Annotated in this window: 60 protein-coding genes and 2 pseudogenes (2 of these 62 cut by a window edge); 33 read left to right on the top strand and 29 right to left on the bottom strand. The window is 50.3% G+C overall.

The genetic code is table 11. The features are described 5' to 3' along the window. Nucleotides 1-32 carry the 5' end (the start) of a 50S ribosomal protein L31 gene (gene rpmE / locus N7E60_RS01120; protein ID WP_069590826.1) on the bottom strand. Its footprint begins 184 nt before the window's first position, so only the first 32 of its 216 coding nucleotides appear in the window; the start codon lies at nt 30-32; its stop codon lies off the left edge, out of view. A gap of 218 nt (nt 33-250) precedes the next feature. On the opposite strand from rpmE, the gene priA reads away from it, so the two are divergent. From priA to rraA, 7 genes are all read left to right on the top strand, one after another. After that, nucleotides 251-2,449 carry a primosomal protein N' gene (gene priA / locus N7E60_RS01115; protein ID WP_077455096.1) on the top strand — a complete coding sequence of 733 codons (2,199 nt, stop codon included), beginning with the start codon at nt 251-253 and terminating at the stop codon, nt 2,447-2,449. A 179-nt stretch (nt 2,450-2,628) separates the two neighbouring features. Beyond that, nucleotides 2,629-3,633, top strand: coding sequence for a DNA-binding transcriptional regulator CytR (cytR, locus tag N7E60_RS01110; protein ID WP_069590830.1), 1,005 nt, complete (start codon nt 2,629-2,631; stop codon nt 3,631-3,633). A gap of 71 nt (nt 3,634-3,704) precedes the next feature. Continuing rightward, nucleotides 3,705-4,256, top strand: coding sequence for an SPOR domain-containing protein (locus N7E60_RS01105; protein ID WP_077455095.1), 552 nt, complete (start codon nt 3,705-3,707; stop codon nt 4,254-4,256). A gap of 167 nt (nt 4,257-4,423) precedes the next feature. Beyond that, the gene (hslV, locus tag N7E60_RS01100) at nt 4,424-4,951 is read left to right on the top strand and encodes an ATP-dependent protease subunit HslV (RefSeq protein WP_069590834.1); all 528 of its coding nucleotides are present in this window, start codon (nt 4,424-4,426) and stop codon (nt 4,949-4,951) included. Nucleotides 4,952-4,962: 11 nt separating this feature from the next. Next, nucleotides 4,963-6,294: an HslU--HslV peptidase ATPase subunit gene (gene hslU, locus N7E60_RS01095; protein WP_269597907.1), complete on the top strand. Its 1,332-nt coding sequence runs from the start codon at nt 4,963-4,965 to the stop codon at nt 6,292-6,294. Between the two features lie 153 nt (nt 6,295-6,447). Beyond that, the gene (locus N7E60_RS01090; protein ID WP_077479518.1) at nt 6,448-7,353 is read left to right on the top strand and encodes a 1,4-dihydroxy-2-naphthoate polyprenyltransferase; all 906 of its coding nucleotides are present in this window, start codon (nt 6,448-6,450) and stop codon (nt 7,351-7,353) included. Between the two features lie 119 nt (nt 7,354-7,472). Further along, on the top strand, nt 7,473-7,991 hold the full coding sequence (gene rraA, locus N7E60_RS01085; RefSeq protein ID WP_077662608.1) for a ribonuclease E activity regulator RraA: 519 nt from the start codon (nt 7,473-7,475) through the stop codon (nt 7,989-7,991). A gap of 51 nt (nt 7,992-8,042) precedes the next feature. Here the strand turns inward: rraA and zapB are convergent, their stop codons facing one another. Continuing rightward, nucleotides 8,043-8,285: a cell division protein ZapB gene (zapB, locus tag N7E60_RS01080; protein WP_069590841.1), complete on the bottom strand. Its 243-nt coding sequence runs from the start codon at nt 8,283-8,285 to the stop codon at nt 8,043-8,045. Nucleotides 8,286-8,587: 302 nt separating this feature from the next. Between zapB and glpX the strand changes: the two genes are divergently transcribed. The 4 genes from glpX (at nt 8,588) to N7E60_RS01060 (ending at nt 11,678) form a co-directional block, all read left to right on the top strand. Continuing rightward, nucleotides 8,588-9,595, top strand: a complete 1,008-nt coding sequence (gene glpX / locus N7E60_RS01075; protein ID WP_077662607.1) for a class II fructose-bisphosphatase — start codon at nt 8,588-8,590, stop codon at nt 9,593-9,595. 129 nt (nt 9,596-9,724) lie between these two features. Then, nucleotides 9,725-10,345, top strand: coding sequence for a helix-turn-helix transcriptional regulator (locus tag N7E60_RS01070; protein ID WP_077455151.1), 621 nt, complete (start codon nt 9,725-9,727; stop codon nt 10,343-10,345). A 9-nt stretch (nt 10,346-10,354) separates the two neighbouring features. Then, nucleotides 10,355-11,098, top strand: coding sequence for a ferredoxin--NADP reductase (locus N7E60_RS01065; protein ID WP_069590846.1), 744 nt, complete (start codon nt 10,355-10,357; stop codon nt 11,096-11,098). Nucleotides 11,099-11,336: 238 nt separating this feature from the next. After that, nucleotides 11,337-11,678 (top strand): DUF3135 domain-containing protein, encoded by a 342-nt coding sequence (locus N7E60_RS01060; RefSeq protein WP_069590849.1) that lies wholly within the window; start codon nt 11,337-11,339, stop codon nt 11,676-11,678. 51 nt (nt 11,679-11,729) lie between these two features. Here N7E60_RS01060 and N7E60_RS01055 read toward each other — a convergent pair whose 3' ends face one another. After that, a complete protein-coding gene (locus tag N7E60_RS01055) occupies nt 11,730-12,089 on the bottom strand; it encodes a 5-carboxymethyl-2-hydroxymuconate Delta-isomerase (protein WP_269597905.1) in 360 nt (119 codons plus the stop codon). A gap of 260 nt (nt 12,090-12,349) precedes the next feature. Here N7E60_RS01055 and tpiA point away from each other — a divergent pair, with 260 nt between their 5' ends. Then, nucleotides 12,350-13,117: a triose-phosphate isomerase gene (gene tpiA, locus N7E60_RS01050; protein WP_069590852.1), complete on the top strand. Its 768-nt coding sequence runs from the start codon at nt 12,350-12,352 to the stop codon at nt 13,115-13,117. A gap of 50 nt (nt 13,118-13,167) precedes the next feature. Here tpiA and N7E60_RS01045 read toward each other — a convergent pair whose 3' ends face one another. The 3 genes from N7E60_RS01045 to N7E60_RS01035 all read right to left on the bottom strand — a co-directional run bounded on the left by N7E60_RS01045 (nt 13,168) and on the right by N7E60_RS01035 (nt 15,779). After that, on the bottom strand, nt 13,168-13,632 hold the full coding sequence (locus N7E60_RS01045; protein ID WP_269597903.1) for a tRNA (cytidine(34)-2'-O)-methyltransferase: 465 nt from the start codon (nt 13,630-13,632) through the stop codon (nt 13,168-13,170). 63 nt (nt 13,633-13,695) lie between these two features. Then, on the bottom strand, nt 13,696-15,096 hold the full coding sequence (cpxA, locus tag N7E60_RS01040) for an envelope stress sensor histidine kinase CpxA (protein ID WP_269597902.1): 1,401 nt from the start codon (nt 15,094-15,096) through the stop codon (nt 13,696-13,698). Further along, nucleotides 15,084-15,779, bottom strand: coding sequence for a response regulator (locus N7E60_RS01035; protein ID WP_269597901.1), 696 nt, complete (start codon nt 15,777-15,779; stop codon nt 15,084-15,086). Before N7E60_RS01035 ends, cpxA begins: the two co-directional genes overlap by 13 nt. A gap of 155 nt (nt 15,780-15,934) precedes the next feature. Here N7E60_RS01035 and N7E60_RS01030 point away from each other — a divergent pair, with 155 nt between their 5' ends. The 3 genes from N7E60_RS01030 to pfkA all read left to right on the top strand — a co-directional run bounded on the left by N7E60_RS01030 (nt 15,935) and on the right by pfkA (nt 18,492). Next, a complete protein-coding gene (locus tag N7E60_RS01030; RefSeq protein ID WP_269597900.1) occupies nt 15,935-16,372 on the top strand; it encodes a Spy/CpxP family protein refolding chaperone in 438 nt (145 codons plus the stop codon). Nucleotides 16,373-16,448: 76 nt separating this feature from the next. Beyond that, a complete protein-coding gene (fieF, locus tag N7E60_RS01025; RefSeq protein WP_167313858.1) occupies nt 16,449-17,375 on the top strand; it encodes a CDF family cation-efflux transporter FieF in 927 nt (308 codons plus the stop codon). A gap of 154 nt (nt 17,376-17,529) precedes the next feature. Beyond that, entirely contained in the window at nt 17,530-18,492 is a 963-nt protein-coding gene (gene pfkA / locus N7E60_RS01020) for a 6-phosphofructokinase (RefSeq protein ID WP_069590862.1), read from the top strand. Nucleotides 18,493-18,550: 58 nt separating this feature from the next. On the opposite strand, the gene cysE is transcribed toward pfkA, so the two are convergent. The 4 genes from cysE to N7E60_RS01000 form a co-directional block, all read right to left on the bottom strand. Beyond that, on the bottom strand, nt 18,551-19,384 hold the full coding sequence (gene cysE / locus N7E60_RS01015) for a serine O-acetyltransferase (protein ID WP_069590864.1): 834 nt from the start codon (nt 19,382-19,384) through the stop codon (nt 18,551-18,553). A gap of 122 nt (nt 19,385-19,506) precedes the next feature. After that, nucleotides 19,507-20,526, bottom strand: a complete 1,020-nt coding sequence (gene gpsA, locus N7E60_RS01010) for an NAD(P)H-dependent glycerol-3-phosphate dehydrogenase (RefSeq protein WP_269597899.1) — start codon at nt 20,524-20,526, stop codon at nt 19,507-19,509. Between the two features lie 9 nt (nt 20,527-20,535). Beyond that, the gene (secB, locus tag N7E60_RS01005; protein ID WP_069590868.1) at nt 20,536-21,012 is read right to left on the bottom strand and encodes a protein-export chaperone SecB; all 477 of its coding nucleotides are present in this window, start codon (nt 21,010-21,012) and stop codon (nt 20,536-20,538) included. A gap of 97 nt (nt 21,013-21,109) precedes the next feature. After that, complete coding sequence (locus N7E60_RS01000; RefSeq protein WP_077455084.1) at nt 21,110-21,571, bottom strand: rhodanese-like domain-containing protein; 462 nt, start codon at nt 21,569-21,571, stop codon at nt 21,110-21,112. A gap of 462 nt (nt 21,572-22,033) precedes the next feature. On the opposite strand from N7E60_RS01000, the gene gpmM reads away from it, so the two are divergent. Both gpmM and N7E60_RS00990 read left to right on the top strand, forming a co-directional pair. Continuing rightward, on the top strand, nt 22,034-23,572 hold the full coding sequence (gene gpmM / locus N7E60_RS00995; RefSeq protein ID WP_269597897.1) for a 2,3-bisphosphoglycerate-independent phosphoglycerate mutase: 1,539 nt from the start codon (nt 22,034-22,036) through the stop codon (nt 23,570-23,572). A gap of 31 nt (nt 23,573-23,603) precedes the next feature. Next, on the top strand, nt 23,604-24,713 hold the full coding sequence (locus tag N7E60_RS00990) for a peptidoglycan DD-metalloendopeptidase family protein (RefSeq protein ID WP_241836756.1): 1,110 nt from the start codon (nt 23,604-23,606) through the stop codon (nt 24,711-24,713). Nucleotides 24,714-24,779: 66 nt separating this feature from the next. Here N7E60_RS00990 and tdh read toward each other — a convergent pair whose 3' ends face one another. The 3 genes from tdh to N7E60_RS00975 form a co-directional block, all read right to left on the bottom strand. Further along, nucleotides 24,780-25,808, bottom strand: a complete 1,029-nt coding sequence (tdh, locus tag N7E60_RS00985; RefSeq protein WP_269598528.1) for an L-threonine 3-dehydrogenase — start codon at nt 25,806-25,808, stop codon at nt 24,780-24,782. A 19-nt stretch (nt 25,809-25,827) separates the two neighbouring features. Further along, nucleotides 25,828-27,024: a glycine C-acetyltransferase gene (locus N7E60_RS00980; RefSeq protein WP_269597896.1), complete on the bottom strand. Its 1,197-nt coding sequence runs from the start codon at nt 27,022-27,024 to the stop codon at nt 25,828-25,830. Nucleotides 27,025-27,214: 190 nt separating this feature from the next. Next, complete coding sequence (locus tag N7E60_RS00975; protein WP_069590877.1) at nt 27,215-27,883, bottom strand: TetR/AcrR family transcriptional regulator; 669 nt, start codon at nt 27,881-27,883, stop codon at nt 27,215-27,217. Between the two features lie 100 nt (nt 27,884-27,983). Here N7E60_RS00975 and rfaD point away from each other — a divergent pair, with 100 nt between their 5' ends. The 5 genes and pseudogenes from rfaD to N7E60_RS00950 form a co-directional block, all read left to right on the top strand. Further along, nucleotides 27,984-28,928, top strand: coding sequence for an ADP-glyceromanno-heptose 6-epimerase (rfaD, locus tag N7E60_RS00970; protein ID WP_269597895.1), 945 nt, complete (start codon nt 27,984-27,986; stop codon nt 28,926-28,928). A 44-nt stretch (nt 28,929-28,972) separates the two neighbouring features. Further along, entirely contained in the window at nt 28,973-29,953 is a 981-nt protein-coding gene (locus N7E60_RS00965) for a lipid A biosynthesis (KDO)2-(lauroyl)-lipid IVA acyltransferase (protein ID WP_077639864.1), read from the top strand. Then, nucleotides 29,953-30,990 carry a lipopolysaccharide heptosyltransferase II gene (gene waaF, locus N7E60_RS00960; RefSeq protein ID WP_269598527.1) on the top strand — a complete coding sequence of 346 codons (1,038 nt, stop codon included), beginning with the start codon at nt 29,953-29,955 and terminating at the stop codon, nt 30,988-30,990. The genes N7E60_RS00965 and waaF overlap by 1 nt, the downstream gene beginning before the upstream one ends. Continuing rightward, nucleotides 30,987-31,766: a glycosyltransferase family 2 protein gene (locus N7E60_RS00955; protein ID WP_269597894.1), complete on the top strand. Its 780-nt coding sequence runs from the start codon at nt 30,987-30,989 to the stop codon at nt 31,764-31,766. Before waaF ends, N7E60_RS00955 begins: the two co-directional genes overlap by 4 nt. A gap of 1 nt (nt 31,767) precedes the next feature. Further along, nucleotides 31,768-31,917: pseudogene (locus N7E60_RS00950) on the top strand (glycosyltransferase family 4 protein); the annotation flags it as partial. Between the two features lie 32 nt (nt 31,918-31,949). On the opposite strand, the gene N7E60_RS00945 reads toward N7E60_RS00950, so the two are convergent. Beyond that, a complete protein-coding gene (locus N7E60_RS00945) occupies nt 31,950-33,563 on the bottom strand; it encodes an IS1634 family transposase (protein ID WP_269597877.1) in 1,614 nt (537 codons plus the stop codon). A gap of 187 nt (nt 33,564-33,750) precedes the next feature. On the opposite strand from N7E60_RS00945, the gene N7E60_RS00940 reads away from it, so the two are divergent. Beyond that, a complete protein-coding gene (locus N7E60_RS00940; RefSeq protein ID WP_269598526.1) occupies nt 33,751-34,704 on the top strand; it encodes a glycosyltransferase family 4 protein in 954 nt (317 codons plus the stop codon). Here the strand turns inward: N7E60_RS00940 and N7E60_RS00935 are convergent. After that, nucleotides 34,653-35,777 carry an ISAs1 family transposase gene (locus tag N7E60_RS00935; protein WP_269597162.1) on the bottom strand — a complete coding sequence of 375 codons (1,125 nt, stop codon included), beginning with the start codon at nt 35,775-35,777 and terminating at the stop codon, nt 34,653-34,655. The genes N7E60_RS00940 and N7E60_RS00935 overlap by 52 nt on opposite strands. 262 nt (nt 35,778-36,039) lie before the next feature. Beyond that, nucleotides 36,040-36,885 carry a glycosyltransferase gene (locus N7E60_RS00930; protein WP_269597893.1) on the bottom strand — a complete coding sequence of 282 codons (846 nt, stop codon included), beginning with the start codon at nt 36,883-36,885 and terminating at the stop codon, nt 36,040-36,042. A gap of 76 nt (nt 36,886-36,961) precedes the next feature. On the opposite strand from N7E60_RS00930, the pseudogene waaA reads away from it, so the two are divergent. Continuing rightward, nucleotides 36,962-38,214, top strand: a pseudogene (gene waaA, locus N7E60_RS00925) (lipid IV(A) 3-deoxy-D-manno-octulosonic acid transferase). Between the two features lie 3 nt (nt 38,215-38,217). Here the strand turns inward: waaA and N7E60_RS00920 are convergent. Next, nucleotides 38,218-38,928, bottom strand: a complete 711-nt coding sequence (locus tag N7E60_RS00920) for a 3-deoxy-D-manno-octulosonic acid kinase (protein ID WP_069590907.1) — start codon at nt 38,926-38,928, stop codon at nt 38,218-38,220. 153 nt (nt 38,929-39,081) lie between these two features. On the opposite strand from N7E60_RS00920, the gene coaD reads away from it, so the two are divergent. Then, the gene (coaD, locus tag N7E60_RS00915) at nt 39,082-39,588 is read left to right on the top strand and encodes a pantetheine-phosphate adenylyltransferase (protein WP_069590889.1); all 507 of its coding nucleotides are present in this window, start codon (nt 39,082-39,084) and stop codon (nt 39,586-39,588) included. Here the strand turns inward: coaD and mutM are convergent. From mutM to radC, 5 genes are all read right to left on the bottom strand, one after another. Further along, nucleotides 39,583-40,395, bottom strand: a complete 813-nt coding sequence (gene mutM / locus N7E60_RS00910) for a bifunctional DNA-formamidopyrimidine glycosylase/DNA-(apurinic or apyrimidinic site) lyase (protein ID WP_069590891.1) — start codon at nt 40,393-40,395, stop codon at nt 39,583-39,585. The genes coaD and mutM overlap by 6 nt on opposite strands. 15 nt (nt 40,396-40,410) lie before the next feature. Next, entirely contained in the window at nt 40,411-40,890 is a 480-nt protein-coding gene (locus N7E60_RS00905) for a hypothetical protein (RefSeq protein ID WP_269597892.1), read from the bottom strand. Between the two features lie 154 nt (nt 40,891-41,044). Then, on the bottom strand, nt 41,045-41,212 hold the full coding sequence (gene rpmG / locus N7E60_RS00900) for a 50S ribosomal protein L33 (RefSeq protein ID WP_069590895.1): 168 nt from the start codon (nt 41,210-41,212) through the stop codon (nt 41,045-41,047). Between the two features lie 13 nt (nt 41,213-41,225). Beyond that, the gene (gene rpmB / locus N7E60_RS00895; protein ID WP_069590897.1) at nt 41,226-41,462 is read right to left on the bottom strand and encodes a 50S ribosomal protein L28; all 237 of its coding nucleotides are present in this window, start codon (nt 41,460-41,462) and stop codon (nt 41,226-41,228) included. 185 nt (nt 41,463-41,647) lie between these two features. Further along, complete coding sequence (radC, locus tag N7E60_RS00890; protein WP_077455068.1) at nt 41,648-42,331, bottom strand: RadC family protein; 684 nt, start codon at nt 42,329-42,331, stop codon at nt 41,648-41,650. 267 nt (nt 42,332-42,598) lie between these two features. Here radC and coaBC point away from each other — a divergent pair, with 267 nt between their 5' ends. Both coaBC and slmA read left to right on the top strand, forming a co-directional pair. Further along, nucleotides 42,599-43,843 (top strand): bifunctional phosphopantothenoylcysteine decarboxylase/phosphopantothenate--cysteine ligase CoaBC, encoded by a 1,245-nt coding sequence (gene coaBC, locus N7E60_RS00885; RefSeq protein WP_269597891.1) that lies wholly within the window; start codon nt 42,599-42,601, stop codon nt 43,841-43,843. Nucleotides 43,844-44,023: 180 nt separating this feature from the next. Then, a complete protein-coding gene (slmA, locus tag N7E60_RS00880) occupies nt 44,024-44,614 on the top strand; it encodes a nucleoid occlusion factor SlmA (protein ID WP_069590901.1) in 591 nt (196 codons plus the stop codon). A gap of 43 nt (nt 44,615-44,657) precedes the next feature. On the opposite strand, the gene pyrE is transcribed toward slmA, so the two are convergent. Then, a complete protein-coding gene (gene pyrE / locus N7E60_RS00875) occupies nt 44,658-45,299 on the bottom strand; it encodes an orotate phosphoribosyltransferase (protein WP_269597890.1) in 642 nt (213 codons plus the stop codon). A gap of 102 nt (nt 45,300-45,401) precedes the next feature. Further along, the gene (gene rph / locus N7E60_RS00870) at nt 45,402-46,121 is read right to left on the bottom strand and encodes a ribonuclease PH (protein ID WP_069589051.1); all 720 of its coding nucleotides are present in this window, start codon (nt 46,119-46,121) and stop codon (nt 45,402-45,404) included. A gap of 159 nt (nt 46,122-46,280) precedes the next feature. On the opposite strand from rph, the gene N7E60_RS00865 reads away from it, so the two are divergent. The 4 genes from N7E60_RS00865 to N7E60_RS00850 all read left to right on the top strand — a co-directional run bounded on the left by N7E60_RS00865 (nt 46,281) and on the right by N7E60_RS00850 (nt 50,421). Then, the gene (locus N7E60_RS00865) at nt 46,281-47,144 is read left to right on the top strand and encodes a YicC/YloC family endoribonuclease (protein WP_167313841.1); all 864 of its coding nucleotides are present in this window, start codon (nt 46,281-46,283) and stop codon (nt 47,142-47,144) included. Nucleotides 47,145-47,329: 185 nt separating this feature from the next. Continuing rightward, complete coding sequence (locus N7E60_RS00860; protein WP_269597889.1) at nt 47,330-48,613, top strand: tyrosine-type recombinase/integrase; 1,284 nt, start codon at nt 47,330-47,332, stop codon at nt 48,611-48,613. A 115-nt stretch (nt 48,614-48,728) separates the two neighbouring features. Beyond that, nucleotides 48,729-49,502: a type IV toxin-antitoxin system AbiEi family antitoxin gene (locus tag N7E60_RS00855; RefSeq protein ID WP_269597888.1), complete on the top strand. Its 774-nt coding sequence runs from the start codon at nt 48,729-48,731 to the stop codon at nt 49,500-49,502. 4 nt (nt 49,503-49,506) lie between these two features. After that, a complete protein-coding gene (locus tag N7E60_RS00850) occupies nt 49,507-50,421 on the top strand; it encodes a nucleotidyl transferase AbiEii/AbiGii toxin family protein (protein ID WP_269597887.1) in 915 nt (304 codons plus the stop codon). Nucleotides 50,422-50,458: 37 nt separating this feature from the next. Here N7E60_RS00850 and N7E60_RS00845 read toward each other — a convergent pair whose 3' ends face one another. The 5 genes from N7E60_RS00845 to N7E60_RS00825 form a co-directional block, all read right to left on the bottom strand. Continuing rightward, nucleotides 50,459-50,704, bottom strand: coding sequence for a helix-turn-helix transcriptional regulator (locus N7E60_RS00845; RefSeq protein ID WP_269597886.1), 246 nt, complete (start codon nt 50,702-50,704; stop codon nt 50,459-50,461). A 56-nt stretch (nt 50,705-50,760) separates the two neighbouring features. Further along, a complete protein-coding gene (locus N7E60_RS00840; RefSeq protein WP_269597885.1) occupies nt 50,761-52,422 on the bottom strand; it encodes a DUF927 domain-containing protein in 1,662 nt (553 codons plus the stop codon). 16 nt (nt 52,423-52,438) lie between these two features. Then, complete coding sequence (locus N7E60_RS00835) at nt 52,439-52,627, bottom strand: helix-turn-helix transcriptional regulator (protein ID WP_269597884.1); 189 nt, start codon at nt 52,625-52,627, stop codon at nt 52,439-52,441. Between the two features lie 402 nt (nt 52,628-53,029). Beyond that, a protein-coding gene (locus N7E60_RS00830) for an IS5 family transposase (RefSeq protein ID WP_269597063.1) occupies nt 53,030-53,826 on the bottom strand; the annotation gives its coding sequence in 2 pieces (ribosomal slippage) (nt 53,030-53,485 and nt 53,488-53,826; 795 coding nt in all). A gap of 108 nt (nt 53,827-53,934) precedes the next feature. Continuing rightward, a complete protein-coding gene (locus N7E60_RS00825; RefSeq protein ID WP_269597883.1) occupies nt 53,935-54,285 on the bottom strand; it encodes a hypothetical protein in 351 nt (116 codons plus the stop codon). A gap of 1,092 nt (nt 54,286-55,377) precedes the next feature. Here N7E60_RS00825 and N7E60_RS00820 point away from each other — a divergent pair. Both N7E60_RS00820 and N7E60_RS00815 read left to right on the top strand, forming a co-directional pair. Next, nucleotides 55,378-55,581 (top strand): helix-turn-helix domain-containing protein, encoded by a 204-nt coding sequence (locus N7E60_RS00820; RefSeq protein WP_046127246.1) that lies wholly within the window; start codon nt 55,378-55,380, stop codon nt 55,579-55,581. Nucleotides 55,582-55,651: 70 nt separating this feature from the next. Then, a protein-coding gene (locus N7E60_RS00815) for a type I restriction-modification system subunit M (protein WP_269597882.1) crosses the window boundary here: on the top strand, nt 55,652-56,275 show its beginning. The gene runs 948 nt beyond the window's last position; only the first 624 of its 1,572 coding nucleotides appear in the window; its start codon is at nt 55,652-55,654; the stop codon falls past the right edge of the window.

Here is a 56,275-nt window from a genome sequence, read left to right as displayed (position 1 = left end):
GCTTTGTACTCTGGATGGATACCAGCTTTCATAGGGATAACCTCATAGTGAAGGCCGTGTCGCTCTCCCGATCCTAAGCCGGGCACCACACGTCGTTAACAAACATTTTCTAAGGCGCGCAATTCTAATCAAGCGACCTCGATTTCGCAACTTTTTTGTGCAGTCGCCCATCACCTTGTATCCAACAACAAGGCTTTGCCTACCTGGGTCAAGCCGTTACACTGAGCGTCTTGTTAGCCGATAAGATGTTGTGATGGAACAGTTTGCACAAGTGGCCTTACCGGTCCCGCTGGCGAAAACTTTTGATTACCGGATTACCGAACACGTCCCTGTGGTGGGAGCACGTGTGAAGGTGCCTTTTGGTCGCCAGCATAAGGTCGGCATTGTCACTGCCATCACCACCACACCTAGTGTTGCCGCCCATCAAGTCAAGGCGATCACTGAGGTATTGGATGACGCGCCACTTTGGACTCCTGCCGTCTATCACCTGTTGCAATGGGCAAGTCGCTTTTATCATCATCCACTTGGCGATGCGATGGGCGCCGTGATGCCGACGCTACTGCGCAAAGGTCGACCCGCAGCGCTCAAGCAGCAAAAATGGTGGCAATTGACCGAAGCCGGACAGAATCAACCGGTGACCGGGCTTACCCGCGCGCCAAAGCAAGCGCGTGTGTTAACCCTGCTCACTCACGGCCCTACCCCGCATGCCGACCTCGTGGAGCAAGACATTACCCCCGCTGTGATTAATACCTTGGTGGACAAAGGCTGGATCGCGCCTTACACCCCACCGCTTGAAGGTAAAGCTTGGGCACGGCATTTTGCCATCAGTGAAGACAAGCCCTCACTGAACCATGAACAAGCCATGGCCGTTGCCACCATCAACGCCAGCGATGGCTTTGCCTGTGTGCTTTTAGAAGGTATTACCGGCTCGGGCAAAACCGAAGTGTATTTAAACGTCTTAGAGCCGGTTTTAGCGCGTGGCGAGCAGGCGTTAATATTGGTGCCCGAAATTGGCCTCACCCCACAGACCATCCGCCGATTCGAACGCCGCTTTAACGTCCCGGTTACCGTGATGCATTCGGGGCTCAATGATACAGAGCGACTTAGCGCATGGCTGGCGGCTCGCGACAATCAAGCCGCAATTGTGATTGGAACACGCTCAGCACTTTTCACCCCGATGGCGAACCTTGGCATCATCATTATTGATGAAGAGCACGATCCCTCATATAAGCAGCAAGACAGCTTTCGCTACCATGCACGCGATCTGGCGGTAATGCGCGGTCATGAAGAAAAGATACCTGTAGTGCTCGGTTCGGCAACACCGTCGTTGGAAACGCTACACAATGCACAAACGGGAAAATACCAATACTTACGCTTAACCCAACGTCCGGGCAATGCAGTCACCGCCCGCCAAGGGGTGCTCGACATCAAAGGCCACCATCTTGAGGCGGGCTTATCGGCGCCCTTAATTGCCGAAATGCGTCAGCATCTTCAGCAGGGAAATCAGGTGATGTTGTTTTTAAACCGCCGTGGTTATGCGCCTGCAATGATGTGTCACGAATGTGGCTGGCTCGCCAGTTGTCAACGCTGTGATGCCTACTACACCCTCCACCAACAGCATCAAGAGTTACGCTGCCACCATTGCGGGCATCAAAAACGCGTGCCGCCCCAATGTGGGGATTGTGGTTCGACACAGCTGATCAGTGTAGGCGTGGGGACCGAGCAACTCGAAGCCCAGCTGGGCGAACTGTTTCCCGACTACAATACAGTCCGTATCGATCGCGACAATACCCGACGCAAAGGCAGCTTAGAGAGCTATCTCGCCGGCATCGAAAAAGGTGAGTATCAAATCCTACTCGGCACCCAAATGCTTGCGAAGGGTCACCACTTTCCCAATGTCACCTTAGTGGCGCTTGTCGATGTGGATGGCGCCTTGTTCAGCAATGACTTCCGTGCCCCAGAGCGTCTCGCGCAGTTGATGGTACAAGTCGCCGGGCGAGCTGGCCGCGCCAGCAAACCCGGTACGGTGATTTTGCAAACCCACCACCCTGAGCACAGTCTCATTCAAGCGCTCATCCACAAGGGTTATCAGGCGTTTGCTGACTCTGCATTGGCAGAACGTCGCCAAGCGTGGCTGCCCCCTTATACCTTCTTAAGCCTGTTTCGTGCCGAAGGGCATGAGGACAACAGCGTGCAGCAATTTTTACAGCAAGTCCGACAAACCTTGGCCGCCTCACCCATTCAATATGATGAGGTACACATTATGGGGCCGATGCCTGCGCCGATGGCGCGACGCGCAGGGCGTTATCGCTGGCAACTGCTGATCCAGGCACCGTCACGAAAAGTGATGCAACAATGGCTCACCGTTGCCTTGCCCGTCATCCAACAATTGCCCTTGTCACGCAAAGTTAGATGGTCATTAGATGTTGAGCCGCAAGACCTTTCTTAACATTCCCTTGCATTAAAGCGACGTATATCACGATTTCTTTGCAATAAGTGTTAGCTTGTTCGTATTTATATGGGCCAAGCCTAGGTAGAATACCTTCGCAAATTGACGCATCCTAGACAGGTCAGAGGAGTGAATAACTTACTGATCTGACTAACTCAGACAACAAGAGGACTGTCATTATGGCGACAATGAAGGACGTTGCCCACATTGCCGGTGTATCTACTGCCACGGTCTCACGCGCACTGATGAACCCTGAAAAGGTGTCTGCATCCACGCGTAAGAAGGTCGAACAGGCCGTGGTTGAAGCTGGCTACTCCCCCAATTCACTCGCGCGCAATCTTCGCCGCAATGAGTCTAAGACCATTGTCGCGATCATTCCGGATATCTGCGATCCCTACTTTAGTGAGATCATTCGCGGTATCGAAGAAGCGGCGATGGAACACGGCTACTTGGTCTTGCTTGGCGACAGCGCCCAGCAGCAAAACCGTGAAAACTCCTTTGTGAATTTAGTCTTTACCAAGCAAGCCGACGGCATGCTGCTCTTGGGCACGGATGTCCCATTTGATGTCAGCAAGCCAGAGCAAAAGAATCTTCCCCCTTTGGTGATGGCCTGTGAATATGCGCCAGAGCTCGAGTTGCCTACCGTGCATATCGACAACCTCACCGCGGCATTCGAGGCAGTCAACTACCTTACCCAAGTGGGGCATACCCGTATTGCCAACATTACCGGCGCAACCCATACGGCACTGACACAGTTCCGCACCCAAGGCTACCAGCAAGCACTGCGCCGAGCTGGGATCACGGTTAACCCCGCCTACAGTGTGACTGGGGATTTCAGTTTTGCATCTGGTGCTCGCGCCATGACAAGCCTGTTATCCCTGCCTGAGCCCCCCACCGCCGTATTCTGTCATTGTGATGTGATGGCAGTGGGTGCCATGCAGCAGGCAAAACGCTTGGGCATGCGTGTACCGCAAGATATTTCTATTGTCGGCTTTGATGACATTCAATTCGCTGAGTACTGCGATCCACCGCTTACCACGGTATCACAGCCTCGCTATGACATTGGTCGTCAAGCAATGCTGATGTTACTCAGTATCTTACGCGGACGAGATGTGAACGCTGGCTCTCGCTTACTGGATGCCAAATTGGTGATCCGTGAGAGTGTCGCGCCCCCGTCTCGATAGTAAGACTAGTCAGCACGGGTTGAAGCCAGTAACATGAGCGCTTTACTGGCTTCTTGATTTGATTATTTGCTGTGGCAACTCGTGATTACGTCAAACGTGGCAAAGCGCCACGCAAAAAAAACTCCCGTCGCCAACCACCGGCTCGTAAAGGTTTCCCGCTAAAATGGGCACTGCTTGCGATCGCGCTCGTGGGCGCGTTTGGCTATGGTTTATACCTTTTGAGCCAAACCGATACGCCGGCGCCAGCGCAACCTCAGCAACCCACTGCGCCGGCGAAGCCGCAGCCGAAAAGCACCTTGCCTGAAAAGCCCAAAGAAAAATGGAGCTACATCGAAGAGCTGGAAAGCAAAAAGGTGGAGGTTGAAGCGAAAGAAATTCCTCAATCAACCCGTCCTTACCTGATGCAATGTGGCGCGTACCGCAGCCGCGAACAAGCCAGTGAGCGTAAAGCGATGATTGCGTTTCAAGGCCTTGAAAGCCAAATCAAAGTCAGCCAAGGCGAAAAAGGCGCTTGGTACCGTGTGGTGCTCGGCCCTTACCCACGTAAACGCCAAGCTGAGCGAGATCGCAACATGCTACGTCGTGCGGGTATCGAACCCTGCGCCATCTGGTATTGGGAATAATCCGTTTGTCCTGCTCTACCGGTCCGTTTTTTAGTCGGACCGGTAAGGCATCGGTGGCAAGACAGCGCGAGGAAATATTACCACTCCCCTTGAAAACCCTCGTCCGCGGCCCAAACTCTTAAGGTAATCACCCATCTGGTGCACCAGAAACAAACAAAGAGGTTCCCGTGACTACAATCGTCTCCGTTCGCCGCGAAGGTAAAGTGGTCATTGCTGGCGATGGCCAAGTCTCCCTTGGTAACACTGTCATGAAAGGCAATGCACGCAAAGTTCGCCGTTTATATAACGGCCAAGTATTAGCTGGTTTTGCTGGCGGTACGGCGGATGCCTTCACCCTATTTGAGCGCTTTGAACGCAAGCTCGAATTGCATCAAGGCCATCTCACCAAAGCGGCGGTTGAACTCGCCAAAGAATGGCGTACCGATCGCGCCCTACGCCGGCTCGAAGCCTTGTTGGCGGTGGCGGATGAAACCGCGTCACTGATCATCACTGGTAACGGCGATGTGGTCGAGCCTGAGCGTGATCTCATTGCGATTGGCTCGGGTGGCAACTTTGCGCAAGCCGCCGCCGTCGCCATGCTCGAAAATACAGAGCTTGGCGCCCGAGAAATTGCCGAAAAAGCCCTCGCGATCGCTGGTGACATTTGTGTGTTCACCAACCAGCATCACACCATCGAAGAACTCGAGAGTAAATAACAGGATTTGTCATGTCTGAAATGACTCCACGCGAAATTGTGCATGAGCTTGACCGCCATATTATCGGCCAAGATAAAGCCAAACGTGCGGTGGCGATCGCACTGCGTAACCGCTGGCGCCGTATGCAGCTACCAGAAGATCTGCGTGCGGAAGTCACGCCGAAAAACATCCTTATGATTGGCCCGACGGGTGTGGGTAAAACCGAGATTGCTCGCCGTTTGGCGCGCCTTGCCAATGCGCCTTTCATAAAAGTCGAAGCGACCAAGTTCACCGAAGTCGGTTATGTGGGTAAAGAAGTGGAAACCATTATTCGCGATCTCGCGGATGTGGCGATGAACATGACCCAACAGCAAGCGATGGAGAAAGTGAAATTCCGTGCTGAAGAGCAAGCGGAAGAGCGTATCCTCGATATCTTGCTGCCACCAGCCCGTGACGCTTGGGGGCAAAATGAAGCCAGTCAGGAAGACTCTTCAACCCGTCAAAACTTCCGCAAAAAGCTGCGTGAAGGCAAACTCGACGATAAAGAAGTAGAAGTCGACGTTGCCGCTCCACAAATGGGCGTTGAGATTATGTCGCCTCCCGGCATGGAAGAAATGACCAACCAGCTACAAGGCATGTTCCAAAACTTGGCAGGCAACACCACCAAAAAGCGCAAGATGAAAATCAAAGACGCGATGAAGGTGTTGACCGAAGAGGAAGCAGCCAAGCTGGTCAATCATGATGACATCAAAGAGCAAGCCATTCATGCGGTGGAAAACAATGGCATCGTCTTTATTGATGAAATCGATAAGATTTGTAAATCCGGTAACACCAGCGGCGGTGACGTATCGCGCGAAGGGGTGCAACGTGATCTATTGCCGTTAGTGGAAGGCAGTACGGTCTCGACCAAACACGGCATGATCAAAACTGATCATATCCTGTTTATCGCCTCAGGCGCATTCCAAGTGTCACGTCCGTCTGATCTGATCCCAGAGCTGCAAGGCCGTCTGCCAATCCGTGTTGAGCTTGAAGCCCTATCAACCCATGACTTTAAGCGTATCCTCACCGAGCCAAACGCCTCGCTCACCCAGCAATATACCGCCTTGCTGAAAACCGAAAAGATTGATCTGGCGTTTGAAGAAAGTGGTATCGATGAGCTCGCTTCTGCCGCTTGGCGCGTGAACGAGAAAACCGAAAACATCGGTGCTCGTCGTCTGCATACACTGATGGAGCGTTTGATGGAAGACGTCTCGTACGAAGCCAGCGAACGCGCCGGTCAAAGCGTGACAGTGGATGCCGAGTACGTGCGTAGCCACCTTGAAGAGTTGGTGGATGACGAAGATCTCAGCCGCTTTATTCTCTAATCCATACAGATATCAAGGGCAGCAAACGCTGCCCTTTTTTGCATAAAAGTTTGCGCTGACGCAAACGCAAGTCGAATTTCCCCACCCTGCCCGTTGCCCACTTACACGCTTAAGCGATAATGGCGATATTGTCTGTTCGTCGAGAGTGTCTGTATGACTCAATCCACTTTGGCTATTTGGCTTGATGCCGCTCGGCCCAAGACCTTGCCCCTTGCCATTACCTCTATTTTATGTGGCAGCGCGGTCGCCGCCTCACAAGGGCGACTTTCTTGGTCGATTAGCGCCATGGCCTTGGTCACCGCGTTATTACTGCAGATTTTGTCTAACCTCGCCAATGATTATGGCGATGCGGTGAAAGGGACAGATAACGCTGCGCGCCTTGGCCCAATGCGCGCCATTCAGTCAGGACACGTGAGTGTTGCCACCATGCGGCGTGCACTCATCCTCAACGTACTACTCACGCTCATCAGTGGTGGCAGTTTAATTGCCATTGCCTGCCAACAACCCACTGATATCGTCAGTTTTCTGCTACTCGGTGTCATGGCCATTGTGGCGGCCATTACCTACACCGTGGGCAATAAACCCTATGGCTATCGTGGGCTGGGGGATCTCTCCGTGTTGATGTTTTTCGGTTGGCTGGGTGTCGCCGGGACCTACTATTTACAAGTTGGACACATTGACTCGCTAGTTATCCTCCCCGCCACCGCATGCGGCTTACTCGCAGTGGGAGTGCTAAACATCAATAACCTACGCGACATTGATAACGATCGCGCCTGTGGCAAACATACGCTTGTGGTACGGTTAGGCCCACATCGCGGTCGTCAGTATCATGTGATTTTGCTTGCCAGTGCCGTGGTTTGCTATTCGCTGTTTGCCGCGCTCACCTTCCAAGCTTGGCTGGGATGGTTGTTTCTCGCCGGCGTTCCCTTATTGATTCGCCATGGCCGTGAAGTGTATCAAGCCGCAAGCGCCACCGCATTGCGCCCCATGATGGGAAACATGGTACGTTGTGCACTGGTCACCAATGGCCTTTTTATGACCGGTATGCTGTTGGTGTAATCAGGGCACAGATTGTCCCCTTTTGCATTGCAAAGCCTTATCGGCCCGTTATACTTGGACTAGCCTTGTTGGCAACCGCATGTTGTCAGCCTTTTTCTGCCTCAACAAGAAGTTAGACTATGGAATACAATACCTCGGAACTATGCGACATGTATCTTGACCAAGTGGATGTCGTGGAGCCAATGTTTAGCTCTTACGGGGGCCGCAGTGCGTTTGGTGGCCAGATTACAACCGTTAAATGCTTTGAGGATAATGGCCTTATCCGCGAGCTTGCTGAACAAGACGGTCAGCAACGGATCATGTTGATTGATGGCGGTGGCTCACTGCGCCGTGCGTTAATTGATGGAGAAATTGCACAGCTTGCTGCTGATAACGATTGGGCAGGTATGATTGTGTATGGCTGCGTCCGTGATGTTGACACCATTGATGAGATTGATATCGGTATTCAAGCACTGGCATCGATTCCGGTCGGCGCGGATGAACAAGGCACAGGGGAAACCGACGTTCCCGTCAACTTTGGCGGTGTGACTTTCCTCCCGGACGATCATGTCTATGCAGATACGACCGGCGTGATCCTCTCACCCGACGCGCTCACCATGGATAGCGTCGACGTTGATGACGAGGAAGACGACGACTAATACGTCGCCTCACGCGGATAGAAAAACAGAGCCAATCGGCTCTGTTTTTGTTTATTCGACGTTCTCAATCTTGCCCAGCAAGCTACGAATACGGTTTTGCCACGCTTCTTGCTCTTCACGCAGTTTGGCGTTTTCTTGCTCGAGGCTTTCACGGCTTTCTTTCACCGAGGCTGCATCACGCTCTAGCGCGTCATTCTTTTCTTTCAGCTCTTCGATTTCCATTTGCAGCAGCGAAATGGTATCCACCGCCATTTGTACTTTTGCTTCGAGTTGTTCTAATACTTCCAATGACATCAAGGCCACCTTATTTCTGACGATTGATCCCGTTACTACTGACATCAGCAGCAACCCGTGCAACGTGATTGTGCACCCCGCTGTTATTGTACCGAGCGCACGCTAGACTGCCACTGTTCTCGCGCCTTGCCAACGCGCAAGTGCACAAAAATCCAGCATATTTGGTGTTATTCCTGATCCGCCTGACGTGTATTTCCACATATCCTCTGCTCACAGGCGTACGCAAACGTTTTCTATTTCTGGTAAACTGGCGCGCGCTCACTGGGCTGACCAGTTTTTGTGGCTTTTATCTTGGAGTACTCATGAAACGCGATCTCGCACTGGCTTTCTCTCGTGTCACCGAAGGCGCCGCCCTTGCCGGTTATAAATGGCTGGGCCGTGGCGATAAAAATGCAGCGGATGGTGCAGCCGTTGCCGTGATGCGTACCTTACTGAACCTCACCGAGATTGATGGTGAAATTGTGATTGGCGAGGGCGAAATAGACGACGCGCCGATGCTCTATATCGGTGAACAAGTCGGCTTGGGCGGCGACGCGGTCGATATTGCCGTCGATCCGATTGAAGGCACACGCATGACGGCCATGGGGCAAGCGAATGCCCTGGCGGTACTGGCCGCCGGCGAGAAAGGTAGCTTTTTAAAAGCGCCGGATATGTACATGGAAAAACTGGTAGTGGGACCGGGCGCCAAAGGTGCCATTGATCTGCATAAGCCCCTGCTCGAGAACTTAGAAAATATCGCCATCGCCCTAGGTAAAACCCTAGATACGCTGGTCGTTGCCACCTTGGCAAAGCCTCGCCATGACGCCATCATCGCCACTATGCAGCAACGCGGGATCCGAGTTTTCGCCTTTCCCGATGGCGACGTGGCCGCCTCAATCCTTACCTGCATGCCTGAAAGCGAAGTAGATGTGATGGTCGGCATTGGCGGTGCGCCGGAAGGTGTGGTGTCAGCCGCTGTTATTCGCGCCTTAGGCGGCGACATGCAAGGACGTTTGCTCCCTCGCCATGAAGTCAAAGACGATACCCCAGAAAACCGCGCTTTTGGTGAGCAAGAATTAGCCCGTTGCCAAGAAATGGGGATCCAAGCCCACCAAGTACTGACGTTGTCCGACATGGCGAGCAGCGATAACGTTGTCTTTGCCGCCACTGGGATCACCAAGGGGGACTTGCTAGATGGCATTAGCCGCCAAGGCGATCTGGCCACCACAGAAACCCTGGTGGTACGCGGTCAATGTCGTACCATACGCCGCATCCGCTCGACCCACTATTTAAGCCGCAAAGACGACGCCATCAAGCATCACATCTTATAACTCAGCGGGCAGCCAATGTGCTGCCCTGACTGGTCAAGTGGATTGATTTCGATTACCCTTTTATAAACACTTTGCTTTATTTAGTTGTGTGCTGCTGGGCAGCGTATTGGGGTAATCACTATCACTACCATCAAGTCTACCGATCGCATTCTCGATACCCTTAAACGAGAAGGCAGTGTCAGCGCAAAAACCCTCGCGCAATCGCTGGGGATGACCACGATGGGCGTGCGCCAACACTTACAGAGCCTTGAGCGAGAAGGGCTGGTTGATTTCGAAGATGTGCGCGCCAAAGTGGGCCGCCCCACCCGCCACTGGTCGCTCACCGCCAGTGGTCATAGCCGTTTTGCAGACAGTCATAATGATCTGTCTATCACCTTGATTGACTCCGTCCAAGACGTGTTTGGCGAGCAGGGCGTCGAAAAAGTGATCGCGCAACGAGAAGCGCGAACCCTTGCGCAATATCAAGATGCACTAAAAGATTGCGATAATTTAGAGGCTAAATTGCAAACCTTGGCGTATCTTAGAGAGAGCGAGGGGTATATGGCCGAGCTCCAACAGGATGGCGCCGACTACATATTGATTGAACATCACTGCCCTATCTGCCACGCAGCCAAAACGTGTCCGGCGCTTTGCCGTTCAGAAATACAATTATTTCAACGCCTTTTAGGTAATGCTTACCGTATCGAGCGCGAAGAGCACATCGTGTCCGGGCAACGTCGCTGTACATATCGAATCGGAGAAAAGACGTGAGGAGGTAATATGGCCACTTGGATCAAGGCTGAAGTTGTGGAGAACCAACATTGGACGAAGGATCTCTTCAGCCTGGTGTTATCCGCCCCTATTGAACCCTTTACCGCCGGCCAGTTTACAAAACTGGGGATGGAGATCGACGGTAAACTCATTCAACGCGCCTACTCGTTTGTAAACCCTCCTCAAAGTAAGTATCACGAAGTCTATGCCACACGTGTCGCCGATGGACTCATGTCGCCGCGACTGCATGCGCTAGAGCCGGGTGAAACCGTGATGATCACCAAAGATCCCGCGGGCTACTTTACCTTGGATGAAGTGCCGCAAGGCCAACATTTGTGGATGCTCGCCACCGGTACCGCCATTGGTCCTTATCTGTCGATTATGGAGCAAGGGGATGTTTGGTCGCGGTTTAGAAAGGTTATCTTGGTGCATGCGGTAAGATTCGCGGCGGATCTTACCTATCAAGCACGCATCAACGCACTGCAAGAAAAATACCCCGATCAGTTAGTCGTGCAACCGTTCGTAAGTCGCGAGCCCACCGCGGGCGCCCTTTCTGGACGGATCACCCATGCGTTGGAAGATGGCTTGCTCGAACGTGTGGTTGGGCTGCCGCTTCAGCCGGACCATAGTCAAGTGATGCTGTGCGGGAACCCGGCGATGGTCAAAGAAGTGAAGAGCATTTTGGAAGGCAAAGGATTAAGCAAAAACCTACGCCGTAAGCCCGGTAACATTACCACCGAGCACTATTGGTAAGTCGTTGCGCCCCTTTGCTGGGGTGCATACGGTAACCCGTTGTATTTTTATGGTTAAAAATAAGCACTAAAAAGCGGTCATTTTTCAGGGGATTGTTTGTGCCACAGTCTGCTTTCCCGTTCAGAGCGCCAAGTGGCTCAGACACCCTGAATTTGATCCCCCCACGCCCCCGACTCATAGTTATTCATACGCCTTGGTAATGCGGTCATCTGACCGACGGCGTACAAAGGAGTAACTTATGAAGACGCTACCTTCTTTTGATGAACTGGCCGCTTTGGCTCAGTCCGATCCAAAAGCTTTAGAAGCTTTGCGCCTCAAGATGAGTGAAGAAGTGATTGCCAATGCCTCACATGCCACGCAACCACAGCTCCACGCCATGCTAAGCCACATCAACCGCGTGATAGAACATGGCAAAAACCCACTGCACGTGAACGTCATGTTATTTCAAGCGCTGTCAAAGCAATACTCACGCTTTGCCACCGCCTTTGAATCACCCGAATCGCTACGTAGCCACAACGCTGAAATCATGGACTTTCGCGTCGGCCAAGCCGCACGCCAAAGCGCACGCGCAAGCGAATAACACCCAAATCGGCTCGGGTGGAACGTCCACCCGTTACCGCCTTACCATCGGTTAAACCGCAGCTGACGCAACCCGCTTGCTGTAGCTTTTGGTTTCCATATCACGAATTTCAACCGTCAAACTGCTCACGTGACTAGCATGGCGGGATAACACGTCAACCAGCGCTTGGCTAATGGCTTGCTTTTGCGCCACCGTTCGCCCATCGAGCAAGCGAAATTCGACATGAATAAAATCACCACGGTCGGCTTGTTCTCCAACCCGCCATACGCCGCAAGGCACTGCTCGCGACTTTAGCGCCGCCGGCTCAAACACCTCACTGGCGATGGCAGCTTGATGTAAGGCCTCCACCACCTGATCGATGTTCACTCGTTCAGAAACCGATTCTGTGTATTCCATGATTAAATGCGGCATCACACACTCCTTGTTATTGAGAAAGGCTATGGTGCCGGATTTTTCACCACCACTCTAGCGAGACCATCACAGTTCACTGGCCAGACGTGCCACAAAATGATGAAAATTTACTACTTAGCGGTTCACTTTTGCCAATAAAACGCGTAAAAACGAAGGCATTCTCGCCATTCTATGATTTTAAACAGAGAAGGCCGCGCTACAATAGACTACCTTCTTTACATCTTTTGACTTCAAATCAACTAAACCGCGGAGGAATTCCTATGCGCCGTCCATTGGTAATGGGTAACTGGAAACTCAATGGCAGCAAAGCCATGGTCACTGAACTGCTTAACGGCCTGAACGCTGAACTTAAAGGCGTGGAAGGTGTGGACGTTGCTGTTGCGCCACCGGTCATGTATTTGGCACAAGCCGAGCAACTGCTGGCGGATAGCGCTATTAAGCTTGGCGCGCAAAACGTCGACACACACAACAGCGGCGCATTCACCGGTGATATTTCTGCAGAGATGCTGAAAGACTTTGGTGCCACCCATATTATTATCGGCCACTCAGAGCGTCGTGAATATCACCAAGAATCTGACGAATTTGTCGCGCAGAAATTCGCTTTCTTGAAAGAAAATGGCCTCACGCCAGTACTTTGTATCGGTGAGTCCGAAGCACAAAACGAAGCGGGCGAAACCCTTGCTGTCTGTGCACGTCAGCTTGACGCAGTGATTCAATCACAAGGTGTTGAAGCGCTGAACGGTGCGATCATTGCCTATGAACCTATTTGGGCGATCGGTACTGGTAAAGCTGCGACGGCAGAACAGGCTCAAGAAATCCACGCGGCCATTCGTAAGCACATTGCGTCTTACAGCGAAGACGTCGCAAGCAAGGTTGTGATTCAGTACGGCGGTTCAGTAAAAGCAGGAAATGCTGCAGAGCTATTCGCGATGCCGGATATCGACGGCGCGCTAGTTGGCGGTGCCGCGCTTGACGCAGCGGGCTTTGCCGCTATCGCTAAAGCAGCGGCTGACGCGAAAAAAGCGTAAGCGACTGACGCTAAACATCTAACAAAACGTCCCCAACCTGGGGACGTTTTTTATTGTTCGCCGGCAAATCCTAATTGCCGCCACGCTTCATAGCCAATAATGGCCACGGCATTAGACAGGTTTAGGCTACGTGCCTCTGGCTGCATGGGAATGCGCAACCGCTGCGCGTCTGGCAATGCTTGGATCAACGCATCAGGCAAGCCGCGCGTTTCTGGCCCAAACAACAACACATCACCGTCCGCAAACGTCGCCTCAGTGTGAAACTGGGTGGCTTTGGTGGTACACGCAAAGATCCGACGACCCGCCATCGCGCTTGCAAACGCCGCATAGTCTTTATGACGTGTCACTCGAGCAAGATCGTGATAATCCAGTCCCGCACGACGGACTTTCTTTTCTTCCAGATCAAAGCCAAGCGGCTCAATCAAATGCAAGTTCGCACCACAGTTGGCACAAAGACGAATGATATTCCCCGTATTGGGGGCAATTTCAGGCTCGTAAAGCGCTATATCAAACATGAGAGTTCATTACCAAAGTAAGCAAGGCAGGTATTGTCGCAACCGTTGGTAGATTGCGCAATATTAACCACTCGGCCATTGCAAGCGCACCACGAGTCCACCTTGTGGATGGTTCGCGGCACTGACTTGGCCACCATGTTGCTGTACGGCTTGTGCAGTAATCGCCAGCCCCAACCCAGTCCCGCCCGATTGACGGTCTCGCGCGGCAGACACGCGATAAAAGGGGCGGAAAATATCAGTCAGCATTGTCTCAGGAACGCCGGGGCCATCGTCCTGAATCTCAATATTTAACCCCGCTTGCTCGCTCATGACCGATAGACAGACATGTTTATTGGCGTAGCGAATCGCATTACGCAGCACATTGTCGAGCGCACTGCGGGCTAAGCGCACATTGACGGTTAATGCGACATCAGGAAAGGGAGTCGCCTCGATCTGCTTACCCTGCTGCCCCGCTTCAAATTGGGCATCGTCAACAACCGATTGCCAGAGTACTTGAGCATTGATGGATTCGCGTTCAAGGTGTCCTTGCGATTGCAGTCGTGACAAGGTGAGTAGCTCGCTGATCAGGGCTTCCAATTGGCTCGCTTCCCGTTCAATCCGCGCTAACACTTCGCTATCGCCCAATTCACGCGCGGCCAAGGCGCGTGCCATTTGTAATCGGGTCAAGGGTGAGCGCAACTCATGGGAAATATCCGACACCAGTTGTTGCTGCCCAGTCACCATCTGATTGAGCGCGGTCACCATTTGGTTAAAGCCTCGACCTGCGTCGCGAAACTCTTTGGGGCCTTGCTCAAGGGTAGGATCAATCACCAACTGCCCCTTGGCGACCCGCTGACTCGCCGTTTGAAACCGCCGTGCGGGACGCGTCAAGGTATATGCCAACCAGAGCAACAAAGGCGTACTGACCAACATGGTCACCACTAATAAGTGCTGTGGTTTTTCCAAAATTTTAAGCACAAACGGCAGCTTGGGTTGCCAACGCCGAGCATGATAAAAGGTTCCGGCTTCACGCGCGGTAGTGACGGGGAACGGGCCGGCTAACATATTGCGGTGATAAAGGCGCTGCATCGGCACATCGGTGTCGGTGGTTTGCGATATAAAATGGCGTAATTCGCGTGGCAAAGATCCTAATGTCGCGCTATCAGGCACCCAATACAACTTATAGGGCGTGCGACGATGACCGCGATGTTGATTCTGACGTGCAACCATCACCGCAATTGGAATCTCACGCTGTTGTGAGATTGCTACCAATTGTTCCAGTTGGGCTTGGATACGAGCTTTTTCCGGCGAGGGAATGGCATGCAAGCTACGCGGATCCTCTCGCTGTGCCCAAATAACCGCCGCCAACACCGCCAGCAGCGTCAGCCAGAAAATGATAAAAACCCGACCGTATAAACTTCCGAGAAAGGGTACCCGTGACCAGCGCTCGGCGAGCTGGCGACGCCAGAGACCTAGTCGACCCATAGATAGCCCTTACCCCTTAGAGTTTTAATCCTAGGTTTGCCATCAAGGCGCTCTGGCAGCTTCTTACGCAAATTGGAAATATGCACATCGACTGCACGATCAAAGGGCATGAGTCGCTTTCCTAGCACCTGCTCACTTAACAAGGCTTTACTTACCACTTCACCGGGGTGATGAAGCAAACAGGCCAACATTTCGGTTTCCATACCGGTCAACGCCACGGGTTTATCTTGGCACAACGTCTCTAATCGACGCGGGTATACTCGCACATCATGATGGGCCAGTACCGGCTCATCTTCAGGCGGTGCCGACTCTGCGCTTACGACCTGCGTTCGGCGCAAAATGGCCCGCATCCGCGCCAGCAGTTCGCGATCGCTAAAGGGTTTGGCCAAATAGTCATCCGCCCCCAGCTCGAGCCCCATCACTCGGTCTACTTCTTCTCCTCGCGCCGTGAGCATCAAGATCGCGACGTTGGATATGGCGCGCAGCTGACGCAAGGTTTCCATGCCGTTCAAAACCGGCATCATCACATCAAGCAGAATAATGTCAGGGGGCGAAGCACTCGCCATCTCAAGGCCAGTTTGGCCATTATCCGCACAACGCACCGAAAATCCCTCCAGTGAGAGCAGCTCACTGAGTAAATCCGTCAGTGCGGTATCATCATCGATGATCAAAACCTCTTGCATGGCAATCAGACTCTCTGCCCATTATCAATTAGCCGTAGTTCTATCATAGCTACGCCCGCGGGTGAGTGACTTTACCCATCTTTACACCGAATAACGTGACTTTACATCCCAGCCCGTAAGCTAAATAGGTAACCACTCACCACTGGAGAAAAGTAATGAAACGTTTCACTATCGGCCTGGCAATAGCCGCCATTGCCCTGCCCACTCTCGCCGCCCCCCACTTTGGCGATGGCATGGACCGCGGGATGTGGCGTGACCTGGGTTTAACCGAGGCTCAACAAAATCAACTCCAAGCACTGCGTGATGAGTACCGCACTCAACGTCAGCAGGCACGCGGCGACGTTCAAGCCAAGATGAAAACCTTACTGACCCAAGACACCTTTGATGAGCAAGCGGTGCGCGATTTATTGTCGGCTCAGCCACAGCCGAATATTGAACGCCGCGTGGCCCATGCACGTCATCAACACGCGATGATGCAGGTGCTCACCCCAGAGCAGCAAACTGCGTTCTTTGACACCATGCATAAAAAGCATGATAAACAAGGCAAAGGGCATCATCGTCATCACGGTAAAAAAGGCGATTGTTCACGTTAAACCTGCGCCGTGTCATACGTTTGCTGTGAATGAGATATATACTGAGGGCAGACTTGATTAACCTGCTGCCCTTGGTATGACAAAAAAGTATGCCTTCTGGGTTGAGGCCGCTGCTTGGGCCGCAACCTGCGTCGCCACCCTATTGCTGATCGCCAAGCTGATTGCTTGGTGGCTGACCGGCTCGGTCAGTGTGCTCGCCTCCTTCGTGGACTCGCTACTCGACTTGCTCGCCTCATTAACCAACTTAGTCGTGGTGCGTTATGCCGTGCAACCGGCTGACAACGAACACAGCTTTGGCCATGGTAAGGCTGAGTCATTAGCCGCCTTAGCTCAATCAACCTTTATTGTCGGTTCGGCCTCGTTTTTGCTGCTCAGTGGGCTTGAACGTTTGTTCAAGCCTGTACCCATTGCAGCCCCTGAACTCGGGGTAGCCGTAAGTGTGGGGGCCACGCTCGTGACTTTGGGGTTGGTGCTATTTCAAAAGTGGGTGATCCGTAAAACCGCGAGCCCCGCGATTCGTGCCGATGCGCTGCACTATCAGTCAGATTTACTGATGAATGTGGCGATCATTATTGCACTGGTCCTCAGTTGGTATGGATGGACACAAGCCGACGCCTGGTTCGCGATTGGGATCAGTGGCTTTATTTTGTGGCAAGCAATCAAAATGGCTTATGAGGCAGTCCAGTCCTTACTCGACCGGCAAATTCCGCTTGATGATCAGGAACGCATCGCCGTGCTTTCGAGCTCTGTGGCGGGTGTGCGGGGCATCCACCAGCTGCGTACACGCCAAGCAGGGATGACAACGTTTATCCAACTGCACATTGAGCTGGATGACGAGCTACCCTTAGTAGATGCACATACGATTGCCGATGAAGTGGAAGACCGGTTGCTCATTGCATTTCCCGGCGCGGATATCATGATCCACCAAGATCCCGTATCCGTGGTGAACAAAGAGCGCGCACAATTCTCATCATCGGCAGTGAACAAAAGCCCACAGGGCTGACATGTATCAACTTTTTAGCGACAGTAATTGTAATACTATTACAGAAGTAGGAAAATTACAGTCTAAGCAACAGTCGTTGCGGGTTCACTGGGGCAAATAGGTTGCCATTACCGCAATCGGCGCGAACTAATTGACCAAAAGTCAGAGGGTAACCATGGTTAGAAAAATTGGTGTTTTGACCAGTGGCGGCGATGCGCCGGGCATGAATGCAGCGATTCGTGGAGTGGTACGTAGCGCACTCACCGAAGGACTCGAAGTTTACGGCATCTATGATGGCTTTCTCGGTTTACACCAAAACCGCATTGAGCGTCTTAACCGCACCAGTGTTTCCGACGTGATTAACCGCGGCGGTACGTTTTTAGGCTCAGCCCGCTTCCCTGAGTTCGCGGACGAGAAAGTACGTGAACAAGCAATCCAAAACCTCAAGATGCACGGTATCGATGCACTGGTGGTAATTGGCGGCGACGGCTCATTCATGGGCGCCAAGAAGCTTACTGAAATGGGCTATCCATGTATCGGCCTACCCGGCACCATTGACAACGATGTAGCCGGTACTGACTACACCATCGGTTACATGACCGCCTTGAACACCGTTATCGATGCGATTGACCGTCTGCGCGATACCTCATCCTCTCACCAACGTATCTCGATTGTCGAAGTGATGGGCCGCCATTGTGGTGACCTCACCTTGATGGCATCCGTTGCGGGTGGCTGCGAATACATCATTACCCCAGAGACTGGCTTGGATAAAGACAAACTGCTGTCGAAAATCAAAGAAGGGATCTACAAGGGTAAGAAACACGCCATTGTCGCTATCACAGAATTGATGACCGACGTAAACGAACTGGCGAAGTTTATCGAAACCGAAACCGGCCGCGAGACCCGTGCAACCATCTTGGGCCACATCCAGCGTGGCGGCCAACCGGGTGCTTTTGACCGTATTTTGGCATCCCGCATGGGTGCATATGCCGTCGATCTTCTCCAGCAAGGTGAAGGTGGCCGTTGTGTGGGTATTCAGAACGATAAAATGGTGCATCACGACATCATCGACGCTATTGAAAACATGAAGCGTCCATTCCGCCAAGATTTGTACGAAGTAGCAGAAAAGCTGTTTTAATCTCGTTCAATATGCGAACAAAAACGGAGCCAGTGGCTCCGTTTTTTTATCGGCTAGATTAGATCCCATCACCAGAGATAAAGGTTTTATGCGAGCCGTTGAATTCTTGGTCCATATCCAAAGACGGCATATGCGAGCTGGGTCGGCCCACAATTTTCGCCGGCACACCGGCCACGGTGGTATGGGGCGGAACAGGGTTGAGCACCACAGAGCAGGAGCCGATTTTCGCGCCTTCGCCAATATCGATATTGCCTAAAATCTTCGCCCCTGCGCCAATCATCACCCCTGTGCGGACTTTTGGATGGCGATCGCCACCTTCTTTACCAGTACCGCCCAAGGTCACGTCTTGTAGGATAGAGACATCGTCTTCAATCACCGCGGTTTCGCCGATCACAATGCCGGTGGCATGGTCAAACATAATGCCACGCCCGATACAGGCTGCAGGGTGCACATCGACTTGGCATGTCACCGAGATTTGGTTTTGAAGATAGGTGGCGAGCTCCTTACGACCCTGACGCCATAACCAATTCGCGACGCGAAAGCCTTGCAACGCATGAAAACCTTTTAGGTATAAAAGTGGCGTTGAATATAGCTCCACCGCGGGATCACGCTCTACCGTGGCACAAATATCGCAAGCGGCTGACTCCGTCACGCAAGCATCATTGGCATAGACTTCTTCGATGACCTCTCGCACCGCCATCGACGGCATCGACGGGGTCGATAGCTTGTTCGCCAAAATATAACTTAACGCACTGGCAAGGTTGTCGTGCTTGATAATGGTGGCATGGTAAAAACTCGCCAACATCGGCTCGCGTTCAGCATGCTCGCGCGCTTCCTTTTTCACCGCTTGCCATACGCGGTGTTGCTGGCATTCTTTTCTGGCCTTATTCACTGCCTTCGTCCTTACAAAAATGACCTACAACCAGGACGTATACACGTCCAGTGCCACTGCCAGTGTATAAAAAAAACGCGCGGTTCTCACCCCGCGCGTTTTAGTTTGCACTCGCTGGGCGATTATTCCGACTTTTTCTCTCGTGCGAGCAAGTCTTTTGCCGCTTGCTGGGCCGCTTTACCTTGGTAAAGGACTTGATAGATTTGCTCGACAATCGGCATTTCCACACCTGCACGTTGCGCTAGCGCCCACACTTCTTTGGTGTTGCGGTAGCCTTCAACCACTTGACCAATCTTATCTTGCGCGTCTTGAACGCCCTCGCCCTGCCCGAGCGCTAAGCCAAAGCGACGATTTCGAGATTGGTTGTCGGTACAGGTGAGCACCAAATCACCGAGCCCAGCCATACCCATAAAGGTATCGCGTGACGCACCCAGCGCCTCCCCCAAGCGTGTCATTTCAGCAAGCCCTCGGGTGATCAGTGCGGTGCGCGCATTGGCGCCAAAGCCAATCCCATCGGAGATACCTGCGCCAATCGCAATCACATTCTTCACCGCACCGCCAAGCTGCATGCCGATGAAGTCGTGGTTACCATAAACGCGAAAGCTGTGCTGACAGTGAATGGTGTCTTGTAACTCACTCACAAATGTCGCATCCGGAGAGGCCACCGAAATCGCGGTAGGCAAACCCGCCGCCAGCTCTTTGGCGAAGGTGGGGCCCGACAAGACCGCAAGCGGAATGTTGTCGCCCAGTTGCTCCCGAGCCACCTCTTGTAAAAGACGTCCGGTTTCTGGCTCAAGCCCTTTGGTAGCCCAACACACGCGAGAATCAGCACGTAGGTAAGGCTTCACCTTATCCAACACATCACCAAAGACGTGGCTGGGTACCACAACTAACAAATCGCGGCTGGCATTCACTGCCACCGCTAAGTCAGCACACAAGATCAATGAGTCCGGAAACGCGATATCAGGCAAAAACGCCTGATTGGCACGATCCGTTTCAAGCTGCGCGATATGCAGGGGATCATGGCCCCACAACACGACATTGGCACCGTTTCTGGCGAGTGAAATCGCCAGTGCTGTGCCGTAAGAGCCTGCGCCTAGTACGGTGATTGCAGCGTCTTGTGTCGGTGCCAACGTGGTCATGGCCAATCCTTACGCTTGCGCGTCTTCGGTTTTTTGCTCGTCAGCTTGCTGTTGCAGATAGTTCATGAACAGCGCATCAAAGTTAACAGGAGCAAGGTTCAATTGCGGGAAGGTGCCTTTGACGACCAAGCTTGAAATGGTTTCACGGGCATACGGGAAAAGAATGTTCGGGCAGAATGCACCCAAGCAGTGTGCCAATTGTGGCGCTTCCATGCCAGTCACTGAGAAAATACCGCCTTGCTGCACTTCACAAAGGAAGGCATTGCTGTCTTGGTTTTTCACTGTCACCGTGAGGCGCAGAACCACTTCATAAATGCCTTCGCCTAGCTCACGGCTTTGCGTGTCGAGATCCAAGTTAACGTCTGGCGCCCAATCTTGTTGGAACACTTCCGGAGAGTTTGGCGCTTCGAAAGACACATCTTTCAAAAACACACGTTGGATAGCGAAATTTTGCTCGGCTTGTTGATTGGTTTCTGCTTCAGCCATGATGGTTAATCCTTACTTTAAATTGGCTCAATGTGCCCAGCACATTAAAAAAAGCGAGCCGCCGCGTCATGCGACCGCTCGATATTTGAGTTGATGATCACTTTTTCTTCTTGGTTTTGCCCTTGCTGCTTTTGGCGCGAACCAGTGGCATATTGGCATCATTCCAAGAGGTGAGACCATCTTTAAGTACATACACAGTGTCAAACCCAGCTTTGACTAGCTGGTTTGCGCTTTCTGCCGCCGTTTGACCTGTTTTACATACCACAATGATGGGGTCATTTTTGTGTTTTTCAAGCTCACCCAGTGAGTTCGATTTGATTTCACTCGGCAAGAGGTTGATAGCACCAGTGATGTGGCCAGCACGGTACTCATCACGACTACGGATATCGACAAACACACCGTTTTCACGGTTGGTAATGATCGCCGCTTGGTTCGGCGCAACCACTTTGTATGCCGCGGTTTTCTGCTTAATTAAGGACATTAGCAGTGCTGCGGCTAAACCTACCCATGCCAAAGTGAGGAGCATGTTGTTGGAGACGAAATCGATATATTCCTGCATAATCTTTGCTCTATACTGCTTGCTGACTCGCGTCGCGAGAATCCATCAAGGGGTGAAAAATGGTGTCGAGTATAACTTGCTCGCCATGGTTTTACAGCCTGTCCGCGTAAATCCGCGCGCTCGCTCACTTGCCAGATGACTAGCTCGGTTTTCCCCATCCGCTCAATAACTTGAAAAGAAAGAAGGTTTCACCAATAGCAGAAATCGAGCAAAGCCATTCGCAAGCCGGCTGGATCTTCGCCATAATGAGGGGACTCAAGGGGCATTGGCAAGCCTAACGGTCAACTTGTCAGCAGGGATAATTGATCTTAGCCTACATATCGCGGCGTAAAATGTAGTAAAATTACGCTCATTCAATGACCATTGAGTCATGCTGCTGCTCAGCTCGGGTCGGCATCAAGCCTCAGTGGTTGTCTTATGGCAGCCAATGTCAGTCTTTAGCTTGAATTGAGAGGACGTAATATGTCTGCAAAAAAACCACTCGCACTGGTGATTCTCGATGGTTGGGGTTATCGCGATCCACAAAGCGATAATGCGATCACCAACGCCAACACCCCGGTACTCGATAGCCTGATGGCCGCTAACAGCACCTTGATCTCTGCATCAGGCTTCGATGTGGGCCTGCCGGACGGGCAAATGGGTAACTCAGAAGTGGGACACGTGAACATTGGTGCTGGCCGCGTGGTTTACCAAGACTTGACTCGGATCACCAAATCCATTGCAGATGGTGAATTTAACCAAACGCCAGCGCTGACTGCTGCCGTTGATAAAGCGGTAGACAAAGGTAAAGCGGTTCACATTATGGGTCTGATGTCACCAGGCGGTGTACACAGTCATGAAGATCATATTGCGGCTATGGTTGAGCTTGCCGCTGAACGCGGTGCCGACCAAATCTACCTGCACTGCTTCCTCGACGGACGTGATACGCCACCGCGTAGCGCCAAAGCATCACTTGAGCGTTTTGATACCCTGTTTGCCAAGCTGGGTAAAGGCCGCATTGCATCTTTGGTGGGCCGCTACTACGCGATGGACCGAGACAACAACTGGGACCGTGTTGAGCGCGCTTATGACCTGCTTACTCAAGCTCATGGCGAGTTCACGGCCACCAGCGCGGTTGAGGGCCTAGAGGCTGCGTACGCCCGTGAAGAAAACGATGAGTTTGTCGCGCCGACCGAAATTTATCGCGACGGTGACAATAAAGCGACTATCAACGACGGCGATGCAGTCATCTTCATGAACTTCCGTGCCGACCGTGCGCGTCAAATGACCCGCGCCTTTATGCCGGATTTCGATGGCTTTACGCGTAAAAAATACGCTGAGCTGTCTGACTTTGTGATGCTGACAGAATATGCAGCCGACATCGATACCACGGTCGCCTTCCCACCAGAGAGCTTGTCCAACACCTTGGGTGAGTGGCTCTCGAAAAACGGTAAAACCCAGCTGCGCATCTCTGAAACTGAGAAGTACGCTCACGTGACTTTCTTCTTTAACGGCGGTATCGAGACCGTGTTTGAAGGCGAAGAGCGTGCGTTGGTTGCCTCACCAAAAGTGGCAACCTACGATCTGCAGCCAGAAATGAGCTCAGAAGAGTTGACCGACAAGCTCGTTGCGGCCATCAAATCTGGCAAGTTCGATATGATCATCTGTAACTACCCGAACGGCGACATGGTCGGCCACACTGGCGTGTACGATGCCGCGGTGAAGGCATGTGAAGCGGTAGACCATTGCATTGGTCGCGTGTTGGAAGCGATTAAAGAAGTGGACGGTCAGATGCTGATTACCGCCGACCACGGTAACGCCGAGATGATGGTGGATCCAAACACTGGTGGCGCTTACACCGCGCACACCAATTTGCCAGTGCCACTGATGTATGTGGGCAGCAAAGACATCACGTTGAAAGAAGGCGGCAAGCTGTCTGATCTGGCCCCAACCATGCTGGCCTTGACCGGTATGGATATTCCAGAAGAGATGACTGGCAAGCCGGTGTTCGATCTGAAATAATCCCCTCATGCGGGAGAAACGAACACGCTTTTTGACAGCCCTCCGCGCCAGTGCCTTGTGCACTGGCGTTTTTCTGTGCCTGCTCACTTTTTCAACGAGCGCCAATTCCCAATTGGAAGGCGTCAGTGATGAAATCGCTCGCCAACAATCGCAATTGGCCGCACACAACAAAAAACTGAATCACCTGCAACGGGATTTAAAAGCGCAAGCCACTCGGATTGAAACGCTATCGAAACGGATTCGCTCTGCACAGAGCGCTCTTGGTGATACAGAAGCCGAGATTGAGACGCTCACTAAAAAACAGGCCCGTCTCCAACAAGAGATGATTGGCCAGCAAGCCTTACTGGCCGACTTACTGGACGCACAATACCGTCAAGGCCAACACGATCAGCTCCAGCGCCTACTCAGTGGCGACGACATTGCACAATTAGACCGACTCACACGCTATGCCGAAACCTTGGCACAATCTCGTCAAGCTGCGATTGAATCCCTCGCCGCCACACGTACCGAATATCAGTTAACCGCGCACCAATTGAAACAACAACGCGATAAGCAGTCTGCTTTGGTCGCCGAACTGCAAGAGAAAAAGCGGGATTTGGAAAGCGAGCAAAACGCACAAAGTCAAACGGCGAAAAAAATTCGCGCACAAATTGCCAGTGACAGTGCCTACCTTGCGGAACTCAACGCGAACAAGCAACGTTTACAAGAAGAAATCGCCGCGGCGGCACGACGCGCCACCGTGAAGATGGCAGGGATTGCGAATGCCAAAGGCAAGCTCACTTGGCCCGTCAAAGGCACGTTGTTACACCGTTTTGGCGAACGTCAGTCCGGCCAAGTCAGTTGGAACGGTGTGGTGATTGGCGCCAAACGCGGCACCGAAGTGAAAGCGGCGCATGCGGGTAAAGTGGTGCTATCGAGCTGGTTGCGTGGCTATGGCCTATTGATTGCCGTAGACCACGGTAAAGGTGACATGACCTTGTATGGTTATAACCAAGCCTTGCTAAAAGATGTGGGCGATACCGTGACCGCCGGTGAGCCTATCGCCTTGGTCGGCGACAGCGGTGGCCAATCCACCCCTTCCTTGTATTTCGAAATTCGCCGCAAAGGCAACACCACCAATCCACTCCCTTGGCTGGATTAAAAACGCCCACCAAATAGGTGGGCGTGCGGGTGTTTTGTGCGCATCAGCGCTGCTACACCAGAGGCATTAACGCTGCCAATCGAGGATCACCTTGCCAGATTGTCCTGAACACATCACATCAAAGCCTTGTTGGAAGTCATCCACATTGTAGTGATGGGTGATGATCGGGGTTAAATCCAAGCCAGATTGAATTAATGATGCCATCTTGTACCAGGTTTCGAACATCTCGCGGCCATAGATACCTTTGATCACGAGCCCTTTAAAGATCACCTGATTCCAATCAATGCCCATATCACTCGGTGGGATGCCAAGGAGCGCAATCTTGCCACCGTGGTTCATGGCCGCCAACATGCTATTAAACGCCGTCGGCACCCCAGACATTTCGAGGCCAACATCAAAGCCTTCCGTCATGCCAAGCTCTGCCATTACCGACTCCAGAGAGGACTCAGCCACATTGACCGCGCGCGTGACACCCATTTTGCGGGCAAGCTCGAGGCGATATTCATTCACATCGGTGATCACCACATGACGTGCCCCAACATGACGCGCCACCGCAGCGGCCATGATGCCAATCGGCCCCGCGCCGGTGATCAACACGTCTTCGCCCACCAAATCAAAGGACAGCGCCGTATGCACGGCATTACCGAATGGGTCGAAAATCGAGGCTAGGTCATCGGAGATCTCATCCGGGATTTTGAACGCGTTAAACGCGGGGATCACCAGATACTCCGCGAAGGCACCTTCGCGGTTAACGCCCACACCAACGGTGTTGCGGCACAGGTGAGTACGACCGCCGCGACAGTTGCGGCAGTGTCCACAAGTGATATGCCCTTCACCCGATACGCGGTCACCCAATGAGAAGCCGCGTACCTCCTGACCAATGCCGACCACTTCACCGACATATTCGTGGCCAACCACCATAGGCACCGGAATGGTCTTTTGCGACCACTCATCCCATTTGTAAATGTGCACGTCGGTGCCACAGATGGCCGTTTTGCGAATCTTGATCAGTAGATCGTTGTGCCCCAGCTCGGGAAGCTCGGTCTCCGTCATCCAAATGCCGGGCTCCGCTTTGAGTTTCGCCAAAGCTTTCATGGTTGTTTGTGTCATGACATTACCCAATCAGTTGCATCTCTTTGCCTACTTTAATGAAGGCATCAATAGCTCGGTCCAATTGCTCACGTGTATGCGCGGCTGACATCTGGGTGCGGATACGAGCTTGACCTTTCGGTACCACAGGGTAGGAGAAGCCCACCACATAGACGCCCTCTTCCATCATGCGCTCGGCAAACTCACTGGCCACTTTGGCATCGCCAAGCATCACAGGAATAATGGCGTGATCGGCCCCAGCTAGCGTAAAACCAGCTTCCGTCATGCGTGCACGGAAGTGCTTACTGTTGTCCCAAAGCTGATCACGCAAGTGGTCACTCTCGGCCAGCATATCCAGTACACGGATAGAGGCAGACACAATCGCAGGTGCCAGCGAGTTGGAGAAGAGGTAAGGGCGCGAACGCTGACGTAGCCAATCAATCACCTCTTTTTTGCCTGACGTGTAGCCCCCTGACGCGCCGCCCATCGCTTTACCCAAGGTGCCGGTGATGATGTCGACACGATCCATCACTTGATGGTATTCGTGCGTCCCTCGGCCATGCTCGCCCATAAAGCCAACCGCGTGGGAATCATCCACCATGACTAGCGCGCCATATTGCTCCGCCAGATCGCACACAGCTGGTAAGTTCGCCACCACGCCGTCCATCGAGAAGACACCATCAGTCACAATCAAGATATTCGCCACACCGGCGGCTTTCGCGGCTTTAAGCTGGGCTTCCAGCTCGTCCATATCGTTGTTGGCATAACGGAATCGCTTCGCTTTACACAAGCGTACGCCATCGATAATTGACGCATGGTTTAGCGCATCAGAAATAATGGCATCGTCAGGGCCGAGAATGGTTTCGAACAAGCCCGCGTTGGCATCAAAGCATGAGGAATACAGGATGGTATCTTCCATCCCGAGAAAGTCAGATAACTTGGCTTCCAGGGTTTTGTGTGCATCTTGCGTCCCACAAATAAACCGTACCGACGCCATACCAAAACCATGCTCATCCATCCCTGCCTTGGCAGCCTTGACTAACTCAGGATGGTTCGCCAGCCCCAAGTAGTTATTGGCGCAAAAGTTCAGTACCTGCTGCTCATGATTGACGGCAACACTGGCCGCTTGTGGCGAGGTAATAAGACGTTCACTTTTGTACAAGCCATCAGCTTTTACTTGCTCAAGCTGGTGACGAATTTGCTGATAGAAGGCAGCCGTCATCGCAATCTCCATGCTGTGATGATTACTTTAGGAAGGTCGCTGCCTAACAGTGGCAGCGAATGATGGCGGCTATCATGGCACGTTAAATACCCGGGTGCCAATAAGGGATGTCAGACAGTGATTCATATCGTGTAATCGCTGTCATCTTGTTTGAATATCGCGCAGCTAGGCAGGCAAACCGTCGAATTACTCAGTTCAGCGTGTCTAAAGCATGCTTATCTTGGCGAACTAATTGCTTGCGATAGTGGTCTATTAATACACCAATGGCGGCTTGTCCTTGTGCGGTGGTTAAGGGCCTGAGAAGCTCTAGCATTTGCAGAACCCCTTTATAAATCACCCCCGCGTGAATTTGCGTTTGGGGAGCCTGGGCGCTTTGGTAAAAAATCCAGCTCGACGCCACCAACTTCAGGGTTTCGCCAACGGCACTAAGGGCACTTTCATCCAGCGCGAGCCAGCCTGCTTGGCTATAGTGTTGAAGTATGGTCATTAAATTGACTTGCAGCTGTTGCTGGGCGGCCAAGTACTTTTGTTGCAAAGCTTCATCTCGGCGCAGAATGTCAGGCAGGTTGGCGTAAAAGAACCGATACCGCCACATCAGGCTAAACGTCGCATCTAAATAATGCTGCAACAGGGCTTGGGTATCGTCGCGGGGCTGATGAGGATCAAACGCCAAGGCGAGATCTTGCGCGTATTGGTCGAATATACTGTGTATAATCGCCTCTTTATTGCGAAAGTGATAGTAAAGGTTGCCCGGACTGATACCGAGGTCAGCCGCAATATGGTTTGTGGTAATATTTGGCTCGCCGTGTTGATTGAACAAAGCCAGTGCAGCATGGATAATTCGATCGCGGGTTTTCATGTATGGTTCTGTCCTCTGCCCGGTTGATGCTAAACCATACTATCACAGACAACAGCGAAGGCGACGGCGTCTGTCGTCAGGCAAAAATTTAGGTAATGATATGATAATTGTGACAGGTGGCGCCGGCATGATCGGCAGCAACTTAGTAAAAGCACTCAACCAGCAAGGCTATCGCGATATTGTGGTGGTCGATAACCTAAAAGACGGCACCAAGTTCGCTAACCTCGTTGATCTCGATATCGCCGACTACATGGATAAAGACGATTTCCTCACCCAAATTATGGCGGGTGATGATTTTGGTCCTATTGAGGCGGTTTTCCACCAAGGCGCCTGTTCTTCCACCACAGAGTGGGATGGTAAGTACATGATGCTCAATAACTATGAGTACTCCAAAGAGCTACTCCATTATTGTATTGAGCGTGATATTCCATTCTTATACGCCTCATCAGCAGCCACTTACGGCGGACGCGACAGCGATTTCATTGAATCACCCGACTATGAAGGGGCACTCAATGTCTATGGCTATTCGAAGCAGCAATTCGATAACTATGTCCGTCGCGTATGGGACGATGCGGCAGCTCATGGTGAAACACTGCCACCCATCACCGGCTTTCGCTACTTTAATGTGTATGGCCCGCGCGAGCAGCATAAAGGCAGTATGGCCTCAGTGGCCTACCACCTTAACCAACAAATTTTAAACGGTGAAAATCCCAAGCTTTTTGAAGGCAGTGATACCTTCAAGCGTGATTTTGTCTATGTCGGCGATGTTTGCGCAATGAATATCTGGTTCTGGCAGCAGCAAATCTCTGGGATTTTTAACTGTGGTACCGGCCGTGCTGAGCCATTCAGCGCCGTTGCCAATGCAGTGATCGCATTTCACGGCAAAGGCGAAATCGAAGAAATTCCATTTCCTGCCCACCTGAAAGGCCGTTACCAAGCCTACACGCAAGCCGATCTCACCAAGGTTCGAGAAGCAGGCTACACCGCAACATTTAAAACCGTTGCTGAAGGTGTTGCCGCGTATTTGGCCGAAATTAATCGCTAATAACAATAGTTCGCCCCAGTGAGGCTGGGGCGTGAGAAAGAGCAATGACAAAACAGCGACACGATTACGACGCCCATGCCTACAACCCAGAATTTTCGCGTGCCTATCTGGCGCCCAAATACTGGGGCACATGGCTGATGCTTTTGGTTGCCCTTCCCGTTTGTTTACTCACTCCGGCTAAGGCGAAGTATCGCTTTTCTCGCTGGGTCGCCAACAAACTGGTAGCAAAGAAAAAAGGTACCATTTTGAATGCATGGCTTAACCTCGAAGCCTGCTTTCCTGACAAATCCGCCGAGGCTCGTCAGGCGATTTTGGTAGAAACCTTGACCACGGCTGGGGCCTTTTTGCTTAGCTTTCCGCTGATCACCTTGCGAAGCCGCCATTGGTTTCAACACCACTGTGACGTCGCGGGCATGGAGCATATCACTCGCCACACGGATAATGGCGAAGCGGTGATCCTATTTGTCCCCCACACATGGGCCATTGATGCCGCAGCCATTCTGTTTGCTTCTCAAGGGCTACCAGTGGCGGCCTTTTCTAAACGACAAAAGAATCGCCTGCTGGATTGGCTGATGCATCGCCAACGCGTGCAATACGGCGGGAACTGCTACGAACGTGAGGCCGGAATTAAACCCTTTATTCGCGCCGTTAAACGCGGATTTCTAGGTTACTACTTGCCCGATGAAGATATGCGTGATGAAAGCAGCGAATTCGTGCCGTTTTTTGCCACCACCAAAGCCACCTTGCCAAGTTTGGGCAAGCTAAGCAAAGTGACCCGTTCCCATATTGTCCCGGTATTGTCCGGCTTTAATGCCCAAACAGGGCGATTTAACATCACCGTTTATCCCGCATTCAACGACTTTCCGACCGGCGAAAGTCAGACAGATGCACGCGCTATGAATGCGCAAATCGAGACAATGCTAGAAGGACAGCTAGACCAATATATGTGGATTCTTCAGCTTCTCCGGACCCGAGAAGATGGCCGCAACATTTATCAAGAAGCAAAAAAGAAGGCGGCAGCATGATGAACATACTGGTCATTGGTCCCTCTTGGGTAGGCGATATGGTGATGTCACAATCACTGTATAAAACTATTAAGCAACAGCACCCTAACGCCAAGATTGATGTGATGGCACCAGCGTGGTGTGCCCCAATTTTGGCACGCATGCCAGAGGTCAATCGCAGCATTGAGATGCCGCTCGGCCATGGCGAATTTGCGCTCGGTAAACGTCGCCAATTGGGTAAAGCACTCGCAAAGCACCACTATGATCACGCCTATGTGTTGCCTAATTCGGCCAAATCGGCACTGATCCCTTGGTTTGCCAATATTCCAGTGCGCACAGGCTGGAAAGGTGAAATGCGGTATGGCTTGCTGAATGACTTACGCCCCAACAAGAAAGCCTTTCAGTACATGGTAGAGCGCTATGTCGCATTGGCTCATCCTCGTGCTGAGATGCAAAGCTCTGCCTCACTCGGCGGTCTTGAAGGCCTGCCAAAACCTGAATTAACCATTGACCCTGACGCACAAGCGGCCGTGGTCAAAAAACTGGGGCTGAATCAAGATAAGCCCGTGCTTGGTTTATGCCCAGGGGCCGAATTTGGCCCAGCGAAAAAGTGGCCCGAACGCCACTATGCCGCGGTCGCACAAGCGCTGATTGCACAAGGCTACCAAGTATGGCTGTTCGGCTCAGCAAAAGACGTTGAAACCTGTGAAAACATTGCCGCACTGTCTGGCCAGCAAGATGACATGTATGTATTAGCGGGAAAAACCAGCCTGATTGAGGCCGTTGACTTACTCGGCGCCTGCCAAACCGTGGTCAGCAACGACTCGGGGCTGATGCATATCGCTGCCGCGGTAAATTGTCATGTGATTGCGGTATATGGCTCCACATCCCCGGAATATACGCCCCCATTAACCCATAAAGTCGATATTATTCACACCGATATTGACTGTCGCCCATGCTTTAAACGCGAATGTCCGTTAGGACATTTAAAATGTTTAAACGATTTGGACCCACGTCAGGTAATTGATCTAGTGGCAAGGACAGGGAAGCCATCATGACCAAAACAACTAATACTCTTGCCGTCGCACTGATTGTAAAAAACGAAGCACACAATCTCGAGCCGTGTCTACAGTCCGTAGATGGCTGGGTCGATGAGATCATCATTCTTGATTCTGGCAGCACCGATCAGACGCTCGATATTGCCAAACAATATACGGACAAAGTCTATATTGAATCAGATTGGCAAGGTTTTGGTAAGCAGCGACAGCGCGCACAAGCATATGTGGAAAGTGATTTTGTCTTGTGGCTAGATGCTGATGAACAAGTCACACCTGAATTAAAAGAAAGCATCTTAAGTGCCATTAATAGCCAACAAACGAACACAGTTTATTATGTGAACCGACTATCCCGTGCATTTGGCAAGGAAATAAAACACTCTGGTTGGCACCCTGATTGGATCTGTCGTCTCTATAAAACATCTGAGGCTCAGTATTCTGACTCGCTAGTCCATGAACATGTTTTAGTACCCAGTACACATCAAAAAGTCTATTTAGATGGTGTATTAAAGCATAATACATTTCATTATCTTCATGAGTACACCGCCAAGACTAACCAGTACATAAAGCTTTGGAGTGATCAGAGGGAAGGTAAAAAGTCGTCGAGTGTATTAAAAGCTATTAGCCATGCACTATTTCGATTCATAAAAATGTATATATTAAAAAAAGGCTTTTTAGATGGTCGACATGGGCTTGTCCTCGCACTACTCAGTGCTAATGTCGTCTTCACACGCTATGCCGACTTGTGGTTGAGAGACTATGTTAAGAGGCAATCTTGATATGCACATTTGCCATGTCAATCTTGCATCTGGGTTTAGCGGCGGTGAGCGACAAACACTCACACTGATCAAACAACAGCTCGCAATGGGTTATCAACTCACTGTGGTCGCTAACCCCAAAAGCCCGTTTGCTGATGAAATTCGCGCACTTGAACAGTGCCAATCCGAGTTTCCGCACCTAATTTAGGAATAAACCGCTTCGTATAACTGACCCAACAGTTTCAGCAATCGTAGTTGATGTTCTCGTACACCGGTAATGAAGCTCTGACCGTCGAGTTCGAGTGTGTCGATCCCTTCAAATTTTAAGAATACCCAACGTGCCGTCGGTTTAGTCGTTGTTTTGTTCTTCACCATGCTTGGGAAGAACGCTTCTGTCTTGTTAAGTTGCTCTCTGATTTTGTGCTCTAGACTTGCGTAAACAAGAAGGCTAAGCGTCATTATCATGAGCAGAGCCTCAATGCGTTGAGGTTTTTTTAAGAAGATCGAAGACGTTAAGAACTCGGGGCTTTTCAAAAAACGAAAGCCGCGCTCTACTTTTTGTTGGGATTTGTAATGTTCAAGCAATGCAGCCATGGTCAGATCCGCACTATCAGTATCGTTGGTAGCGAGGATAAACATACCCACTTTAAGCTTAGCCAGTTTCACTTTATCTAGATCGGTATAAGGCGTGGCATCAATAAAATAGCGATATCCTGTTGGCTTAGCTCCCTTTTTAGGGCGACCACGACCCGCATAGACAGCCTCTTTAATGATGGTTTTTTGTGCAAAGCCAATGAGGTGACATTGGCTTGCAAAGTCATCCATTGCCTGCTCGGCATCTATTGCACAAGCAAACTCTTTTTTCATAAGTTGGCCCAGGGCTTTCAGCTCTTTGGCGGCATTTTTATCTAAGTTCTTGTAGAACGTTATTTCTTCTCGCTTCGTCGCTTGCTCGCTATGAACCAACAACCATTTTTGAGTGACTGCGCCATAGTTAGCGTCAATCCAGCAACCTGAATAGCCGTTACCGATATGAGTTAACTGTTCAGGTCTAAGCGCCAGCAAGGCTTCTTTGGCAGACTTAATCGTCATTGGCACACGAGTAATGAATTTCTGTTTTTGTTCATCCAAAGAGCGAATGCTGTCTTCTGTATACAGGGCGGCATCGGCGATAAAATAGCGGCTATTTTGAGCCGCTTTTAAACAGTGAATATGCTTCTTAGTGACCTCAGAAAACGCCTTCGCATCATTGGTGTTACCACTGAGTGCTTGCATGTAAACAGGCAGGCCTGCTTGATTTTCACAAATCAGCTCAAGGACCACTTGGTTTAGCTCTGGACGGTGGTCTCGGCTGTAGCCTTTTACCAGTTTAATCGCATTGATATCGTCGTCTTGGGCGTATTCTCCATCAACATGAAAGCTTGTGATATCAAGATGGACAGAGTCCGTTTTAAGTCCCAGTTTATCAACAACATGCTCAGCAATCGCTTGATAAAGTGCGGACACATCCGCTTCATATAAAGCATCAAGCGTGCGCCCAAGGACATCATCCGTTAAATGGTGCGCTTCAATGTCTTTGGCTAGCAATTTGGAAACAGGCTTCGTTTCGAAAAAGTCGGAAAACATATGCAGGGTTCTACTGTGAAAACCCAGCCCATTTAGGATCATCGCTAAGACGGCATCACCATGTGAAACCTTGTGCTCGGAGTACTTAGGAATGATACGATCGATAATATCTGGTAAGCCAACTTCACGACAGAAAGCAGCGATTAGCCCTAGGTGATCGAGACGTTTGATGACGGGTTGAGGAGCAGGCATAGTAAGCGACCGTTAAATAACAGTAATAGATCAAAGCTGGGGATCACGGTCAAGACATATGTGACACTAAAAGCTGCAAATGATCGCTGGATCACACTATTTTAATTCATTAATTGGCTGCGGAATGACGGCTTCACACGCTATGCCGACTTGTGGTTGAGAGACTATGTTAAGAGGCAATCTTGATATGCACATTTGCCATGTCAATCTTGCATCTGGGTTTAGCGGCGGTGAGCGACAAACACTCACACTGATCAAACAACAGCTCGCAATGGGTTATCAACTCACTGTGGTCGCTAACCCCAAAAGCCCGTTTGCTGATGAAATTCGCGCACTTGAACAGTGCCAATTAGTGCTTTGTAAGCATTATACTCGCTCGCATCAGCGCTCAATCACCGCTGACTGCGATGTGGTACATGTTCATGAAGGCCGAGCCATCTATTGGGCGCTGCTCCAGCGCTTGATACATGGCGTACCCTATATCGTCACGCGACGTATTGATAATCCCCTAAAGCGTAAATGGCTATCTCAACTTGCTTATACACGTGCAAGTACGTTGGTCGGGCTTAGTTCGGAGATTGTCCGCCAGATAACTCTGCGCCACCCTCAAGCGAATGTGGCAACCATTCCTAGCTCTCCGGTTCAGTATCCGGTATCAAACACTGACGTCGACGCGATTAAGGCGCAGTTTGCTAATAAGTTTTTGGTCATTCAAGCCGCGAATATGTACGCCCATAAGGGCTTTGATGTCACGATTGGCGCCGCCAAGGAGCTCGAGAAGCATTCTCCTCAGGTTCACATCTGCTTACTAGGCGATGGTAAAGCGCGCGCTGAGCTCGAAAAACAAGCACAAGGCCTTGGCAACATTAGCTTTATGGGTAAACAAAGCGCAATGGGGAACTGGTTCGCAGCCGCCGATTTGCTGGTTCATCCTTCGTATAGTGAAGGGCTAGGCTCTGTGATCCTCGAAGCGATGGCCACAGGCTTGCCGGCAGTTGGTACGAAGGCAGGCGGGATCCCTGATATTATTAATCACGAGACTAATGGCTATCTGATCCCGTCTGGTGATCAGGGCGAGATTACGTATGCTCAAATTTCAGTCAACCCTTTGATTCCGGCCAGTACAATTTGCTCTAAATAAGCAACATTCATCGATGCCATCTTCTGCTTGCGTCTAATACTTGCCTTTTTGCTGCTCTCTAACCGAAGCATATTAAGAGCCATGTGACGCACGCCAGCGAGAATCTCCGCCGCATGCCCACGATAAATTTGGCACGCATCCTCATTCATGGTCACATCGAGAACCCAGTGGAGTCGGTTTTCTATCTCCCAATGACCACGAACTGCCTCGGCAAATCGTTCCGGTGTCAGTGTCGCTGAACTAATGTAATAGCGGTATTCCAGTGATTCTTCTCCCTTTGAGTCAATGCGATAGCTAATAGCAACACCGACCGTTTGAAGCGCTTGCCAGTCGGGGAAATCTATCGCCAGTTTCTGCGCTGGCATGACGTAATATTCGCGTGCTTCGATGCGTCCATGCCCGTGCTCAATGTCGCATTCTGGGCTTATTTTAACTAACGGTGCCAGGGCTTTTTGAACCGCTTTCTCCAAGCTTTTTTGATTGCCTTTGACTGCGAGTAAATAGTCACCACCTTGCTCAACAACTTGCTTGGCGATACCTGTTTGGCAACCCATAGCATCGATGGAAACCAAGCATCCCTTGATGTCCAACAGGTTGATGAGTTCGGGTATCGCTGTGATTTCATTCGACTTGTCTTGAGTCTTAACCTGGCCCATTACCACACCATTCGCTGTCGCAAAGGCACTGACCATGTGGAGAGTGGATTGCCTATCTTCTCGGTTATAGGAGCTACGGAGCACCTTCCCGTCGATAGCAATCAGAGCGCCGTTAGCGTGCACGTTGACGGCCTGCATCCATTTCAAAAAACAGTCCTGAAACTGGTCAGGTTCGATGGAAGAAACCACTCTGGCAATCGTGTCATGAACGGGAATGCCTTGAAGGAACAGGCCTTTATCTTGCAGCCAATCAAGGTGTGCTTCGCCAAAGTCTTCAATGTCTTCCCATCCCTCCATGCCAGCAATGGTGGCGCACACCGTTAGGAATAAGATATCGAACAAAGGGTACGAAATTTTGGCTGATTGTCGTGTGTCTTGGATAACAGAAAAGTACTGAGAAAAAGCATCGATGGACATCGTGAACTCCCGTCAAAAAGGGAGTATATGATCACAGCGATAAGTGATCGTCAAACTGATCTACTTTGCTCAAAATTCGTTCGTGATCTTGCCCTGGTCTGGTGATGCTGCATCACTTGCTCACTATATTGAAACACTATCTCAAACACCTGAGTTGTTAGAATGTATGGCTCGAGAAGCATTAAATACAGCCAAAAAATTTGATATCTCAATATGTGCAAAAAAGTATCAAGATATTTACCAGCACGTCATTCATGAAAAACTATAGCTTATCTAAACCGTTGTTTGCCCAGAATGCTTTATTTCTCACGGTTTCTTGAAAGATGTCCTGATTGATAGATGGCCTTTTAAGCTCTTGGTGATAAAGGTGCAGTAATGCTGCACCAAATTTTAGTGCTTTTGTTTTTATACCAACGCCATTCAAACGAAATTCAATATCTGTATCTTCACCCACTGCAGGCGCTTCATAGTTCATATCAAATCCGTTGATTTTTTTGAAATCGTCTTTAAACAAAGAAAAATTACAACCGATAATAGACTTTTCTAAACGCCTTTTTAACATTAGATTTCTGAGAAACTTTATATGAATACCGTTTTCAATGTGTTTACCGGTAACGTCTGTATCATAACCTAACAGATTAAACCACAAATAACGGAACATCATTGGAATAAAATAAACATGACTAAACGTTGACTTCTTTGGCGAAGAACATAACTTTTTAGTATACTTTTCAGACAGTTCGACACGGCGCCCACAAACAACCTTCCCTTTTTCTGCAGCATACAGATGATCTTGTACAAAACCAAATTGAGGCACACAATCGCCATCGATAAAGATTAAATAATCAGTTTTAGACGCAGCAATCGATTTATTCAAAATTCGATTTTTTCTAAACCCTTTATCTTCATGCCAGACATGAAGTACGCGAAAAGGAAGCAATTTAATATAGTCTTTCAACCATGAAGTGATATCATCGGATGATCCATCATCGGCAACAATCACATCAAAATTATAGTTTGATTCTTCTTTGAGTGATTGAAAAATCATACTTAATGCCTTTTTATTATTGTAAAAAGAAATAATGATTGTTGCTTTTTTATAATCCATAATATTTTGCAATCGTTTGGAAAGTCTTAATTTGTTTAGTAGTATAACAATTATGTATAAGTTTTGGGACTGATTCGTGCGCTGGCTATACACCTTTATCCTGACTCTTGTTGCCCCGTTGTTATTAGTGGGCCTGTACCGAAAGCGTCCCGGGAAACCGGCCGTCGGTGCGCGATGGCGTGAGCACTTTGGTCGTACGCCGGCTGTTGAGGGGCAGCCGATTTGGCTGCACGCGGTTTCTGTGGGCGAAGTGCTCGCCGCGAAACCCGTGATTGCCGCGTTGCAGCAGGCCTATCCATCCATTCCTCTGCTCGTCACCACCACGACCCCAACCGGCGCCGAACAGGCAGAAAAGATAGAAGGCATTATCCATCGCTATATGCCAGTCGATTTTAACGTCGCTGTCCGTGGTTTTTTGCGCGCAGTCAATCCCCGCCTGTGTGTGATTATGGAAACCGAGCTGTGGCCAAACACTCTCGCTAACGTCCATCAAGCCGGTGTGCCTATCGTGGTCATCAATGCGCGCTTGTCCGAGAAAGCGTGCCGCGGCTATAAACGGATCGCACCGCTATTTCGTGCCATGAGCCAAAGTATCGATGTGATTTTATGTCAGCACGACAGCGATAAGGCCCGTTTTGCCGAATTGGGTGTTGCCGACAATAAGCTCGCGACGGTCGGCTCCGTCAAATTTGATATCAAAGCTACGGATCCTCATCTGGGCCAATCACTGATTGATGACATTGGTGCTCGTCCATGCTGGGTTGCCGCCAGTACGCATGAGGGAGAAGATGCCATCATGCTCGACGCCCATGCCGCTTTGCTCCGTGATTATCCCGATGCCTTGTTAATCTTAGTTCCCCGTCATCCGGAGCGGTTTGATGGCGTAGAGGCGCAGATCCACACCCACGGACTCAGCGTCCAGCGCCGTACAAGTGACGCGCCAATCGCCCTTTCCTCGCAAGTCTATTTAGGGGATACCATGGGAGAAATGATGACATATCTGGCTGCTGCGAACGTGGTTGTCATGGCGGGTAGCTTTCTCGGCCCTAAAGTCGGTGGGCATAACTTGCTCGAGCCTGCCGCGCTCGCAAAGCCGCAGTTAACGGGACCCAGCTACTACAATTTTCAAGTGATTGGTGACACCTTGATTGAAGCAGGCGCCTTGCAAGTGTGTAATGACAGCCGAGATATTGCCGCGAAGATCGGTGCCTTTTTCTCGTCCCCCCCCTGGGCGCGCAAGCAGGACAAGCGGGATTGCAGGTTGTTGAGCAAAACCGAGGGGCAGTCGAACGTACCTTGCAAGCACTGGCGCCTTGGTTAAATCGCTAACCCCTATTTGCGAATCTTATTATAGCCTTTTAGCACGGCGGCCCAATCTTCGGGCTGCCAGTGGATTTGACGCTTTTCCTTCTCTTTTTTAAACGAGCGATGCAAACGCGCTAAGTTGTCTTCTTTCCACTGCTCACCGTCACGCTGCTGGCATTTGTCGAAATCAATTAACCACAACTTGCCTTTCTTATCGCGAAGAATGTTGTGAATATTGAGGTCAGTGTGACAAACTCCGGCATCGTGAAGCCGTCGCACGAGTCGTCCGATAGCTCGATAATCATGAGCCAATAGTGCATGTTCACAGAGGATAGCTACAAGATCACGCGCGCCTGGCACTTTTTCAACCAGAATATCTGCCCGATACGTGCGCCCAGATTTGACCGCGCGCGCCGCAACCGGTCGAGGCACTGGCAACTTTTTCGCCCGCAAGTAGGCGAGTAACGTCAGTTCCGCCCCGCAACGGGTTGTCTCCCAACCGGTGAACCAGTATTGATCTTTTACCAGCTTACCGAACAAACCGCCCCGATAATAATGGCGCAATGCCATCTCCATCTTAGGGCCACGCACAAAAAAGGTCGTGCCGCGTCCTTTTGCTGAACCCGTCACCGCTGCTTGCTGATGCCAATAGTGAATATCGAAATAGTGGCGTGGATCCCCTTCCACTAACTCAGGGTCAAACCAAATACATTCGTTGTCGCTCTGTTCTACTTCTATACTCACTGTTTTTCCTATCTTGCGGTCGCTGCAGCGCCTATCAGTGTAACGCGCCTATTTTCAGATTCACAGACGCGCCACAATGAAGAACAATGCGTCTCGACGCATGATTTGATAACCTCTGCCCAGATAACACATCAAAAGGACAACCCTGTGACCAAGAAACAACTGACCCGTGTGATTTACCCGGGCACGTTTGACCCCATCACTAATGGCCATCTTGATTTGGTTGAACGCGCTGCAAGCATGTTCGATGAGGTCATCGTCGGCATTGCCGCAAGCCCCAGTAAAAAGCCCCTGTTTGATCTGGACGAACGCGTCGCCTTAACTCAAGCGGTGACCAGTCATTTACCCAATGTCTCTGTGGTCGGTTTTTCTGGGCTACTGGTGAATTTTGCCAAGCAATACCAAGCCAATATTTTGGTACGTGGTCTACGTGCTGTCTCTGATTTCGAGTACGAGTTCCAACTGGCCAACATGAATCGCCGTTTGATGCCTGAGCTTGAAAGCGTGTTTCTCACTCCATCCGAAGAGCACTCGTTTATCTCATCAACCTTGGTCAAAGAAGTGGCACTGCACGGCGGCGACACCAGTGAGTTTGTGCACCCTGATGTCTTAACCGCACTTTGCAATAAGCTTCACGTCAACACGCCATCATAGTGGCTGGCAATGCGGGCAGAATACCGTTGCCCGCTGCCCAATCACCACACGCTCTAATACCGTCTCGCATTGCGGACAAGGTTCGCCGGCTTTGCCGTAAACCCGAAGCTCCTGAGCAAAATAGCCTGCTTTGCCATCTGCATTGGTAAAGTCTTTTAAGGTTGTGCCCCCTTGGGCAATCGCCGCCGCGAGCACGGTTTTTATCTCATCGACAAGACATGCTGCTTCTGAGTGCGTCAGGCTCCCTGCTGGACGTTTGGGGTGGATCCCCGCACAAAAAAGAGATTCATTGGCATAGATATTCCCCACGCCAACGACCACCGCGTTATCCATAATGAAGGATTTCATCACCAGTTTTTTACCCTTCGCACGCGCCAGTAAATAATCAGCGTTAAAAGCGTCACTTAATGGCTCGGGGCCAAGCTTGCTCAGCACTTGATGCATTGTATCCTGCGCTTGCCACAGCCAAGCGCCAAATCGTCTTGGGTCGTGATAACGGATCATCATATTGTTGCTGAGGATGACATCCACATGGTCATGCTTTTCTGGGGCTAAGCTGGCGGGTAATACCCGTAAACTGCCCGACATCCCAAGATGCACAAGCGCCGTCCCCAGATCGCACTCGAGCAACAAATATTTGGCACGACGTGTTATCCGGCGAATCACTTGGCCTTGGAGCAATTGCAATTCATCAGGCACCAGCCAGCGCAGCTGTGGTTGGCGAACAATAATTTGGGTGACGGTCTGACCTTCAACATAGGGAGTGATCCCCATGCGACTGACTTCAACTTCAGGTAATTCAGGCATGATAAGGACTTTTACTTACGACTTAGTCAACGGAAAAAGGTAACGGCTATCAACAGACACCGCCAGCCATTGGCCTTGCTCATTTTGCATTAACCAAAATTGCGGCTGCTGATAATAGGTAATACGGATAGGTTCTTGATCAGGACTACGCAGTAGCTCAAGCGTCCGCGGTGCGGTCAGTTGCGGCCGCAGAGATTGTAAAGTGGCGTCATTCACTTGTGTTCCTTTCAGTCCCAGCCAACGTTGAGCGAGCTCCGTGGGGCTAATCAATAACGGCTTATCGGTTTGCCAACCATCAAGCGTACGCGTCAAGGTTAAGTGAGAGAAGCGCAGCGCGAGCACCTCACTGCGTGACGTCACCAAGGTAATCACACCGTCAGGCATCTCTCGGGCGTGACGTTGGTGGCGCAGATAGTCAGGTAATAGCATCAAACCGAAAAAAATCACCACGGAAAAAATGAGGATGTTGTTCCACGTTTTTCGTTTTAGCTTCATGAGACACCGCCACTGGATACCTGACTTTGTTAATCAGCAGTATATACACAAATGAGGCTGGCGTTGATAGCTAAGCGACCGGATGGTCCAGCGAGGGGAAATAGATATAAAAAAACCCAGCCTAAGCTGGGTCTTTCTCGAAACTTTCAACCAATTACTTGATTTTGGCTTCTTTATACATAACGTGCTTGCGAACTACGGGATCAAATTTTTTGATCTCGAACTTGCTTGGCATGTTACGTTTGTTCTTATCTGTGGTGTAGAAGTGACCAGTACCAGCAGAGGATACTAGACGAATCTTCTCGCGAATGCCTTTAGCCATTCTCTAAGTCCTCTTATACTTTCTCACCGCGGGCACGCATTTCTGCTAGTACAGAATCGATACCTTTTTTGTCGATGATGCGCATACCTTTAGTAGATAGACGCAGTTTAACGAAGCGTTTTTCGCTTTCTACCCAGAAACGATGAGTTTGCAGGTTCGGCAGAAAACGACGCTTGGTGGCGTTATTAGCGTGAGAGCGGTTGTTACCAACTACAGGACGCTTGCCAGTTACTTGGCATACTCGTGACATGAAAGTCTCTCCAAAATCGTTTCAGCTCGATATCAACCTTGTCCGCCAGTCCTGCAAATTCAAGGTCAGGCTCAAGGTCAAGGCTATCAAAGGTGGCGCATTATACTAACTGAATTCACATTGCTCAAGTCCCGAGCAGATCCTTTTGCGCTCTTTTTGATCGTTTTTTTCGCCAAAGGCGATCCTCAAAGGGATAACAACCAACCTCGTTCGGCGAAGGATACCACTTCTCCGTCCCCAACCACCAGATGATCAAGCACACGAATGTCGACTAATCCCAACGCTTGAACAATTCTTTCGGTGATTTGGCGGTCGGCCTGACTCGGCTCTGCCACACCCGAAGGGTGATTGTGGGCCAATATAAGTGCCGACGCATGCAATTCGAGTGCGCGGCGCACAATTTCACGCGGATACACACTCGCCGCATTATGGGTACCCTCAAAAAGTTGCTCATCGGCAATGACACGGTGTTGATTGTCGAGAAATAATACATAAAACGCTTCGCGGGGCCGGTCTCGAAGCAACGTCGACAAATAACGGCGGGTATGATCAGGGCTAGTCAGAGCATCGGTTTTACTTAACGTTTCTTTTAAATAACGGCGGCTAAGCTCCAATACCGCCTGAAGCTGGGCATATTTCGCGCTTCCTAGCCCTTTATGCTGACAAAACGCAGCTTGGTCAGCACCCATCAGCGCACGCAGCGAGCCAAAGTCATTTAACAGGTAGTCGGCCAGTTCAACCGCACTCATCCCCGTCACCCCAGTCCGCAAAAAAATCGCCAGTAACTCGGCATCAGACAAGCTCTGTGCCCCTCTACTCAGCAAACGCTCTCGTGGGCGGCAATCTTGCGGCATGGTTTTTAAGCTCATGATCGTTCTCCCTTTGCTGAGCCAATCGTCGGCTACGACAAAGCCGATAGTAGGGAGAGGACGCCGCCTTGATACAAGCGCATCATGGCAAGGTTGCGTTACAGTCGCCTATTTTTATTCCCCGTTGCGTGTGCTTTTCAGCAGACATCAGCCCATATCACAGCCAACCTGGCTCACACCGTGCGAGGATTCATGCGCTTGAACAAGCTTTTTACGCTAAGGATTATGGTATGGTTGCGCCATTCACTGACAACGATATCACGCATTATGGCCAGTTCTTCACAACAGCCAGCCCAGACGCTGGCAGGAAAACGTATACTGCTCGGTATGGGCGGCGGCATTGCCGCGTATAAATGTGCCGACCTCACTCGACGTCTGATTGAACGTGGGGCGACGGTCAAGGTGGTGATGACTCGCGCAGCAAAAGAATTCATCACCCCGCTGACCATGCAAGCCGTTTCCGGTCACCCGGTATCAGATAGCTTACTTGACCCCGCCGCTGAAGCGTCGATGGGCCACATTGAATTAGCCAAGTGGGCAGATTTAGTCTTGCTCGCCCCCGCGACCGCTGACTTAATTGCACGCGTCCATGCCGGCATGGGCAATGACCTGCTCACCACGGTGTGTCTCGCCACCGATGCGCCGATTGCGATTGCACCCGCAATGAATCAACAGATGTATCGTGCAGCTGTCACGCAAGCCAATATCGCCGCCTTGGGCGCGCGCGGTTGCCTGATTTGGGGGCCCGACAGTGGCGCACAAGCCTGTGGCGATGTCGGCCCGGGGCGTATGCTAGAGCCGATGGCGTTAGTGGCAGAATGTGAGCACTGGGCCGGTCCCACACCTCTGGCTGGCAAGCACATCATGATCACCGCCGGGCCAACCCGAGAAGCACTCGACCCGGTGCGCTATCTTTCCAACCATAGTTCGGGAAAAATGGGCTATGCGCTCGCAGAAGCCGCCCGCGCACTGGGTGCCACGGTCACCCTAGTCAGTGGGCCAGTCGCACTGCCAACTCCCACCGGCGTGCACCGTGTTGATGTGACCAGTGCACAACAAATGTATGAAGCCGTCCATGCCAGCATTGCCTCACAAGACATTTTTATCGGCTGTGCGGCCGTGGCGGATTATCGTCCCCAAACCGTTGCCGAGCAAAAGCTGAAAAAACAAGCCGATAAAGATGCCATGACAGTCACCATGGTGAAAAACCCTGACATTATCGCCTCGGTGGCTGCGCTGTCGGATACACGACCTTTTACCGTTGGTTTTGCGGCAGAAACACAGGATATCGAGACCTATGCACGCGATAAACTTGCACGTAAAGGGCTCGACATGATTTGTGCTAACGATGTCTCGCTTTCAGACCAAGGGTTTAATAGCGATCACAACGCCTTACACCTTTTCTGGCCGAACGGTGATCTCGCACTATCGTTAACAGAGAAAGCACACTTGGCGCGCGCTGTAATGACGCATATCGCCACCCGTTATCACAAGGCGGATACCAGCGCGTAACGCAAAAAAACGCCGTCACATCAAGTGTAAAAGCGTGCGCCAAGGCCACGCTTTTTGCTTTTAATACAGGCACCTCACCGCTAAGATAAAGGGCATGACTAACACGCTTGGTGGCACCTCGTCCTGATGCTTCCTTTACCGCCCGCCAACGTGAGAATAAAAGACAAAGGAATCGCATGAATGGCAGCCCCGAAAAAAAATAATCGCCGCGAAGAGATCCTCCAAGCGCTCGCGCAAATGCTGGAATCCACGCAAGGCAGCCAGCGCATCACGACCGCCAAATTGGCCGCCCAAGTTGGCGTCTCCGAGGCCGCACTCTATCGCCACTTTCCCAGCAAAGCACGCATGTTTGAGGGCTTAATTGAGTTTATTGAGGACTCATTACTGTCCCGCATCAACCTGATTATTGATGAAGAGAAAGACACCTTAGTGCGTCTTAAGCTCATTCTGCAGTTGCTGCTTGGATTTGGTGAGCGCAACCCAGGGCTGACGCGTATCATGACAGGCCATGCGTTGATGTTCGAGCAAGACCGCTTACAAGGTCGCATCAACCAATTGTTTGAGCGCGTTGAAGCGCAACTCAAGCAAGTACTGCGGGAAAGACGTTTGCGAGAAGGGAAAGGCTTTCCGCTCGATGAAGCGGTGCTCGCTAGCCAGCTAATTGGCCAAGTTGAAGGCAGTTTGTGCCGTTATGTACGCTCCTCTTTCAAACAACTGCCTACCGCCAACTTTGAACAGTACTGGCAATTGCTCACCAGTCAGCTGCAATAAGCCATGCAAGCAATCAGGCGCGCCGTGGCGCGCCCAGTAAAGGTTAAATACCATACTCTGCTTGATAAGCTTTGACCGCCGCCAGCTGCGCCGGGTCAGCCTCGCTTTGCTCTAGATAGGTCACTAAGTCGCTTAAACTAATGATTGAGACAACGCGGCAGGCAAAGTCACGTTCCACTTCTTGAATCGCAGACAGCTCACCTTGGCCCCGCTCTTGGCGGTCAATCGCCACCAAAACACCGGCAAGTTGCGCACCTTGCGCCTGGATCAGCGCCATAGATTCACGAATAGCAGTACCTGCCGTGATCACATCATCCACCAACATCACGCGACCTTCGAGCGCACTCCCCACTAACTGGCCGCCCTCGCCATGATCTTTTGCCTCTTTACGGTTAAAGCAGTAAGGCGTGTCCACATCATGATGATCGGCAAGCGCGACCGCGGTGGTGGTTGCAATCGGGATCCCCTTGTACGCAGGGCCAAATAGCACATCGTAATCAATCCCAGCATCCATTAATGCAGCGGCATAAAAACGACCCAGTTTTGCTAAATCACGTCCGGTATTAAACAAACCTGCATTAAAGAAATACGGGCTCTTACGGCCGGATTTCAGGGTGAATTCACCAAACTTTAAAACCTGCTTTTCAAGGGCAAACTCAATAAACTGGCGCTGGTAGGCTTTCATTCCATCCTCTCACTATTAAAACGGTTGTGACGGTTATGTCACGGGCTCCATCCTGTTCTCAGGGCAAAAAAATAGCCCCCAATGTGGGAGCTACTCAATCTGTTATGCGTCGGCTAACGCCGATTTTTGGGCAACGACAATGTCATCAATGCCCTTCTTGGCCAGTACCAACATGGCATTGAGTTCATCGGGGGTAAATGGCTCTGCCTCAGCGGTACCTTGTACCTCAATCATGCGGCCATCTTCGAGCATCACCACATTCATGTCGGTGTCTGCCGCGGAGTCTTCGACATATTCCAGATCGCAAATTGGCGTTTGCTGATAAATACCCACCGACACCGCTGCAACGTGACCTTTCATGGGGTTCGCGGCAAGTTTGCCATCACGCACCATGGCATTAAGTGCGTCAGCCAGAGCAACGCTCGCTCCCGAAATAGATGCAGTACGCGTGCCGCCGTCGGCCTGAATCACATCACAATCAACCGTGATGGTGTACTCACCCAGCGCGGTTAAATCAACCGCTGCACGCAGGCTGCGCGCAATCAAACGCTGAATTTCCATCGTGCGGCCGCCTTGTTTGCCGGTCGACGCTTCTCGACGATTACGCGTATGCGTGGCACGTGGCAACATACCATATTCTGCCGTCACCCAGCCTTGGCCCTTGCCTTTTAAAAAGCGTGGCACACCCTCTTCGACAGTGGCGTTACAAATGACTTTTGTGTCGCCAAAGCAAACCAGCACAGAGCCTTCTGCGTGGGCAGTAAAACCGCGGGTAAAGCTAACGGGACGAATTTGGTCGAGCGCTCTTCCACTTGGACGCATGCAAGTAACCTTTTGGGCTGATGAAATTTGCCCGCGATTATACGTGTTTCTTGCCACGCTTGCGATCCCTGTCGGCACATCTTGCCAACACAGCTGACGCATTGCAGGTGGATGCGTATAATCAAGCCATTCACTCTTTGCACACACAAGCAGGTACCAATGATCCACAGCATGACCGCCTACGCGCGACACGAAATCAAGGGCGATTGGGGCAACGCCGTTTGGGAAATTCGTTCCGTCAACCAGCGCTATCTCGAAACCTATATTCGTATGCCTGAGCAACTGCGCAGCCTTGAGCCCGTTGTGCGTGAGCGCTTCCGTAAGCGCCTCGCCCGCGGCAAAGTGGAATGCAACTTACGCTTTGATACCTCGCAAGCCAATCAAGACAAGCTCACCATTAACGAAGCCTTAGCCAAGCAAGTAATTCACGCCGCCAAATGGGTGAAAGAAACCGCTGGGGAAGGCAACATCAATCCGTTTCAGGTCCTGAACTGGCCGGGGGTGATGGAAGCCCCAGAGCAAGATACCGACGAGCTGCATCGCGCCCTAATGGCCGGTCTGGATGAGGCACTCGACGCCTTTATCGCCGCGCGTGCGAGCGAAGGTGACAACATGAAAGTGCTGATTGAGCAGCGATTAGATGCGATTAGCGCTGAAGTCATCAAAGTGCGCGAAAAGATGCCTACCGTGATTGAATGGCAGCGTGAACGCTTAACCACACGTTTGGAAGAAGCCAAAGTGGAGCTCGATCCAACTCGCATCGAGCAAGAAATGGTGATGCTGGCGCAAAAAGTAGACGTTGCGGAAGAGCTTGATCGCTTGGACTCACACGTTTCAGAGGCGCGCAAGATCCTCAAAAAAGGCGGCGCCTGCGGCCGACGGTTGGACTTTATGATGCAAGAGTTCAACCGCGAAGCCAACACCCTCGCCTCTAAATCAATCAGCACCGAGATCACCGCCTCCGGCGTCGAGCTCAAAGTGCTTATCGAACAAATGCGCGAGCAGATCCAAAACATAGAGTAACCTTCACCAGTAGTCAAAGACTGAATTAAAACCATTGAAAATCATTATATTATGAAAAAATGACACTCATGACATCCATTGCGAACCTACTAAGTTTGGGTAGTTATGGGTAGTAGATTGGGGAGTATTTTCTCGCTATAGTTTGTTTAGCGATATTGTACTCCCCAATTTTTTGAGGTCGAGAAATGGGCAATTTGCATGACAAAACAGTTAAAAAACTGATCAAGGAAAAATCATCCGTCCGACACTCCGATGGCGATGGACTGTATTTGATGACTCCCAAACGCGGGGATGCTTACTGGATGCTGCGCTACACCACACCAGCAACTAAGCTTCGGCGCGAGTACACTATCGGTAAAGTTGATGACTGGTCACTGGCCGATGCTCGTGATGAGGCCGCCAAGCTGAGGTTAGCGATCAAACGTGAAGGAGTTGATCCCGTCCAAGAACGCAAGAAAGTTAATCAGAATCCCTTTAAAACACTGAATGATTTGTATGCTGACTATCATCAGCTCCGCCAGCGACAAATTGCTACCCACGAAAAGGAAAAGAGCCTTTACGAACGAGAGGTGGCTTGGCGTATCGGTAAAGTCGAGCTGGATAAAATAAGACCACTCGACATCAGTGAAATCCTACGGGATATCGCTAATGGTTATGGTGATAAACCACCAAGGCCAACCATATCTAACGATGTAATGCGTATGCTCAAGCGCATTTTTGATCATGGCATCAAGCTCGATGTTACTCAGTTCAACCCTGCAAGCCCTTTTCGACCCAAAGATGCAGGTGGGGAGGAACAAGCTGCAAACGACCCTATGACCGAAACCGAAGTCGTTGAGTTCTTTACCAAGCTCAGAGCGATCCCTGCGCAATTCAGTCGAGAGAACTATTTGGCTTGTGCTTTGTTGATTGCGACTTGTACTCGGAAAATGGAGTTATTGGCCGCCCCATGGCATGAGTTTGATTTGCCAAACCGAGTGTGGCATCTGCCGAAAAACCGCACCAAGAAACGTCGCGCAATCGACATTCCTCTCAGTGATGCAGCCCTGTTGTGGTTGGAAGAGCTGAAGATCCGCAGTTGTGGTAGCGAATGGGTATTCCCAGCCAGACGAATAAGCAAAAAAGCACGTACCCCACATGTCTGCGAGAATACCTTAAACCATGCACTGAAGAAGTTGTTCGAACAGAACTTTTTCTCGTTTGAAAAGCGCCGGGTACATGACCTAAGAGGCACCGCCAGAACCCGAATGGGTAAGATGAATATTCCTGACAATATAGCTCAACGATGCCTTAACCAAATTCCAGGTAACCGAACTGATGGTATCTATAACAAAGATGCTTATTTTGAGGAACGCAAAGTGGCTCACAACATGCTTGGTGAGTGGCTGGCTCCAATTGTTAATGGCGATGAGGCAAATAAGATTGTCAATTTTGACACGGTTTTTAAATCACAATTTTCACGGCAATAATTGACTTGAAATTACAAACTTACAAACCCAAAATTCAAATTAGTTTGAAAAATCCAAAAATCACGTCAATAATCAACGTGTATTTTATTTCTTATAAACCCAAATGAGAGCAGTCATGCTGAACACTGAAGCCAGACAGCAACTACAGAAACTGCTGCCGTTGGATATGATCGCCACCAAATCATGGCTGGAGACGCAAGGGCTCAACCTGCATTTTCTGGACAATGCCGTACGGAGCCAAACGCTGATCCCTGTCGCAGCCGGTGTTTACACTAGGCAAGAAGCGAGGCTGTCCTGGAAAGGAATCGTTGCCTCGTTGCAACGCATGGCCGATGTCCCTGTCCATGTTGGAGGTCTGACAGCGTTAGAGCTGGAAGGACTTGGCCATTACCTGTCCAAAGGAAACAAACCCAAGGTTCACCTCTATTCTGCAAAGATGCTGCCTAGATGGCTGGCAAGAATCGATGCGCCAGCACAATTTGAGTGGCATGGCACTCGTCGCCTATGGCCAGAGACACTAATGCAAGACAACCAGTTCCTGAGGCAAGATAGCTGGCAAGCATCACTTCCTTCATTACATTATTCCTGTCCAGAGAAAGCCATTTTGGAGCTTTTAGCTATAGTGCCCAATACCATCAGCTTTGAACATGCTGACCAACTTATGCAAGGATTACACAACCTATCGCCTCGTAAGCTGAATGCCTTGCTGAAAGCCTGTAGCAGTATCAAAGCAAAGCGCCTCTTTCTCTGGCTGGCAGGAAGACATCAACACGCTTGGCTTAAGCACCTCACACCAGAACAGTATGCCCTGGGCACTGGTAAACGACTGATCGCTAAAGGCGGCAAACTAGAGCCAACCTGGCAAATAACAGTGCCTAAGGATATGTGAAAACATGAATAGACAAAGCCACTACTACCGACAAGTGCAGCTACTACTCAGGATTATTCCTTTTGTTGCGCAGCACGACTGTTTCGCTCTCAAAGGTGGAACCGCTATCAATTTGTTCGTTCGTGATTTTCCTCGACTTTCGGTTGATATCGACTTAGTTTTTCTGCCCATGATGGAGCGGAATGAAGCCCTGCAGACCATCAAGAGCAACCTAGAAACCCTGGCCTCCACGATAACGGCTAACATCGGCAATACTCGTGTTGTTCGCGCCTTCCTGTATAAATCAGATGCTCTGCGTTTATTGGTGGAGCGAGATAATGTTCAAATCAAAATTGAACTATCCCCTGTACTACGCGGTACGGTTTACGATCCCCAAGTCATGCCAGTAAGTGAAGCCGTTGAGGATGAGTTCGCTTTTGCAGAAATGCCCGTAGTGAGTTTTGCCGATTTATACGCGGGGAAAATCTGTGCAGCACTGGATCGTCAACACCCGAGGGATCTTTTCGACGTCAAGCAACTACTTGATAACGAGGGACTCAGCGATGAGCTTCGCAAAGCCTTATTGGTTTATATTATTAGCCACCCACGTCCTATTGCCGAACTACTTAGACCAAACTTCAAGGACATTTCAGGTGTTTATGAAGGAGAGTTTCGGAATATGACCGATCAAGACATTCCCCAGGCGGAACTCGAAGCAACTCGCGAGCAGCTGGTGAGGATCATAAACTCGTCTTTGACGCCTCAAGAGCGATCATTTTTACTGTCTTTCAAAAATCGTTCACCCGACTGGTCTCTTTTGGAGCTTTCAGGAATCGACCAGTTACCTGCTGTTCGTTGGAAAATGCAAAATCTGGCCAAAATGAACCCAGAGAAACATTCCGAAGCTTACCATCGGCTTCAACAAATATTGACGAGATAAATGCCCCACCCTAAACGGGACAGGGCTCTAACTTTACTCAAGCAACTTTTCTCTGCTCAATCCACCACAGCAGATCTGAAAGCCGCCAAGCCACACAATGGGCGCTCAGCCTGACCCGTTGGGGGGCTAAGCCTTGCCGTTCCATCATCCACCACTGAGTGCGACTGACACCAGTGATCATCTTACGGTCAGCCTCTCTGACCAGTCGCTCACACTGACCTGATTGACTGAGCACTTGAGTACGAACTTCTTCACTAGGCAAAACGAAGGTTTGTTCACTCATTACATTTTCCTCCGAAGACTGACTGGGAAAAGTGGGAAACTGGGATATAAGCTGTGCTAGTCATCAATTTCTAACTCCTGTATCCCTGCAAAAATTCGGTCTGGCAAGAGTGCAAAAAAACGTCTCGATCTGCCATTTACCATAAGCTTTAACGTTGCACGTTCGGGCTCATTGGTAGTGAGCCATCCTCGTTGGAGCAAAGGCATTACCTCGCGCATATACTGCCCAGGCATTTCCAACTGGCGCAAAAACTGGCTTTTATCAATGAGCCATTGCCGCTCGCCATTAACATCTCTGGAATATCCGAGCAACGAAGCAGTATTCTGCTGCCCCATAGGAGATAGAGCCTTTTCCCATTTTGGCAGCAAGACTTTTAAGCGGGCCAAGACCTGATGTTCCTCTGTGTTCATGACGTGGCCACGAGCTGCTAACCACTGACCCAAGACTTGTTTCACAGAATCAATAGACTCCTCCTCATCCCAAGGCACCAAATAATTGCGCGAAGCTAAAGCAAGCGCAGTAGCGACCAGAGCAAAGCGTTGCAATACCCGAATCACTTGGGAAGACATACTACTGGTACGCCATTGATCAACCAGCCGCTGAATCTCTGATTTGGTATAATGAGCAAGCTCATAGGTTGATGTCAGAAGATTCATCCATTCGGGAAATAAGCTTCCGTAGTATCGGCTGGTCTGAGACTTCACATGATCGACAAACAATTGAGGACGTTGAAAGCGATGCAATACATCAAAAGCTCCGAACTGACCAAATACCGGGATTTCGACCAAACGAATCTGTTGCCCAGCCTTAGGCCGTTTGCCAAGCGATTCAAATACCTCTGACAACCATACTTCACCAGTACTCAATGCCAACGTTCGCCAGTGGGATGGTTTTGCTAATCCCCCACTCTCTGTAGCCCGCAATTTACTGGTACCGGCGACAATATGATAAGTTGCAATATCAACATCCTCAGGACGCGCTAAGCCAATTTCATCAAGCCCCAGCATCATATCGTGTTGTTCAGCGGCAACAGCCGCCAAGCCATTGGCCGTCGAAATCCAACTGCGGACGAAAGATCTATCACTATAGACAGATGCTGCCAGTTCAAGCAGCGATGTCTTGCCAGTCGACGAAGGCCCTACCAAATGAAAAATACCATTCTCTACTGCGGCGGGATGCAGTAGCGGTGCAGACAGTGCCACGCCCACCACAAAAATCATCAGCGGATTTCCAACACACAAGGCCCCAACCTGAGACTGCCACTGTGCTAAAGTACCAGTGCGTTTAAGCATCGACTCATTGAGCTGACCCGAGTAATAGTATGGTTCTGAGTTTGTACCAACGCACCAATCCTGAGTGACATAAACACTGTCATGCCATCCTGTTGAATCGACACAAATTCCCGCAGGGGCTTTTAGAATCTCTTGTAGCAAATAGCGCTGCAAACGCGACCAGCTTTGTGGATAGGGCTCTAACCAATAGCCAGAATCAATCAGGGCGTCCCTAATCAAGCGAGACTGGTCACCATGTAATACCCGGTTGAATACTATGTCCTGTAGCAAAACGCCATCCATGTTGCGCCACTGGATTAACGCACCAAACCCATGCTTCTTGGATTGCTTTCGAGTTCTGGCGATTACTTTTATCCACCCACCTACAACTTGGCGCTCTTCTTTTTCCAGACATTCAAGGTGAGTCTCTGTAAGATGAAATCCCATTCTTACCTCCCGCCAATTAGAGCTCAGCCATCCAGCGACGAACATCTCTCGCTCTAAACCTGACGGCCTTACCTTCTGGATTGGGCTTGATGGGCTGCGGAAACTTGCCTGCTTTGACATAACGGCGCAAAGTGGGCTGGGACAGTTTGGTTAGTGAACACACTTCTTCATACGTGAGTAGATTGTTCAGTAATGCGATATTCATATGCTGGTATCTCCCATAACATCTTGATTTGTCATGAGCGATCATACCGTTCACCGAGTACAATCCTCGCCGCTAGAATTGTCCATTTTGGGCACATTGAGCGATATTTATCGGTGCTGCAAATACAGGAATGAGAACAAAGAATTAAAACTATTGACTCACAAACCAGAATATAACAAATTGAATTTTAATGGCTAAACCTAAACCGTTACATGTCACGTTGTTCATTCGTGACATGTAACACCAGAATTTTTATTCTAAACACTCACAGAAATGTTCAGAATATTCATGGAGAGCGCTATGGCTAAAACACTGAAACAAATGCTGGAAGAACAGCCTGAGCATATCGTTGCGGCGGCGGGAGAAAAGGCATCATTGATACTGGCAGAGCTGGATAAGAACCTATCCCAAAAGGGATTTATTCCAAACAATGAGGCCACAAGCAAAATGCAACATGGCCTCGTAGTTTTCGATTTTCTTTTCCCAACGAACAAGCAATCTACGATAACGGTTTAGCCAGCTATGAGTTCGCTCCACAACCCAACGATGAGCCTTAAAATCATCCGATTGCTTCAAGCTCGCGGCCTCTTCAGCACGTGATTGAACATGGGGAATGTAGTTCAAAGCAACCAGTTCATCATGTAACCACTGGCCTGTATAACCTTTGTCTAGGTACAAAGGTACTTTCAGCGGCGGCCGATAACACTCTAGTGCATCTAATGTTTGAAGTACCAGCTTAATGTCGTGGACGTTTGCGCCATCGCTAACAACAGCCAGTGGCAATCCATTCGCATCCGTCAACAAACTGCGTTTTACGCCTTGTTTCGCACGGTCTGTTGGGTTCTTACCTGTTTTTTTGAGCCAGCTAAAGGTGCTTTAGTTTGGCACCCGTCCATTGATATGGAACTCCAATCAACCCCTTCGTAAATCAGGCCATTTTGCCAAAATCGCTCAAAGACTCCTGCATCTCGCCACTCTTGAAAACGACGATGTGCAGAGCTAGAGGAACAAATACCTGTCGCGTTAAGCGCATTCCACTGACAACCAGTTCTGAGAACAAAGAGGATGCCGTTCATAGCATCACGATTATCGACTCTCTTTCGATGTGTTCCTAGAGGATGGTTCGTCTTGTGGATTGGTAAAAGCGGCTCAATTTTTGCCCAAAGGGCGTCAGAGATTAGGTATTGTGTCGAATTCATTTACAGTATTTTCAATAGGTGTTGATTTACTCAGACAACACCTATTGAGATAGGTTCTAAGGGAAAACAGCCCGAAGAAACAGGGAAAATGGATGGAAGTGATGAAAGTTAATCGTCACTAAAGGTCCGGAAGTCATAATCATAGCTTCCCAAAAGGCATTGTCTCTGTTGCCGACGCTTCGCTGGCGTTTCCCGAGCAATGCTATGCCGCTGCTTGAACATCAACACGATAATCACTGAAGCGCTCAATCCTAACGCTGCTGGCCATTGAAAACACAGCAGAACAAACCATGCGAACGCCATAAGCCTTGGAAAGCGCATGCACCAACCAAGCACATGCCAGAACCACACGACTAAGGGCAAACAAAGCAGAAACCAAGCAAAACTAGTATTGCCATACGCTGCTAATCCGATGACAAAAACCAGCATAACGAGAATATTACTCAGGTGTTTCATCATCAGACCCTCTCTAAAACTTTCACATGTGAAAGTCAGCACGTTTAAATGAGTGTGACTACAGACTAACACCACATTGAAAAATGCAAGTTCCAGCCACTAATCGCCACCCTTGGAGTTCATCTTGTTGGCTCTGTAACTGTATAAACTCCAGACGAACACCAGCGTGAAAAACACCCAGAGCCCAAACATCCCCCATTCAAAAGCTGTCATCCTTTTTCCTCTCACAGTTAGTTCTCAATAAATCATGGTCCCGACACAGAGAAAAAACAATAACCAAATGAAAAATAATAACTTTGTTCCGTTAGAACATTTTACGAAAACACAAAGGACAACATTCCACACTGGAAAATATCTGATTATTCCCGCCCAATACCTAGCCAATAACTTTCCACATAACTATCTATCTGGAATGTTGCTCATCAAATTCCACATAAGTGGAATATCACGGCTAAATCATCGGCTGGAATAAATCGGCTGGGACTCCTATCTATCTGGAATCTTAGTTCCAACATTCCCCTCTGGATTACTGTCACTTATATTCCAAAGTGACGAGAGTTTATTCTTGCTATGGAATGAACTTGAAAAGCTTCCTATCTATCTGGAATTTCAGGGAAGAAAGCGATGATTCCTGCTCTCATCGTTCATCAAACCAAAACTCCGATCATAAGACTTGAGCTACATGTGGGTTATCAAAAAGCCACCGAAAAGCCATCTCTCAGTCATAGGCGTTAACGAACACAGGGCGGTGATACCCGCCTTCCATCAAAAAGCGGTCTGTTGGTGGCTTTTCAGTACAATATCGAACTGACGGACAGCTTGGGAAATTGCTGGCCAATTGCTGGATAACGACATGGCCATCTGATAGTGCAAGCCTTTGACTACTTCAGTCAGTAGACTGTGGGCACGGCATTTAAAAGCCAGCTTAACGCTCTGAACATCAAAGGCGGAATGATTTAGACCAAGACAGCGCCTAGAAAATCGCCGTTCAGAACCGTAAAATGCAATTTCAACTCACAAAATGTCATTCTGATATAAAGATTTATGGTATGCTTCAGCGATATTTACTAACCCCAATTTACTAGAGGCCTAGCCATGATCCGCTGCCATCTTGCCCGCATGATGGGCGAACACAAGATGCGTATTGCCGACGTCGCCAGAGAAACAGGGCTCAGTCGCGCAACGGTGACTTTGCTCTACAAAGAGACAGCCCAGAAAGTGGATCTGGAAGCCATAGAGAAGCTGTGCCTGCTGTTTGAATGCCAAGTAGGTGATCTGCTTGAGCTGACAACAGCATGAGGATAGCCTCTAAAGCCACATAAACTAGGTATAAAAGCACACATAAACGAATGAAAACGAGAAAAGAATCATGACAAGTGCACAACAACGCGCCGCCCTGCAACGTCAAATTTGGGCCATTGCCAACAAAGTACGTGGTGCAGTAGACGGCTGGGACTTTAAGCAATACGTACTGGGCACGCTTTTCTATCGCTTTATTAGCGAAAATTTTCGTGCCTACATCGAAGCAGGGGATGAGAGTATTAACTATGCCGAACTGCCCGACAGTGTAGTTACACCTGATATCAAAGATGATGCCATCAAAACTAAGGGGTACTTTCTTTACCCAAGTGAACTGTTCGAAAACCTGGTCAAAGACGCTCATAACAATCCAAGTCTCAATATCGAACTTGCAGATGTTTTCAAGGCCATTGAAGCATCTGCCAGTGGCTACCCGTCAGAAAACGACATTAAGGGCCTGTTTGCCGATTTCGATACGACCAGTAACCGCTTAGGTAATACAGTAAAAGATAAAAACAGTCGCTTAGCCGAGGTACTTAAAGGCGTAGCGGAACTGGATCTTGGCGACCTTCATAACAGTGACTTTGATATGTTTGGTGACGCCTACGAGTTTTTGATCTCGAGCTACGCCGCGAACGCTGGTAAATCCGGTGGTGAATTCTTCACGCCACAACATGTTTCCAAGCTGATTGCG

The sequence above is a fragment of the Salinivibrio proteolyticus genome (assembly GCF_027286365.1).
Taxonomy (GTDB): domain Bacteria; phylum Pseudomonadota; class Gammaproteobacteria; order Enterobacterales; family Vibrionaceae; genus Salinivibrio; species Salinivibrio proteolyticus.
The sequence above is the reverse complement of the archived record's forward strand: the minus strand, read 5'-3'. Positions and strand labels throughout refer to the sequence as shown.

Excerpts from the sequence above, each read along its gene's own strand:
- tpiA (WP_069590852.1), top strand. The coding sequence starts at position 12,350 with ATGCGCCGTCCATTGGTAATGGGTAACTGGAAACTCAATGGCAGCAAA.
- N7E60_RS00860 (WP_269597889.1), top strand. The coding sequence starts at position 47,330 with ATGGGCAATTTGCATGACAAAACAGTTAAAAAACTGATCAAGGAAAAA.
- rph (WP_069589051.1), bottom strand. The coding sequence starts at position 46,121 with ATGCGTCCAAGTGGAAGAGCGCTCGACCAAATTCGTCCCGTTAGCTTT.
- N7E60_RS00975 (WP_069590877.1), bottom strand. The coding sequence starts at position 27,883 with ATGAAAACCCGCGATCGAATTATCCATGCTGCACTGGCTTTGTTCAAT.
- gpmM (WP_269597897.1), top strand. The coding sequence starts at position 22,034 with ATGTCTGCAAAAAAACCACTCGCACTGGTGATTCTCGATGGTTGGGGT.
- N7E60_RS00840 (WP_269597885.1), bottom strand. The coding sequence starts at position 52,422 with ATGGGATTTCATCTTACAGAGACTCACCTTGAATGTCTGGAAAAAGAA.
- cytR (WP_069590830.1), top strand. The coding sequence starts at position 2,629 with ATGGCGACAATGAAGGACGTTGCCCACATTGCCGGTGTATCTACTGCC.
- slmA (WP_069590901.1), top strand. The coding sequence starts at position 44,024 with ATGGCAGCCCCGAAAAAAAATAATCGCCGCGAAGAGATCCTCCAAGCG.
- rfaD (WP_269597895.1), top strand. The coding sequence starts at position 27,984 with ATGATAATTGTGACAGGTGGCGCCGGCATGATCGGCAGCAACTTAGTA.
- zapB (WP_069590841.1), bottom strand. The coding sequence starts at position 8,285 with ATGTCATTGGAAGTATTAGAACAACTCGAAGCAAAAGTACAAATGGCG.
- tdh (WP_269598528.1), bottom strand. The coding sequence starts at position 25,808 with ATGAAAGCTTTGGCGAAACTCAAAGCGGAGCCCGGCATTTGGATGACG.
- secB (WP_069590868.1), bottom strand. The coding sequence starts at position 21,012 with ATGGCTGAAGCAGAAACCAATCAACAAGCCGAGCAAAATTTCGCTATC.
- pyrE (WP_269597890.1), bottom strand. The coding sequence starts at position 45,299 with ATGAAAGCCTACCAGCGCCAGTTTATTGAGTTTGCCCTTGAAAAGCAG.
- N7E60_RS00820 (WP_046127246.1), top strand. The coding sequence starts at position 55,378 with ATGATCCGCTGCCATCTTGCCCGCATGATGGGCGAACACAAGATGCGT.
- N7E60_RS00930 (WP_269597893.1), bottom strand. The coding sequence starts at position 36,885 with ATGGATTATAAAAAAGCAACAATCATTATTTCTTTTTACAATAATAAA.
- rpmB (WP_069590897.1), bottom strand. The coding sequence starts at position 41,462 with ATGTCACGAGTATGCCAAGTAACTGGCAAGCGTCCTGTAGTTGGTAAC.
- N7E60_RS01045 (WP_269597903.1), bottom strand. The coding sequence starts at position 13,632 with ATGTTTGATATAGCGCTTTACGAGCCTGAAATTGCCCCCAATACGGGG.
- N7E60_RS01065 (WP_069590846.1), top strand. The coding sequence starts at position 10,355 with ATGGCCACTTGGATCAAGGCTGAAGTTGTGGAGAACCAACATTGGACG.
- gpsA (WP_269597899.1), bottom strand. The coding sequence starts at position 20,526 with ATGACCACGTTGGCACCGACACAAGACGCTGCAATCACCGTACTAGGC.
- cpxA (WP_269597902.1), bottom strand. The coding sequence starts at position 15,096 with ATGGGTCGACTAGGTCTCTGGCGTCGCCAGCTCGCCGAGCGCTGGTCA.
- coaBC (WP_269597891.1), top strand. The coding sequence starts at position 42,599 with ATGGCCAGTTCTTCACAACAGCCAGCCCAGACGCTGGCAGGAAAACGT.
- N7E60_RS00935 (WP_269597162.1), bottom strand. The coding sequence starts at position 35,777 with ATGTCCATCGATGCTTTTTCTCAGTACTTTTCTGTTATCCAAGACACA.
- waaF (WP_269598527.1), top strand. The coding sequence starts at position 29,953 with ATGAACATACTGGTCATTGGTCCCTCTTGGGTAGGCGATATGGTGATG.
- rraA (WP_077662608.1), top strand. The coding sequence starts at position 7,473 with ATGGAATACAATACCTCGGAACTATGCGACATGTATCTTGACCAAGTG.
- N7E60_RS00965 (WP_077639864.1), top strand. The coding sequence starts at position 28,973 with ATGACAAAACAGCGACACGATTACGACGCCCATGCCTACAACCCAGAA.
- N7E60_RS01030 (WP_269597900.1), top strand. The coding sequence starts at position 15,935 with ATGAAACGTTTCACTATCGGCCTGGCAATAGCCGCCATTGCCCTGCCC.
- N7E60_RS00835 (WP_269597884.1), bottom strand. The coding sequence starts at position 52,627 with ATGAATATCGCATTACTGAACAATCTACTCACGTATGAAGAAGTGTGT.
- N7E60_RS01035 (WP_269597901.1), bottom strand. The coding sequence starts at position 15,779 with ATGCAAGAGGTTTTGATCATCGATGATGATACCGCACTGACGGATTTA.
- radC (WP_077455068.1), bottom strand. The coding sequence starts at position 42,331 with ATGAGCTTAAAAACCATGCCGCAAGATTGCCGCCCACGAGAGCGTTTG.
- N7E60_RS00940 (WP_269598526.1), top strand. The coding sequence starts at position 33,751 with ATGCACATTTGCCATGTCAATCTTGCATCTGGGTTTAGCGGCGGTGAG.
- mutM (WP_069590891.1), bottom strand. The coding sequence starts at position 40,395 with ATGCCTGAATTACCTGAAGTTGAAGTCAGTCGCATGGGGATCACTCCC.
- N7E60_RS01060 (WP_069590849.1), top strand. The coding sequence starts at position 11,337 with ATGAAGACGCTACCTTCTTTTGATGAACTGGCCGCTTTGGCTCAGTCC.
- N7E60_RS01000 (WP_077455084.1), bottom strand. The coding sequence starts at position 21,571 with ATGCAGGAATATATCGATTTCGTCTCCAACAACATGCTCCTCACTTTG.
- N7E60_RS00855 (WP_269597888.1), top strand. The coding sequence starts at position 48,729 with ATGCTGAACACTGAAGCCAGACAGCAACTACAGAAACTGCTGCCGTTG.
- N7E60_RS00845 (WP_269597886.1), bottom strand. The coding sequence starts at position 50,704 with ATGAGTGAACAAACCTTCGTTTTGCCTAGTGAAGAAGTTCGTACTCAA.
- N7E60_RS00825 (WP_269597883.1), bottom strand. The coding sequence starts at position 54,285 with ATGATGAAACACCTGAGTAATATTCTCGTTATGCTGGTTTTTGTCATC.
- N7E60_RS01055 (WP_269597905.1), bottom strand. The coding sequence starts at position 12,089 with ATGCCGCATTTAATCATGGAATACACAGAATCGGTTTCTGAACGAGTG.
- hslU (WP_269597907.1), top strand. The coding sequence starts at position 4,963 with ATGTCTGAAATGACTCCACGCGAAATTGTGCATGAGCTTGACCGCCAT.
- N7E60_RS00850 (WP_269597887.1), top strand. The coding sequence starts at position 49,507 with ATGAATAGACAAAGCCACTACTACCGACAAGTGCAGCTACTACTCAGG.
- N7E60_RS00865 (WP_167313841.1), top strand. The coding sequence starts at position 46,281 with ATGATCCACAGCATGACCGCCTACGCGCGACACGAAATCAAGGGCGAT.
- rpmG (WP_069590895.1), bottom strand. The coding sequence starts at position 41,212 with ATGGCTAAAGGCATTCGCGAGAAGATTCGTCTAGTATCCTCTGCTGGT.
- N7E60_RS00955 (WP_269597894.1), top strand. The coding sequence starts at position 30,987 with ATGACCAAAACAACTAATACTCTTGCCGTCGCACTGATTGTAAAAAAC.
- N7E60_RS00980 (WP_269597896.1), bottom strand. The coding sequence starts at position 27,024 with ATGACGGCTGCCTTCTATCAGCAAATTCGTCACCAGCTTGAGCAAGTA.
- fieF (WP_167313858.1), top strand. The coding sequence starts at position 16,449 with ATGACAAAAAAGTATGCCTTCTGGGTTGAGGCCGCTGCTTGGGCCGCA.
- pfkA (WP_069590862.1), top strand. The coding sequence starts at position 17,530 with ATGGTTAGAAAAATTGGTGTTTTGACCAGTGGCGGCGATGCGCCGGGC.
- N7E60_RS00945 (WP_269597877.1), bottom strand. The coding sequence starts at position 33,563 with ATGCCTGCTCCTCAACCCGTCATCAAACGTCTCGATCACCTAGGGCTA.
- N7E60_RS00905 (WP_269597892.1), bottom strand. The coding sequence starts at position 40,890 with ATGAAGCTAAAACGAAAAACGTGGAACAACATCCTCATTTTTTCCGTG.
- N7E60_RS01090 (WP_077479518.1), top strand. The coding sequence starts at position 6,448 with ATGACTCAATCCACTTTGGCTATTTGGCTTGATGCCGCTCGGCCCAAG.
- glpX (WP_077662607.1), top strand. The coding sequence starts at position 8,588 with ATGAAACGCGATCTCGCACTGGCTTTCTCTCGTGTCACCGAAGGCGCC.